At 69.1% G+C, this 57,671-nt stretch carries 49 protein-coding genes and 1 pseudogene (2 of these 50 cut by a window edge); 17 read left to right on the top strand and 33 right to left on the bottom strand.

Going from position 1 to position 57,671, the window contains the following annotated elements:
• From ABZ459_RS21660 to ABZ459_RS21640, 5 genes are all read right to left on the bottom strand, one after another.
• Positions 1 to 420, bottom strand: the 5' portion of a protein-coding gene (locus ABZ459_RS21660) for a site-specific integrase (protein WP_357972770.1). 45 nt of this gene lie to the left of the window's left edge; 420 of the gene's 465 nt are visible here — the first part of the coding sequence; its start codon is at positions 418 to 420; its stop codon lies beyond the left edge, outside the window.
• 408 nt (positions 421 to 828) lie between these two features.
• Positions 829 to 1,263, bottom strand: coding sequence for a VOC family protein (locus ABZ459_RS21655; RefSeq protein ID WP_357972767.1), 435 nt, complete (start codon positions 1,261 to 1,263; stop codon positions 829 to 831).
• Positions 1,264 to 1,654: 391 nt separating this feature from the next.
• Complete coding sequence (locus ABZ459_RS21650) at positions 1,655 to 2,959, bottom strand: MFS transporter (RefSeq protein ID WP_357972764.1); 1,305 nt, start codon at positions 2,957 to 2,959, stop codon at positions 1,655 to 1,657.
• On the bottom strand, positions 2,956 to 3,444 hold the full coding sequence (locus ABZ459_RS21645) for a winged helix-turn-helix domain-containing protein (protein ID WP_357972761.1): 489 nt from the start codon (positions 3,442 to 3,444) through the stop codon (positions 2,956 to 2,958). The genes ABZ459_RS21650 and ABZ459_RS21645 overlap by 4 nt, the downstream gene beginning before the upstream one ends.
• Positions 3,445 to 3,572: 128 nt before the next feature.
• Entirely contained in the window at positions 3,573 to 3,980 is a 408-nt protein-coding gene (locus tag ABZ459_RS21640; RefSeq protein WP_357972758.1) for a nuclear transport factor 2 family protein, read from the bottom strand.
• A 265-nt stretch (positions 3,981 to 4,245) separates the two neighbouring features.
• Here ABZ459_RS21640 and ABZ459_RS21635 point away from each other — a divergent pair, with 265 nt between their 5' ends.
• Positions 4,246 to 4,431, top strand: a complete 186-nt coding sequence (locus ABZ459_RS21635; RefSeq protein WP_357972755.1) for a hypothetical protein — start codon at positions 4,246 to 4,248, stop codon at positions 4,429 to 4,431.
• A gap of 249 nt (positions 4,432 to 4,680) precedes the next feature.
• On the opposite strand, the gene ABZ459_RS21630 is transcribed toward ABZ459_RS21635, so the two are convergent.
• The 8 genes and pseudogenes from ABZ459_RS21630 to ABZ459_RS21595 all read right to left on the bottom strand — a co-directional run bounded on the left by ABZ459_RS21630 (position 4,681) and on the right by ABZ459_RS21595 (position 11,789).
• On the bottom strand, positions 4,681 to 5,898 hold the full coding sequence (locus ABZ459_RS21630; RefSeq protein WP_357972752.1) for a serine hydrolase domain-containing protein: 1,218 nt from the start codon (positions 5,896 to 5,898) through the stop codon (positions 4,681 to 4,683).
• A gap of 267 nt (positions 5,899 to 6,165) precedes the next feature.
• Positions 6,166 to 7,296 carry a serine hydrolase domain-containing protein gene (locus tag ABZ459_RS21625; RefSeq protein WP_357972749.1) on the bottom strand — a complete coding sequence of 377 codons (1,131 nt, stop codon included), beginning with the start codon at positions 7,294 to 7,296 and terminating at the stop codon, positions 6,166 to 6,168.
• A gap of 116 nt (positions 7,297 to 7,412) precedes the next feature.
• Positions 7,413 to 7,769 (bottom strand): annotated as a pseudogene (locus tag ABZ459_RS21620) (alpha/beta fold hydrolase); the annotation flags it as partial.
• 906 nt (positions 7,770 to 8,675) lie between these two features.
• Positions 8,676 to 9,278, bottom strand: coding sequence for a hypothetical protein (locus ABZ459_RS21615; RefSeq protein WP_357972746.1), 603 nt, complete (start codon positions 9,276 to 9,278; stop codon positions 8,676 to 8,678).
• Positions 9,279 to 9,289: 11 nt separating this feature from the next.
• Positions 9,290 to 10,135: a papain-like cysteine protease family protein gene (locus tag ABZ459_RS21610; RefSeq protein ID WP_357972743.1), complete on the bottom strand. Its 846-nt coding sequence runs from the start codon at positions 10,133 to 10,135 to the stop codon at positions 9,290 to 9,292.
• Positions 10,136 to 10,397: 262 nt separating this feature from the next.
• Positions 10,398 to 10,856 (bottom strand): hypothetical protein, encoded by a 459-nt coding sequence (locus tag ABZ459_RS21605; protein WP_357972740.1) that lies wholly within the window; start codon positions 10,854 to 10,856, stop codon positions 10,398 to 10,400.
• A 160-nt stretch (positions 10,857 to 11,016) separates the two neighbouring features.
• Positions 11,017 to 11,541, bottom strand: coding sequence for an integrase core domain-containing protein (locus ABZ459_RS21600; RefSeq protein WP_357972737.1), 525 nt, complete (start codon positions 11,539 to 11,541; stop codon positions 11,017 to 11,019).
• Positions 11,460 to 11,789 carry an IS3 family transposase gene (locus ABZ459_RS21595; RefSeq protein WP_357972815.1) on the bottom strand — a complete coding sequence of 110 codons (330 nt, stop codon included), beginning with the start codon at positions 11,787 to 11,789 and terminating at the stop codon, positions 11,460 to 11,462. Before ABZ459_RS21595 ends, ABZ459_RS21600 begins: the two co-directional genes overlap by 82 nt.
• A 478-nt stretch (positions 11,790 to 12,267) precedes the next feature.
• On the opposite strand from ABZ459_RS21595, the gene ABZ459_RS21590 reads away from it, so the two are divergent.
• Entirely contained in the window at positions 12,268 to 13,590 is a 1,323-nt protein-coding gene (locus tag ABZ459_RS21590; protein ID WP_357972734.1) for a serine hydrolase domain-containing protein, read from the top strand.
• Positions 13,591 to 14,252: 662 nt separating this feature from the next.
• On the opposite strand, the gene ABZ459_RS21585 is transcribed toward ABZ459_RS21590, so the two are convergent.
• The 3 genes from ABZ459_RS21585 to ABZ459_RS21575 all read right to left on the bottom strand — a co-directional run bounded on the left by ABZ459_RS21585 (position 14,253) and on the right by ABZ459_RS21575 (position 15,496).
• The gene (locus ABZ459_RS21585) at positions 14,253 to 14,543 is read right to left on the bottom strand and encodes a hypothetical protein (RefSeq protein WP_357972731.1); all 291 of its coding nucleotides are present in this window, start codon (positions 14,541 to 14,543) and stop codon (positions 14,253 to 14,255) included.
• Between the two features lie 279 nt (positions 14,544 to 14,822).
• On the bottom strand, positions 14,823 to 15,140 hold the full coding sequence (locus ABZ459_RS21580) for a hypothetical protein (RefSeq protein ID WP_357972728.1): 318 nt from the start codon (positions 15,138 to 15,140) through the stop codon (positions 14,823 to 14,825).
• Entirely contained in the window at positions 15,131 to 15,496 is a 366-nt protein-coding gene (locus ABZ459_RS21575; RefSeq protein WP_357972725.1) for a hypothetical protein, read from the bottom strand. The genes ABZ459_RS21580 and ABZ459_RS21575 overlap by 10 nt, the downstream gene beginning before the upstream one ends.
• A 188-nt stretch (positions 15,497 to 15,684) precedes the next feature.
• Here ABZ459_RS21575 and ABZ459_RS21570 point away from each other — a divergent pair, with 188 nt between their 5' ends.
• Entirely contained in the window at positions 15,685 to 15,900 is a 216-nt protein-coding gene (locus ABZ459_RS21570; RefSeq protein ID WP_357972722.1) for a helix-turn-helix transcriptional regulator, read from the top strand.
• Between the two features lie 79 nt (positions 15,901 to 15,979).
• Positions 15,980 to 16,807, top strand: a complete 828-nt coding sequence (locus ABZ459_RS21565; protein WP_357972718.1) for an alpha/beta hydrolase — start codon at positions 15,980 to 15,982, stop codon at positions 16,805 to 16,807.
• Positions 16,808 to 16,997: 190 nt separating this feature from the next.
• Here ABZ459_RS21565 and ABZ459_RS21560 read toward each other — a convergent pair whose 3' ends face one another.
• On the bottom strand, positions 16,998 to 17,345 hold the full coding sequence (locus ABZ459_RS21560; RefSeq protein WP_357972715.1) for a tyrosine-type recombinase/integrase: 348 nt from the start codon (positions 17,343 to 17,345) through the stop codon (positions 16,998 to 17,000).
• Positions 17,346 to 17,685: 340 nt separating this feature from the next.
• Between ABZ459_RS21560 and ABZ459_RS21555 the strand changes: the two genes are divergently transcribed.
• Positions 17,686 to 18,741 carry an FAD-dependent monooxygenase gene (locus ABZ459_RS21555; RefSeq protein WP_357972712.1) on the top strand — a complete coding sequence of 352 codons (1,056 nt, stop codon included), beginning with the start codon at positions 17,686 to 17,688 and terminating at the stop codon, positions 18,739 to 18,741.
• 432 nt (positions 18,742 to 19,173) lie between these two features.
• On the opposite strand, the gene ABZ459_RS21550 is transcribed toward ABZ459_RS21555, so the two are convergent.
• Positions 19,174 to 19,518: a hypothetical protein gene (locus ABZ459_RS21550; protein ID WP_357972709.1), complete on the bottom strand. Its 345-nt coding sequence runs from the start codon at positions 19,516 to 19,518 to the stop codon at positions 19,174 to 19,176.
• Positions 19,519 to 20,366: 848 nt separating this feature from the next.
• On the opposite strand from ABZ459_RS21550, the gene ABZ459_RS21545 reads away from it, so the two are divergent.
• The 8 genes from ABZ459_RS21545 to ABZ459_RS21510 all read left to right on the top strand — a co-directional run bounded on the left by ABZ459_RS21545 (position 20,367) and on the right by ABZ459_RS21510 (position 35,180).
• Entirely contained in the window at positions 20,367 to 20,681 is a 315-nt protein-coding gene (locus tag ABZ459_RS21545; RefSeq protein WP_357972706.1) for a hypothetical protein, read from the top strand.
• 738 nt (positions 20,682 to 21,419) lie between these two features.
• On the top strand, positions 21,420 to 22,043 hold the full coding sequence (locus ABZ459_RS21540; RefSeq protein WP_357972703.1) for a DUF6000 family protein: 624 nt from the start codon (positions 21,420 to 21,422) through the stop codon (positions 22,041 to 22,043).
• Positions 22,044 to 22,241: 198 nt separating this feature from the next.
• The gene (locus ABZ459_RS21535) at positions 22,242 to 22,664 is read left to right on the top strand and encodes a hypothetical protein (RefSeq protein ID WP_357972700.1); all 423 of its coding nucleotides are present in this window, start codon (positions 22,242 to 22,244) and stop codon (positions 22,662 to 22,664) included.
• 333 nt (positions 22,665 to 22,997) lie between these two features.
• Positions 22,998 to 23,312, top strand: a complete 315-nt coding sequence (locus ABZ459_RS21530; protein WP_357972821.1) for a hypothetical protein — start codon at positions 22,998 to 23,000, stop codon at positions 23,310 to 23,312.
• Positions 23,212 to 23,718, top strand: a complete 507-nt coding sequence (locus ABZ459_RS21525; protein ID WP_357972697.1) for a DUF6461 domain-containing protein — start codon at positions 23,212 to 23,214, stop codon at positions 23,716 to 23,718. Before ABZ459_RS21530 ends, ABZ459_RS21525 begins: the two co-directional genes overlap by 101 nt.
• Positions 23,719 to 25,104: 1,386 nt before the next feature.
• Entirely contained in the window at positions 25,105 to 33,810 is an 8,706-nt protein-coding gene (locus ABZ459_RS21520; RefSeq protein ID WP_357972694.1) for a DNRLRE domain-containing protein, read from the top strand.
• Positions 33,811 to 33,970: 160 nt separating this feature from the next.
• On the top strand, positions 33,971 to 34,306 hold the full coding sequence (locus tag ABZ459_RS21515; RefSeq protein WP_357972691.1) for an ankyrin repeat domain-containing protein: 336 nt from the start codon (positions 33,971 to 33,973) through the stop codon (positions 34,304 to 34,306).
• 442 nt (positions 34,307 to 34,748) lie between these two features.
• Complete coding sequence (locus ABZ459_RS21510) at positions 34,749 to 35,180, top strand: polymorphic toxin-type HINT domain-containing protein (RefSeq protein ID WP_357972812.1); 432 nt, start codon at positions 34,749 to 34,751, stop codon at positions 35,178 to 35,180.
• 184 nt (positions 35,181 to 35,364) lie between these two features.
• Here the strand turns inward: ABZ459_RS21510 and ABZ459_RS21505 are convergent, their stop codons facing one another.
• From ABZ459_RS21505 to ABZ459_RS21465, 9 genes are all read right to left on the bottom strand, one after another.
• Complete coding sequence (locus tag ABZ459_RS21505) at positions 35,365 to 36,111, bottom strand: PP2C family serine/threonine-protein phosphatase (RefSeq protein ID WP_357972688.1); 747 nt, start codon at positions 36,109 to 36,111, stop codon at positions 35,365 to 35,367.
• A gap of 536 nt (positions 36,112 to 36,647) precedes the next feature.
• On the bottom strand, positions 36,648 to 38,447 hold the full coding sequence (locus tag ABZ459_RS21500) for an ABC transporter ATP-binding protein (RefSeq protein ID WP_357972685.1): 1,800 nt from the start codon (positions 38,445 to 38,447) through the stop codon (positions 36,648 to 36,650).
• Complete coding sequence (locus ABZ459_RS21495) at positions 38,444 to 38,929, bottom strand: hypothetical protein (RefSeq protein ID WP_357972682.1); 486 nt, start codon at positions 38,927 to 38,929, stop codon at positions 38,444 to 38,446. Before ABZ459_RS21495 ends, ABZ459_RS21500 begins: the two co-directional genes overlap by 4 nt.
• Positions 38,929 to 39,438, bottom strand: coding sequence for a MauE/DoxX family redox-associated membrane protein (locus tag ABZ459_RS21490; protein WP_357972679.1), 510 nt, complete (start codon positions 39,436 to 39,438; stop codon positions 38,929 to 38,931). Before ABZ459_RS21490 ends, ABZ459_RS21495 begins: the two co-directional genes overlap by 1 nt.
• Before the next feature lie 67 nt (positions 39,439 to 39,505).
• Positions 39,506 to 39,685: a hypothetical protein gene (locus ABZ459_RS21485; protein ID WP_125645566.1), complete on the bottom strand. Its 180-nt coding sequence runs from the start codon at positions 39,683 to 39,685 to the stop codon at positions 39,506 to 39,508.
• A gap of 96 nt (positions 39,686 to 39,781) precedes the next feature.
• Positions 39,782 to 40,654: a winged helix-turn-helix domain-containing protein gene (locus ABZ459_RS21480; protein ID WP_357972675.1), complete on the bottom strand. Its 873-nt coding sequence runs from the start codon at positions 40,652 to 40,654 to the stop codon at positions 39,782 to 39,784.
• Between the two features lie 51 nt (positions 40,655 to 40,705).
• Positions 40,706 to 41,149, bottom strand: coding sequence for a S26 family signal peptidase (locus tag ABZ459_RS21475; protein WP_357972672.1), 444 nt, complete (start codon positions 41,147 to 41,149; stop codon positions 40,706 to 40,708).
• Positions 41,150 to 41,387: 238 nt separating this feature from the next.
• Positions 41,388 to 41,579, bottom strand: a complete 192-nt coding sequence (locus ABZ459_RS21470; protein ID WP_357972669.1) for a hypothetical protein — start codon at positions 41,577 to 41,579, stop codon at positions 41,388 to 41,390.
• 300 nt (positions 41,580 to 41,879) lie between these two features.
• Positions 41,880 to 42,326, bottom strand: a complete 447-nt coding sequence (locus tag ABZ459_RS21465) for a hypothetical protein (protein ID WP_357972666.1) — start codon at positions 42,324 to 42,326, stop codon at positions 41,880 to 41,882.
• Between the two features lie 584 nt (positions 42,327 to 42,910).
• On the opposite strand from ABZ459_RS21465, the gene ABZ459_RS21460 reads away from it, so the two are divergent.
• Entirely contained in the window at positions 42,911 to 43,099 is a 189-nt protein-coding gene (locus ABZ459_RS21460) for a hypothetical protein (RefSeq protein ID WP_357972664.1), read from the top strand.
• A gap of 271 nt (positions 43,100 to 43,370) precedes the next feature.
• Here the strand turns inward: ABZ459_RS21460 and ABZ459_RS21455 are convergent, their stop codons facing one another.
• Positions 43,371 to 44,648 (bottom strand): serine hydrolase domain-containing protein, encoded by a 1,278-nt coding sequence (locus tag ABZ459_RS21455; protein WP_357972661.1) that lies wholly within the window; start codon positions 44,646 to 44,648, stop codon positions 43,371 to 43,373.
• 368 nt (positions 44,649 to 45,016) lie between these two features.
• Here ABZ459_RS21455 and ABZ459_RS21450 point away from each other — a divergent pair, with 368 nt between their 5' ends.
• Positions 45,017 to 46,084: a serine hydrolase domain-containing protein gene (locus ABZ459_RS21450; RefSeq protein ID WP_357972658.1), complete on the top strand. Its 1,068-nt coding sequence runs from the start codon at positions 45,017 to 45,019 to the stop codon at positions 46,082 to 46,084.
• Between the two features lie 31 nt (positions 46,085 to 46,115).
• Here ABZ459_RS21450 and ABZ459_RS21445 read toward each other — a convergent pair whose 3' ends face one another.
• Complete coding sequence (locus ABZ459_RS21445; RefSeq protein WP_357972655.1) at positions 46,116 to 46,259, bottom strand: hypothetical protein; 144 nt, start codon at positions 46,257 to 46,259, stop codon at positions 46,116 to 46,118.
• Positions 46,260 to 46,418: 159 nt separating this feature from the next.
• Here ABZ459_RS21445 and ABZ459_RS21440 point away from each other — a divergent pair, with 159 nt between their 5' ends.
• Positions 46,419 to 47,810 (top strand): WD40 repeat domain-containing protein, encoded by a 1,392-nt coding sequence (locus ABZ459_RS21440; RefSeq protein WP_357972652.1) that lies wholly within the window; start codon positions 46,419 to 46,421, stop codon positions 47,808 to 47,810.
• Positions 47,811 to 47,858: 48 nt separating this feature from the next.
• Here the strand turns inward: ABZ459_RS21440 and ABZ459_RS21435 are convergent, their stop codons facing one another.
• Both ABZ459_RS21435 and ABZ459_RS21430 read right to left on the bottom strand, forming a co-directional pair.
• Positions 47,859 to 48,464: a DUF6461 domain-containing protein gene (locus ABZ459_RS21435; RefSeq protein ID WP_357972649.1), complete on the bottom strand. Its 606-nt coding sequence runs from the start codon at positions 48,462 to 48,464 to the stop codon at positions 47,859 to 47,861.
• Positions 48,465 to 48,521: 57 nt separating this feature from the next.
• The gene (locus ABZ459_RS21430; protein ID WP_357972646.1) at positions 48,522 to 48,773 is read right to left on the bottom strand and encodes a hypothetical protein; all 252 of its coding nucleotides are present in this window, start codon (positions 48,771 to 48,773) and stop codon (positions 48,522 to 48,524) included.
• 149 nt (positions 48,774 to 48,922) lie between these two features.
• Between ABZ459_RS21430 and ABZ459_RS21425 the strand changes: the two genes are divergently transcribed.
• A complete protein-coding gene (locus tag ABZ459_RS21425; protein ID WP_357972643.1) occupies positions 48,923 to 49,129 on the top strand; it encodes a hypothetical protein in 207 nt (68 codons plus the stop codon).
• 194 nt (positions 49,130 to 49,323) lie between these two features.
• Here the strand turns inward: ABZ459_RS21425 and ABZ459_RS21420 are convergent, their stop codons facing one another.
• Positions 49,324 to 50,442 (bottom strand): threonine/serine dehydratase, encoded by a 1,119-nt coding sequence (locus ABZ459_RS21420; protein ID WP_357972640.1) that lies wholly within the window; start codon positions 50,440 to 50,442, stop codon positions 49,324 to 49,326.
• On the bottom strand, positions 50,439 to 57,671 hold the 3' portion of the coding sequence (locus ABZ459_RS21415; protein ID WP_357972638.1) for an amino acid adenylation domain-containing protein. 963 nt of this gene lie beyond the right edge of the window; the window shows 7,233 of its 8,196 coding nt (coding positions 964-8,196); its start codon lies beyond the right edge, outside the window — the gene reads right to left on this strand; it ends in the stop codon at positions 50,439 to 50,441. Before ABZ459_RS21415 ends, ABZ459_RS21420 begins: the two co-directional genes overlap by 4 nt.

Raw genomic sequence — 57,671 nt, 5'->3', positions numbered from 1 at the left:
CTTGCCGAACAGCAAGGCAGCGGTCTTCTCGGCGGCGGCCGTGGCCACCTGCGGGTAGACAGAGGTGTAGGTGTCAGCGGTGAACGCGCTGGAGGTGTGGCCCAGCGTTTCCTGCACCACCTTCATCTCCACTCCGGCGGCCAGCATCAGCGAGGCGGCGCCATGGCGGAGGTCGTGGAGCCTGATGGGCGGCAGGCCGGCCAGGCAGGCCAGCCACAGGAACTGGTCGGAGACGTGCTGGGGGTGCAGGCGGTTGCCGTCAGGCTGGGTGAACACGAACCCGGTGTCGACCCATGCCTCGCCCAAGGCCAGCCGTTCCTGCAGTTGCTGCTGCCGGTGGGCGCGCAGGACCTGGACGGTGTCGGTGTCCAGAGCGCGCCGTCCTGACCTACTCGACTGAGTGCAAACGAGGGCCTTCATGTGGGCTTGCCAAGTTGTTCTCTCAGGTATCAAGCGGCGGCGCGGCGCGCCGCCGTACCCCCGGCCCTCCGTCCGCCCTCCGTCCGGGCGTGCGGCCTGGGGGCCGATCCCGGACGGCGGCGGGACACCGGGCCGGGCACCGCACGCCGGCCCCGCCGCACTTCCCGAACGCGCCGACCGGGGTTGCCGTGCCGTCGCACAGATACAGCCCTACGATCGCCACTGCATGGCTGGACGCCGCACATGATTGGGGGCGATCGACGATCCAGGGTTCGTTCCTCACCCTGGCTCACCGAGGAACGTCTGATCAACAGCGGCGCGGTGCGAAGGGAGAGCTGAAGGACAGCCTTCCTGTGGGAGCCGATCAGCGAGTCAGGTCTGTGTCGCGTTCTACGAGGTAGACGTTCGTCAGCTCAGGCAGAACTCGTTGCCCTCGATGTCCTGCATCACGAGGCACGACTCGTTTTCTTCATCGGCGGGCAGGAGCCGCACGCGTTTCGCGCCGAGAGGGATCAATCGTGCGCATTCGGCCTCCAGAGTTGCCAGGCGCTCTGCACCGACGAGTCCGGTGCCGACCCGCACATCAAGGTGCAGCCGATTCTTGACGACCTTGCCTTCGGGGACGCGCTGGAAGTACAGCCGCGGACCGACACCCGAGGGGTCGCTGCATGCGAACCCTGAGTCCCGCTGCTCGGGCGGCAGCGAGCAATTGAAGTCGTCCCAACTGGCGAACCCCTCAGGCGGTGCCGGCGCGACGTACCCCAACACCTCGCACCAGAAGCGACCGACACGCTCAGGTGAAGCGCAATCGAAGGCGACTTGAATCTGCTTAACGGATACCATGAGAAAGTCCTTCCATAGATCACTATTCATACCGTAATCGCCCGCTGTGCACCCCAGCCGGATTGGCGAAGTCCTGAAAAGATCCACAGCGCCAGCCTGAATACCCCGCCGTTTCTCGCCTTGCGCGACCCTGACGCCGACGACTCTGATGACGAGGATTGACGGGGATGCCCGCGCCGGATCCCGAACATCTCCGCGCCCAGGGGATGCCCGTCAAGGACGAGGACGTATGGGCGGTTCCATCAGGGTCGGGTGCGCGCTGAAGGCGGTCGTCCAGGCAAGCAAGATCCGGAACATGTGCGGACGCCGTCCATCTTGTCGGCCGCGCCGTTCTGGACCTCGGCGAGAACATGCGTGTAGACATCCGCCGTGGTCGCCTGTCGCGCGTGCCTCAGCACGGACTGGACGAACTTGAGACGCGTACGCCCGGTTCGGTGGTCTCGGGGCCGGGCAACCGGCCGGTGGGCAGGTCGCGCAGGCGCCTCAGCGGGCTGGCGAGCAGGATCAGCCCGCTGAGCGCGAACACCGCCAGCATCGCCCACAGCGCCGCCCGCACCCCGAACGCTTCCGCCAGCGCCCCAGCCAGCACCGCTCCCAACGGGATGGCGCCGAAGTTCACCACCTGCACACTCGTCGAGACCCGGCCCATCAACGCATCGGGCACGTACGCCTGCACGAACCCGGAGAAGACGACGTTGCCCGCCACGATGCCCGCGACGATCACGACCCCGGCCATGACGAACACCACCAGCCCCACCCCCTGGTCGGCCAGCGGGATCAGCAGCCCGACCGGGGCGAGCCCGGCCTTGCCCAGCAGTGTCGCCCGCGCGCTGCCGAAACGCGTCGCCATCCGCCGCGCCACCGCCGCGCCGACGACCCCACCCAGGCTGGTGGCCGCGATCAGCACCCCCGTCACGCCAGGGCTCACGCCGATCTCGCCGACCAGGAAGACGACCAGGAGCGACTGGTAGCCGGTCAGCGCCAGGTTGGCGACGCAGCCGTACAGGGTGTTGCCGCGTAGCAGGGGGTCGTGCGCGACCGTGCGCGCCCCCTCACGGATCTCCGGCAGCAGCCGGCGCCGCGACCGCTCGGGGACGGGCTCGGCATGCCTGATGCGTGACAGGCAGAGCGCCGACACGGCGAAGGTCACGGCGTCGACGACCAGCCCGCCGAGCGCCGAGAGGAGCTGGGCGAACAGCCCGGCCAGGCCGGGACCCATCAGGTTGGCCACCTGCTCACTGCCCTGCAGCTTGGCGTTGGCCTCCAGCAGGTCGTGCCCCGCGACAAGGGAGGGCAGGTAGGCGCGGTAGGCGGTGGCGAAGAAGACCTTGGCGACCCCGGCGACCAGCGCGACGGCCAGGAGCTGGCCGACCGTCAGCCGGCCGGCCACCGCCGCCAGCGGCACGCTCACGAAGGCGGTCAGCGACACCCAGTCCGCGGCGAGCATCACCCGGCGGCGCGGCAGGCGGTCGATCCAGGCGCCTGCGGGCAGCCCGATGAGCAGCCACGGCAGCCAGGCGGCCGCCGACAGCAGGCTGACCTCGAACGCCGAGGCTCCCAGGACGGTGACCGCGACCAGGGGCAGTGCCACGGTGGTGACGGCGCTGCCCAGGCTGCTGGCGCTCTCGCCGATCCACAACAGCCGGAAGTCCCTGTGCTGGAGCAGGCCGAACCGGCTCCCCGGAGTACGGGTCACGGACGCCCTGGCACGGCTCTGGCGAAGGTGAAGACCGTACCGCGCTCGCGGCCGTCGTCGGGCAGCTCACGCCCGGCCCACCTGTCGATGACGGTCTGCAGCTCCGCGGCGAAGTCGGCCAGCTCCTCGTCGGTCACCCGCAGCCACCCTTCCGTGGAGAACGGGCCGAGCGGCCAGCGCTCCTGCTCCTCCTGAGGCTGGTCGGCCCAGCGCCGCACGTGCCCGGTCTGCCGCTCCAGGTTGAGTGACTCCAGGGCGCGGGCGATCGTCTCCCCGGCGGCGTCGCCGGTGAAGTCGGCCGAGGACCAGCGCAGCGTGGGGGTGGTACGGCGCCACCACCGCTCGCGCCGATCGCGGGCCAGCTCAGGGGCCTCCTCGATCAGCCCTGCGGCGGCCAGGGCCCGCAGGTGGTGGCTGAGGTTGCCGACGGCCTCGCCGGTGTGCCCCGACAGGCTGCTGGCAGTGCCAGGGCCCTCCAGTGACACCTCGATGAACGAGACATGGGAGACCCGAGCGCTTCCTGATCGTTCTCCGCGCCAACGGCTGTCCGCCGGTTCCCGGAGACGCGGGTTCTCACTTGAGTGTCCGCAGCTCCCATCGTCCCCGCACCACCTCAGCCTTCCGGCGGGAGCCACGCCTGCAGGGTCCGCGGGTCGATCGGCACCGAGACGTGCTCATGGGTGATCAACCACCGTCCCCCCACCCGCCGGAACCCGAGGGACGATCTCACCCAGATCGACGTCTGGAGGCCGTTCCGGCGTTTCCCTCTGTCCAGGTGGAGCATGTGCGCGAACGCGACGTCCACGCCCGCCGCGACGACCAACTCGCGGGTCTCCAGCGCGATGGGCCCGTCGTACTCCCCGAACCAGCGGACGAAATTGCGGCGGGCCTCATCGTGCCCGGCGAACCACATCGGGGGGACGACGTCGACGCGGCCGCGCTCCATCCGCACCTGCCACCCCGTGATCTCATCGATGGCGCCGCGCGTCAGGTCGACCGGCCGCAGGCCGGATGGGTCCATGCCGGGAGTAGCAGTCCAGGAGCGTCTGGCCCGCCGCCCGTCTGCGAGATCGCCGGCCCGAGGTTGACCTCGGCCGCGGATGTCACCTCGATCGGCTTGTCGCACAGGACGCACTCCAGCGCGTGCAGTGCGGCGGGCCGCCCCCACGTTGATGTCTTGTGGGGCGGCCCGGGAGCGACTTCTTCCCCGAACCGCGGTTGGTTCGCGTGCACGTGGTCGAGGTGAACGCTCACTGCACAGGTCCCGACGACATGCCCTGGCTGCCGTGTTCGACGGGAAGTCCCTGTTCGGCATGCGTTGGTCCGACATCGGCGTGGTTGCGCGTGTCGAGCGGGCCGACGATGACGGCATGCCGGCGCCGACCGGTTCGGCAACCGGCTCCGCGGCTGGCCTGGGGAGTGATGCTGAGGCCGACACGCGGGAGGTGATCGTGCAGGTGTGGTGCGGCTGAGCGACACCGAGGTCGCCTGGATGGCACGGTCACGGCGCGCGTGCTGGTCGATCGCGAACCGGACTGGGGTCAGGACGAAGACGACGCCCTCGCCGATGAGCTTGGCAAGCTCGCCCTCGCCGACGACCTCGCCGACGGCTTCGCTCGCTGGTATCCCGGATTCGACGGCTCAGATCACTGCCGGTCGAACTTGTGGCCCGGCCAGTTCCCGCCCTTGCCACCAGAGGGCTTCGAGCGTTGCGGCGCCTGCTATCGCTCGGCGCACAGGGCGGTGTCCAGGGCGGCGTTGACCTGGTCGGCGGCGGGTTTGGTGTAGGGCATCGCGGTGACGGCGACGGTGGCCGCGCGTCCGTCCTCGGTGGCGCCGTTGCGAACCTCGTAGCCGGAGATGTCGCCGCCATGGGCCCAGGCGTGGCCGCCGCAGCTCAGTTCGATCTTCATCAGGCCGAGCCCGTAGCTCCAGCCTTTCGGGAATCCGGGCGCGGCGACGGTCTGCTTCATCTGCTGCAGCAGGTCGGGCTTGAGGAGCCGGCCGTCGAGCAGTGCACCCAGGAAGCGGTTGACGTCGCGGGGGGTGCTGATCATCTGTCCGGCCGCCCATGCCCAGGACGGGTCCAGCTGTGTGACCTCGGCCAGTTCGGCGCCCGGCTCGTTGGTCTTGGCCCGGTAGCCCTTGGGATGGGGGCCGCGGATGTTCTGCTCGCCGACGCCTGGCCAGTAGGTGTCGCGCAGCCGGAGTGGAGTGATGATCCGGTTGGTGATCTCCTCGCCGAGGGGCCGGCCGGTGATCTTCTGCACCAGCAGGCCGAGCGCGATGTATCCGGTGTTGCTGTAGGCCCAGCCGGTGCCGGGGGCGAAGGCGGGCTGGCGGGTCAGGCCCACGTCGAGCACGTCGCGGGGTTCGAAGTAGCGGTGGCGGGCCTGGGTCCACGATTGCCAGGAGCCGAGCAGATCGTGTTCGTAGTCCGGCAGGCCGGCGGTGTGCTGGAGCGCCTGGCGGACGGTGAAGCGGCGGCCGTCGTTGCCGTTGGCGCGGATCAGGCCGGGCAGATAGGTCTCGACCGGGGCGTCGAGGTCGATCTTGCCCTCTCCGGCCAGTTGCAGGACGAGCGTGGCGAGGAAGGTCTTGGTGGTGCTGCCGATGCGTACCTTCCCGTTGCGGGGGACCTTCGCCCGGGTGGCCAGGTCCGCCACGCCTGCGGTGTAGTCGCGCACGCGCCCGCCGCGGCCCCGCGTCGAGGCCAGAGTGCCCGGGAAGCCGCCGGTGCCGACCAGGTCTTCCAGAGCCGTCTGTACGGCGTCGGGCGGGCGGGCCCGCCCGACGGCCTCGGCGGCGGCCGGGACGGCGGCCAGGCCCAGGGCGCTGAGGGCGACGGCGGCCGCGGTGGCCGGGGCCAGGGCGCGGCGCCATCGGGGGGTGGCCGGCGGGGGCGTGAGGGCGGCTCTGGTGGGGTGGGACGGCGACATCGGTCTCCTTGGTGACGGTGTGGTGTGACGGGAGGGGGTGAGGAACCTGCGATCGGGATGTGCACGGGTGGGGAAAAGATGGCGGCTGCGCCGGCTCTTGGGGAACGTGTCCCGGGCACGGGCTGACGGCGAGGGCGGGACGTGGCCCTGAGCCCGTGTCGCCGCAAGATCCTCCTCGTGCTGACGGCTGCCCGCAGGTTCCTCCGCCCTGGATGCCGTCAGACGCGCACCCTGCCCCGAGGTCGAACCCTCGGGGCAGGGCCGGTCTCAGGCGCAGAAGGCGGCGTCGATCGCCTTCTCGAAGGGAGCCTGGTCGGTTTGCGGCTGCTTCTCGTTGATCGACAGGGCCAGCGTGGTGCGGCCGTCGGGGGTGGTGTAGGCGGCGGTGAGGTAGCCGGGGATGCCTCCGGTGTGGCCGATGATCTGCTTGCCGCAGCTGGTGGACTGCACCCTCAGGCCCAGGCCGTACGCGCCGATCTGGGAGTTGACGAACAGGCCCTTCTTCATCTCGGTGAGTTGGGCGGGCTTGAGGACCTTGCCGGTGGCCAGGCTGTGGAGGAAGGTCGTCAGGTCCTTGGTGGTGGTGATCATCGCGCCGCCGGCGCTGGCGATGCTCGGGTTGAGTCGGCTGATGTCGACGTATTGGCCGGTGCTCTTCTTGATGTAGCCGTGGGCGTGCGGCCCGGGGATGGAGGTGGAGTAGGTGGGAGCGGAGGTGTCCCGCAGGCCCAGCGGCTTGATGATGCGCTTGGTGACCTCGCTCTGCCAGCTGTTACCGGTCACCGCCTTGATCAGCATCCCGGCCACCAGATAGCCGGTGTTGGAGTAGGAAAAGCGCGTGCCGGGCTCGAAGTTCAGCGGCTTGGCCAGCGCGGCCGCCACCAGCTGCTCGTCGGTGAACCGGGTGAGGCGCAGCTTCAGGTACGGCTCGCCGACGGTGGGAAACTCCGGCATGTCGGTGTAGCTGGGGATCCCGGCGGTGTGCTGCAGGATCATCCGCACCGTGATGTCGTTCTCGCGTGGCAGCAGCCCGGGCAGGTAGGTGGCGATGGGCTCGTCCAACTTGATGCGTCCCTCGCCGGCCAGGTGCAGCACGGTGGCCGCGGTGAAGACCTTGGTGGCGCTGCCCATGCGGAACAGCCCGTCAGCCGGGACGGGGCGGCTGTCGCCGATCCGGGCCGTCCCGGCGCGCAGCACGTGCTGGTTGCCGGCGTCGGTGAGCCTGGCCTGCACTCCTGCCACGTTGCCGGTATCCACCAGTGCGTCCATCGCCTTCTGCAGCGAGGCGGTTGTGCTCGGCGTCGTGGCCTGGGCGGCGTGCGCCGGGACGGTGGCAAGGACTGTGCCGGCGGTGGCGGCGGCGAGAGCGAGGACGAGGGGCTTGGACGTGATGCGCATGAAGTGACTTCTCCCGAATGGTGATGCAGCGCCGTATCGGCGCTGGTCATCACGTTATGGGCGGCGATCACAGTAAACGATCCGGCCAGCTGCCCAATGCTCACTGGCATGGACGGCTACATCTTGGTAGGGCCCACCCCACCAGCCCGCGCCGCGCGCCAGGGCAGGCAGCGACGATGGGCGGGCAGGACCTCCAGCAACCGCGGGGCCAGCAGCACCCGGCGGATGAACGGCTGCCGCAGGAGCGCATCCGGACTCGGGCCGCTACTGATCAACGCAAGCGAACCCACGAGGTCGGGACGTTGCTCGGCCAGCGCGGTGGCGACGTAGCCGCCGCTGGAGTGCCCGGCCACGGCGACGTGACGAAGCCCGAGGTCGTCCAGCAGCGCCGCCACCTGACCCGCCTGCGCGGGCACGCCGTACGACGGCGCGGGCGGGGACTGGCCGCAACCCGGGAGATCGACCCGGATGACATGATGGTGACCGCGGGCTCATTCCCGCGCGGCGGAAGCCATGGAGATGTTCCAGAAGCCGGCGTAACGGCCGCCCTGGGCGAGCAGTTCGTCGTGGCTGCCTTCCTCCACGATCCGGGCCGCCGTCGAGAGACGATGCGGTCGGCGCGCCGGACGGCGCGGATGCCGGACGTGGCTGACCGGGGTCTGCCTGCGGCACTTCACAGGCCAGTGCGATGGGCAGGCCCTTGCCCGCGCCGGCAGGGGGCGGTCACGTCACGCCGCTCCCGGGTGTCGGCCAGGCCAGCTCGACCGTGGCCCTCGCCCCCTCATACACCGCCCCGGCTGAGCGGGCGCGGTAGTCGTCTGGGTCGAAGGACGGCGGGCGGGCATCTCGCCAACGGGTGTCTTCCATCGGGCGCGCATCGATTCTCCGGGACATGCCCTGCCGTGGACACACACCGTGACACGCTGGTTCCATGCGGTCGAGGACCTTCGTCAGGATGGCGTGCTTGGGCCTGGCGGGCACCACCGTGACACTGGTCGTACTCGGCCACCAAGATCTGCAGAAGGTTCTATCGGTATGGCTGTCCGGGCGCCAAACCTACACGACTCGGGGTGGCGGGACTGGCGCAGGGAGCTCGGCTGATCTCCGGCCTGCCGTCCGGGATCGGCCGCGCCCTCCTTCGCCTCACCACGAGGAGCGCGCGCCTTCACAACTCCATGACCGTCGAGGACTACCCGTTCCCGCCATCACGGGCCCCGCTCGCGTAACCACTGCTCGTCGGCGAACCCGGGGAGGTCGCCCGACTCCGCTCACAAGAGAAGGGGATCGCGGTCGACGGCACGGGTGGCGTCGATCCGGCTCGGGCGTAGGTGCCCCCATCGTGTCCTTGCCGCCCGGGCCCCCGAATCCCGCTTCATCGATCAAGGAACGGGCGGTCCAGCGTCCCCGGGCTGTTCAGGCGCGGCCGCCGGGCGGGCGCGGGCCTGCCGGGCGAGATCGCCGAACAGTTGCGCCGGCGGCACGGCCTGGCCCTCCCTGCCGATAGGTGAGGGCGCCAGCGGTACCAGCAGATCCGTGGCCGGCGAGTGCAGCCATAGCGCCATCAGGTACAGCGAGGGGATCTGGAGCAGCCGGAGCTCGAAGGCGGCCAGCTGCAGAACCGGCAGAGCCCGCGCGGCGTTGACGGCGGCGGCGGTGGCGGCCGCGAACCGGCCCTCGTTGAACTGCGGCGGTTGCGGGGTGCCGTCCGGGGCCTGGGCGGTCTCGGCGCTGGCGACCACCTCCCCGCCTGCTGTGATCAGGTAGCGCCAGCCCACTGGCTGGGCCGCGGTCAGGCCGGCGCCGGACGCGATGTCGTCGAGACCGATCGTGAAGACCTGGTGCGGCGTGGACACCTCAAGCTGGTCCCGCTGGGCCAGGCGCAACGCCGGGGTGGAGAAGCGCCCGTCGGCGGCCAGGGCGTGCAGCCTGGCCCGGACGGTCTCGGGCACGTTGGACGGGGGCGTGGGCAGGTTCAAGGGCATTCGCGGTCTCCTTACCGCTTGGTCCGGTACGTGGCGTCCCAGGCTCCCGAGCCTTGGTAGGAGTTGCGGAAGGTGTCATAGGGCACCTCAGAGGTGCCGTACCAGGGGTCGGCCACGCTGACGTAATCGACCCCGCCGGAGTTGTAGCATCCGCGGACGACCACGGCATGCCCGCCGCCGCCGCGCCATTGCACTCGTACCCCGATCGGGCTCGGGGTCTGCAGTTCGGCGCGGATCTGGCCCAGGCTCAGGGCGCCCGGTTGCGAGTCGCGGTAGTACCCGACCCGGGTCAGCGCCTTGTCCGTGTACCAGGGCTTGTTGCAGGTGCCGGTGTCGGAGGCGGCCGGACCGCAGCAGGTGTTGAGGCCGAACTCGGCGTTGACCATGGAACACTGGGTCCACGCGGTGGCCGGGTTGAAGTAGGCCGCGACGCTGACCGCGGTGGCCGACCAGCACCAGTAGGTCTGCTCCTGGTACTGCATCGCGAAGTCGAGCCGCTGTTCGTCCACCGTGTCCAGGACGAACATCTCGCTCGGCCCGTCACCGGTGTACTGGCAGTTGACCGTCCCGCTTCCCGCGGTCGAGTACGCGTTCACGAGGTAGCCGTCCATGCGCAGGTACACGTTCGGGAAGGCGACCGATTCCAGGGCGACCGAACCGTCGGCCTGGCGGCGGACCCGGAATCTCTCCGACGAACTCGTGGGTCCGTACTGGCAGTTGACCGTTCCACCGCCGGAATTGCTGAAGGCGGTGACCGCTCGGCCGTCCATGCGGAGATACACGCTGTGGAAGGCCCCGGACCGGATCGTGATGGGGGAGTTGCCGAGTGCCGCCAGGTCTGCTGCTTTCAATGCCATGATCACCTTCCTGTCGATGGAGGGGAATGCGCCGCTGGATCGGGTGGGACAGGTCTCCTCCGGCGAAGGGGAGCAGGGCACGACGGAGACCTCGGAACGCCGACGTGGCGATCCCTCTGCCAAGGCGGCGACGGGCGCCTGGCCGGAGTCGGGGGAACCGACGCCACGACGGCTTGCCCGCGCGCCGATGCGCCCGGTGCCTGGCCGCTGTGGAGACGTCACCTGCCGCCCTCGGGACGGGCGGGGCGGCAGGTGACGGGATTCAGAGGTCCAGCCCGTAGTACTGGGCGAGATAGGCGATGACGTCGTCGGCGTGGGGCAGCAGTTCGGGCAGGCGCGCGGCGAGCGCCGCCCGGGTGGCGACGGCCAGGTCCGACGCGCGGGTCGCGGAGGTGCGGACGTAGGGGTCCAGGCGCTGGATCAGTTCGTAGTTGCTGTCGATGTTCTCCGCCCTGATCGCCTTCTCCAGCGGCGGCGCGCCGGGCGGCGGCACGGGCGGGAGCACCCGGCTGATGTAGGTGACCCGGTGCATGACCCGCCAGCAGGGCGGCTTGGCGACCGACTGGCGAGCCTGACGCAGCGCGGCGGCGTTGGCCTCGCTGCTGTTGGTCAGCCACATCGGGTCGACGACCTTGTTGTAGAAGTCGTCGAAGTTGGCGCTGCTCTCACCGAGGTAGAAGGTGAGGAACCGGTACGCGTCCACCTTTCCGGGCACGAGCACGGGCTTGCCCTGGGCGTTGAAGACGGGTTTGCCGTTGTCGTAGCGTTGCAGGTCGCCCGAGGGCGCGCACTCGACGGTCAGGCCGAAGCTGCGGCTGGCGTGAAGGGTGTCAAACTCGGCCCAAGGCCCTGACCTGCCTCTTCATGACTGCATCCGTTGGTCAGCCAGCGCGCTGGTACTCGTTGATCAGCCCGCCGAGAACGTGACGACGCTCGATCCGGCCCAGCGGCAGCGGGATCACGTCGGAGTCATCTTCGGTGGGAGCTCGGAGGGCCAGGGAGCGGTGCGGCCGATGGCGATTGTAATGATCGACGTATTCGTCCAGTACCGTGCGAAGGTGCCGTTCGCTGAAGAGCAGCAGCTGGTCGGTGCATTCCGTGCGGGCGGTGCGGACCCATCGCTCGGCATACGCGTTCGCGCGAGGCGACCGCGGCGGGATCTTCAGCACCTGAATGCCGTCACCAGCGAAGACATCATCGAAGCTGCTGGTGAACTTCGTGTCCCGATCCCGAATCAGGAACCGGAACGTCCTGGCCTGGTCCTTCAGATCGGCGAGAAGATTACGGGCTTGCTGGGCCGCCCAAGCGCCATCAGGGTGCGCGGTCACGCCGAGCACGTGCACGAACCGGGTACCGACCTCCACCATGAAGAAGACGTACAACCGGCGCAGCGTGACGGTATCCACCGTGAAGAAGTCACACGCCAGCGTGCTCGTGGCGTGGGCGCGGACGAAATCACACCAGCGGTCATCGGCCGTCGCGGCGCCGGACCCAAGCGCCCCCGCTTCAGGACCCGACGGATCGTCGCACCGCTCACCTGATGGCCCAAATGCCGGAGTTCGCCACGGATGCGCTCGTAGCCCCAGCGAGGGTTCTCCCGCGCCAATTGCTGGATCAACGCCACGACCGCCGAATCGGTCGCAAGCCGTCCCATCCTTCGGTGTGGGTAGGTCCAGTGACGCGCGACCAGACGCCGGTGCCAGCGCAGCAGTGTGCCTGGTGTCACCAGTCGGTGGGCGCGCAACGCCTTCGGCAGTCTCTGGGCCAGCGCGGACAGCACCGCTCGATCCGCCCATGACAGCCTTGGACGGCGAACCTGCCGGCGCAGCACGGCGACCTCGTGCCGCAGGACGAGGATCTCCATGTCCTTGGACGCGTCGCTACGGGGGCAGCAGCGTCAGCCAGCCCATGATGCGGCAGAAGATCAGATAGAAGAGACGGAGCGTCACGAGCCTCGAGCATGCCTGACCCAGGTCACTGCTTCGGCCAGGAAGCCGAGACAAGCCCGCAGCTTACGACCGTGCACAGAGTATTGAAACCCTTCAGGCGTCCCTAACTCCTGGACGAACAGCGCGACGGAAATGGTGCGGGCGGACGAAGCCCACCGCTCTCGCTGTCGGCAGGATGAACGGATGGCTGACCTTAACCATCTGCAGAGCCTGCTCGACAGCAAGGCGAAATCCCTCCATGTCCCCGGTGCCGCCGTCGGCGTGCTTTTCGATGGCGCAGACCACGTCCTCACCACCGGCGTCACCAGCGTCGACGCGCCGGCCCCCGTGACGGGCGACACGCTGTTCCAGATCGGGTCGACCACCAAGACGATCACGGCGACAGCGATCATGCACCTCGTCGAGCGCGGTCGGCTCGACCTGGACGGGCGCGTGCGCCAGTATCTGCCCGGCTTCCGGCTCGCCGACGAGCGGGCCGCCGACGAGCTGACCATCCGGCACCTGCTCACCCACACCGGCGGATTCCTCGGCGATATCGACGACGGCGAGAGCTGGGACACCGGCGCGCTGGCCGCCTCGATCGGCACCTACGACCAGTTGCCCCAGCTCTTCCCGCCCGACGCGCTCGCCTCCTACAACAACGCCGGGTTCAGGCTGCTCGGCAGGGCCATCGAGGTCGTGTGCGGCGAGCCGTACGAGAGCGCGGTCCGTCGGATCGTGCTCGAACCCCTGGGCATGAGCTCCAGCTTCTTCTTCCCCTGGGAGGCCGCGACGCGGTCGCACGCCGTCGGGCACGCCGTAGGAGAGGACGGCCCGCAGGTCGCGCACACGTGGGGGCTGTTCCGCGAAGGCATGCCCGAGGGCGGGCTGGTGTCGTCGGTGCGCGACCAGCTCCGCTACGCCGCCTTCCACCTGGGTGCGAGCGGCGAGGAGCCGGTCGGAGCCGCCACCAGGGAGCTGATGCAGGCGGAGCACGTCCGGGTCGGCGTGCCATGGACCGGCATCGGGCTGCCGTGGCTGCTGGATGAGCAGGCGGGCGTGCGACTGGTCACGCACGGCGGCAACATCGGCAACCTGCAGCTGTCCACGTTCGTGCTGGTGCCCGAGCGCGGCTTCGCCGTCACCACGCTCACCAACTCCGCGCCCGGCAAGGTGCTGGGCAAGCTGGTGACCGACTGGTGCCTGGAGCATCTGCTCGACGCCAAGCCGCAGGCCGTACGGCTGGCGCTGCGCGAACCCGCGCCGGAGTACGCGGGCAGCTACGACGCGGGGCAGTGGACCTTCGAGGTCGACGAGGGTCTGACGGCGCGATTCGTGCTGCGGCCCGAACTGGTGGCCGCGGGTGTGGAGGGCATGCCCGACATGCCGCTCGCGCTGGTCGAGGGCTGTGACGACGTGACGATCGCCGCCGACCCGCAGCGTGCCGTCGGCCGCTTCCTGCGAGACGACGCGGGTGAGGTCGCGTTCCTGCACCTGGGCGGTAGGGCGGCCAGGCGGATCCGCTGAATCGGCCTGCCGTCAACGAAGCTGCTACCGGGCATATCCGATCGCATCGAGCCTGGTCAGCAGCTCCCCGCTGCTGAGCGGAAGACCCGGCGGAACGGGGGCTCTATCCGGTATCGCCGTCGAAGCCGAGCACGTCGGCCACCGTGGCCCCGAGATTTTGGGTGCGCTCAACGGTTAGTCATGTTCGGCATGTAGTGGCGGAACCCATCGCTCGGCGAACGCGTTCGCGCGAGGCGACCGCGGTGGGATCTTCAGCACGTGAATGCCGTCACCAGCGAAGACATCATCGAAGCTGCTGGTGAACTTCGTGTCCCGATCCCGTATCAGCAACCGGAACGTGTTGGCCCAGTGCTCCAGATTGACAAGGGGGTTGCGGCTTGCTGGGTAACCCATGCGCCATCAGGCTGAGCGGTCACACCGAGCACGTGCACGAATCGGGTGCCGATCTCCACCACGAAAAGACGTACAACCGGCGCAGCGTGACGGTGCCCACCGTGAAGAAGTCACAAGCCAGCCTGCTGGCGGCGTGGGCGCGGAGGAAATCACGCTGGCGGTCATCGGCACGTCGCGGCGCCGGACCCAGGCGCGCCCGTTTCAGTACCCGGCGGATCGTCGCACTGCTCACCTGATGGCCCAGATGCCGCAGTTCGCCTCGGATGCGCTCATAACCCCAGCGAGGGTTTTTTCCGCGCCAACTGCTGGATCAACGCCACGACCGCCGGATCGGTCGCTGGCCGTCCTATTTTCCGGTGCGGGTAGGTCCAGTGACGTGCGATCAGATGCTGGTGCCGGCGCAGCAGCGTCCCTGGTGTGACCAACTGGTGGGCGCGCAGGACCGCCGGCAGTCCTCGGGCCAGCACGGACAGCACTGCTCGGTCCGCCCATGACAGCCTTGGGCGGTGGACCTGGCGGTGCAGCACGGTGACCTCGTGCCGCAGGACGAGGATCTCCATGTTCTTGGACGGGTCAGCAGCGTCAGCCAACCCACGATGCAGCAGAAGATCATGTAGAAGAGACGGAGTGTCACGAGCCTGGAGGATGCCTGACCCAGGCCACTGCTCCGACCAGGACGTCGAGACGAACCCGCGGCTCACGACCGTGAATGGAGTATCGACACCCTTCACCCAGCCTGCAGCTTCAGACTCGGCTCTGATCAGTGGTCATCTCTGAAGCCTCGTTGTGGTGCGCAATCCCACGGAGTGATCGCGCCGGGATTGCGCACCCAGAGGCTCCTACCTTTCCACTTCGAGCCGCAGGGCCATGGAATCCTCTGCCAGCCACCCGCAGTAGGTGTCGAAATCGAAATGTCTTCCGTCCGGGACACCTTCCTGCGCAAGAGTCAGGAGGTGCCTGGCGAGAGATGTCAATCCCGCCGGATTTCCCGAGATTACGACTGTCGGCTCAGGATCCGTGAACACCTCGGCCCGGAGCGTGGTTCCCTTCTCGTTCCAACTGCCTACGCCCCGCGCCGGATCGTAGGCTCGGATCTCGATTACGACCGTTGTCGCCTCAGGTTCCTCGCTCGGATTGGCTCCTCTAACTAGTGCCACCCTGGCTCCTCGGGTAGGAAGATGTGGATGTTCTCGGCCGGAGGACCGCTTCGGACGCCAGGGCCGATGGGCTGCTCGTATGTCTCGAAGTTGATATGCGGATCCTGCCTTCGGTGGGCAAGGTCGGCGTCGGTCATGCGAACCTGCCTCACCCCGTCCTTGCTGAGGAAGCGCCCCCGTCCCATGTCCTGGTAGTCGGATCCGAGGAAGTTCGTTGCCGTGTCCAACGCGTCATCCGTACCCATACGGGCGTCATCGCGAAGGTTTTCGACCCCTCCAGGCACCCGGCTACTGCAATTGTGGACGAGGGCGTCCGCACCCGCGACGGCGACGTGGTAGGTGTGGACGTCGGCCACGGCGAGGTTGTGGACGCGCTGGATGCGGTCCGCTTCTCCGGCTCGCGCTCGGCGAGCTGCAACGCCGCCGCCTTCAGCCGGGGGAGGCGCGGCCCGAGCTGCGCAGGGCGGCGGACCTGTTCGCCTCCATCGGCGCGACCGCCTGGCAGCAGCGGGCCGAACAGGAGCTGCGGGCCAGCGGCGTGGCGGTGAGCCGGCGGTCCAACGCCGTCCACGGCCTGACAGCCCAGCAACTTGAGGTGGCGCGGCTCGCCGCCTCGGGGCTGAGCAACAAGGAGATCGGCGAGCGGCTGTTCCTGTCGTCGCGGACGGTCAGCGCCCACCTGTACCGGATCTTCCCCAAGCTCGGCATCACCTCCCGCGCCGCCCTACGCGACGCGCTGGAGGACAGTGCAGTCAACTGACCGATTCGTCCCTCCGGGTATGCACCGGAAGCTCGTGCCATCACCGATGCCACACCGGCACGAACTCCAGGAGAACCCCATGACGATTCGCTCCCAGCGACGCGGCCTGAGCCTGCTGCTCGCCACCATGACGCTGACCCTCGGCCTGACCAGCACCATCACGCCCGCCTCAGCGGCAGACTCCGCCACGGCGGCGACGGCCGCGACAGGCAAGCCCACGGTCGTGCTGGTGCATGGCGTCTTTGCCGACTCCTCCGGCTGGAACGCCACCATCACCGCCCTGCAGAAGGCCGGCTTCCCCGTGATCGCCGCCGCCAACCCGCTGCGCGACCTGGCGGGCGACGCAGCTTACGTCTCCAGCATCATCGACACCATCCCCGGTCCGGTCATCATGGTCGGCCACTCCTACGGCGGAGCGGCCATCACCAACGCCGCCCGCGGCCACGACAATGTCAAGGCTTTGGTCTACGTCGCCGCCTTCGCCCCCGACGAGGGCGAGACCCCGCTGGAGCTGGCCGGGAAGTTCCCCGGCAGCAAACTGCCCCCCGCGCTTGTGGCGCGCCCCCACCCGGGCGGGACGGACGGCTACATCGATCCCGCCAAGTTCCGGGAGGTGTTCGCCGCCGACCTGCCCGCCTCACAGACCCGGCTGATGGCCGCCACCCAGCGCCCGGGCAGCGTGGAGGGCCTGTCCGGGCACAGCGGCGTCCCGGCGTGGAAGAGTGTGCCGTCCTGGTTCGTCATTCCGACCGCCGACAACGTCATCCCGCCCGCCGTCCAGCGCTTCATGGCCAAGCGCGCCGGCGGCAAGATCAAGGAGGTCCCCGGCGCTTCGCACGTGGTGATGATGTCCCGTCCCGACACGGTCGTCCGGCACATCCTCGCCGCCTACGCCGCTACTCGCTGAATCGCGCTCGAAGGCGTACGTGGTTCCCGCCGTGTTCTGCGGCGGAGGACTCGGGGTGTGGCGAGACCGCAATGCTCGCGTCAGGGTGTCCGCCGTGCTCGGTGGGCGCTCGTACGCCCCGTCACGCATCATCAGGACCGGATACCGCCCCGCCTCGCCGCGAGCAGGCGGCGAAAGCGGGGCCGGATGCTTAATCCGACTGCCAGCTCCTCGACGAGACGACTCTCCCGGTCTCGGCCTGGTCCTCTTTGCCGAACAGCAGGACGGCGGTCTTCTCGGCCGCGGCGGTGGCCACCTGGGGGTAGACGGAGGTGTAGGTGTCGGCGGTGAACGTGCTGGAGGTGTGGCCCAGTGTTTCCTGCGCCACCTTCATCTCCACCCCGGCCGCCGGCATCAGCGAGGCGGCGCCATGGCGGAGGTCGTGCAGCCGGATGGGTGGCAGGCCGGCCAGGTAGGCCAGCCACAGGAACTGGTCGGAGACGTGCTGAGGGTGCAGGCGGTTGCCGTCGGGCTGGCGGAATTCTCCACGAAAACTCACACGCCGCTTGAACTGTACGGACGTAGCCTTCGGCAGGCGCGTACTCACATGCCGCTTGAACTGCATGGATACAAATTTTCGGCAGGCGTAGAGCGCCATCACCCCGACTGATGCTCGTCGATCCGTGCGAACAGCCGGCTCGGGTCCGGCGTGGCGTAGCGCGCACGGTGGCGCACGGTGCGCGTATAACTACTCTGTGCCAAATGAAGTACAGAAGGTGAGTTGTGTCGGTGGCGGGCCCGCTGGCCTGTATTTCGCGATCCTGATGAAGCTGCGCGATCCTTCGTGTGACATATCCGTTTTCGAGCGCTATCCGGCGGGTTCGACGTACGGCTGGGGCGTGACGTACTGGGGCAGCCTGCTCGACCGGCTGCACGAGAGCGACCCCGAGTCGGCCCGCGCCATCGGCGAGGCGTCCGTGCGGTGGCATGACGGGATGGCCCTCATCGGCGGCCGCACCACCACGCACCGCGGCGACGAGGGCTTCGGAATCGGCCGCCACCGGCTGCTCGGCATCCTGGCCGACCGGGCGATCGCGCTCGGCGTGCGGGTGGAGTTCGAGCGCGAGATCCTCGGCGAGGTCCCGGACGCCGACCTGGTGGTGGCCGCCGACGGGGTGAACAGCCCGCTGCGCGGCCGCCACGACTTCGGCACCGAGGTCGCCACTGGGGGCAACACCTACATCTGGCTCGGGACCACCAGGGTCTTCGACGCCTTCACCTTCGCCTTCGTGGAGACCGAGCACGGCTGGATCTGGTGCTACGGCTACCGCTTCGACGACGAGCGCAGCACCTGCGTGATCGAGTGCACGCCCGCCACGTGGCGCGGGCTCGGGCTCGACCGCGCCGACGAGGCGGGCAACCTGGAGCTGCTGGAGAAGCTGTTCGTCGACCTGCTCGACGGGCATCGGCTCATCGGGCGCGGGCAGGGCGTCGCGCAGTGGCTGCGCTTCCAGACCGTGACGAACCGCTCCTGGCACCGCGGCAACCTCGTCCTGCTCGGCGACGCCGCGCACACCACGCACTACTCCATCGGTGCCGGGACCACGCTCGCGATCGAGGACGCCATCGCGCTGGCCGGCGCGATCGAGCGCCACCCCGCCCTGGCGCCCGCGCTCGCGGCCTACGAGCGGGAGCGCAAGGCCGCGCTGTTGCCGGTCCAGAGCGCCGCCCGCTACAGCGCGCGATTCTACGAGGACCTGCCGCGCTACCTGCGCCTGGAGCCCGCGCAGATGTTCGCGCTGCTCGGCCAGCGGCACTCGCCGCTGCTGTCGTACATGCCGCCGCGGCTGTACTACCGGCTCGACCGAGCGGCGAGCCGGCCGGAGGCGCTGCGCAAGATCAAGCGCTGGGCCGGGCACTGGATCGCCGGGTCACTGCAGTCGTTGTCGCGCTGACGGGGTCAGCGCAGGTCGCGGACGACGCGGCCGACGACGGAGTGGACCCTGCCGTCGTTGAACGAGTCGGAGCCGATCGGCAGGGGCACAGCCCGCCGCCGCGGGGTTCGGGAGACCCGGCGCGGGCCTTGGACCAAGCGGTTCCGCTGCGCACTGTGCGCCTGCCGAAAATTCCATACGTTCAGGGGTCAAGCGGCATGTGAGTATTCGTGGAGAACGCCACCGAGCCGGTCTCGTCGGCGTACATTCAGGTCGATGATTGCGTCGGATCCGAGATCGGATCAGAGGCGGAACGCAGCGACGCTGCTTGGTCCAGGGCTTGATGGGCCCGGTGCTGGTTTAGAAGTGTTCGTACTCGCGCAGGCCGTGCCGAAGGTGGCGTTCGTTCCGAACGAGGCAGCGGTCGAGAAGCTCGTTGCGACACGACTGCACTCACCGCTCCATGATGAAGTTCATCCGCGACATCCGGATACCGGTGAGCGCCGTCTTGATGCCGGCCTCGGCGAGAATCTCGTTCATAAGCTCCGGGAACTTCCCATCCCGATCTCGGAGCAGATGGCGCGCCCGGCAGCCCGCGTCGTTCAGATCCATCACCAGATTCGTAATCGCTTGGATGACGGCCAGGATGTACTGGCGCTGCCCGTTCAAAGTGGTGGGTTCGATGAAATCACAGGCCGGCAGGGCGTCGGCTTGCGAGCGCAGGAAGTCGGCCCGCGTGGTGGACGCCCGCTCGGGCGCCGGATCAAGCCCGGCCTGCTTGAGGATCTCCTCCCACACTGTGGACGGCGTGACCTCGTTGCCGAGGGCGGTGCGCTCACCGTGGACCCGCCGGTAGTCCCAGCCGTGGTTCTCCCGAACCGGACGTAGGACGAGAGCGCGGATGGACTGGACGGTGGGTAGGCGGCCAGGCCGCTTCGGCCGACAGGTACGGGTATGACGCCGTTTTCGTCAGATCGCCATGCCCGCGCAAGACGATGTCCGGTTGGATGAGTAGCCGCAGCCGGCGCAGGACCTCGCGGGGTAGCGAGGTCAGGGGTGCGGCGAGATGGGCCCGGTCCTCGGGAGCGAATCTGAGTTCGGTGTCGGCGCCGAGTTGGCGTGCGAGGACGGTGATCTGGTGCGCAGGGCGAGGATCTCGATGTCCTTGTCTCGATCGCTCATGGGTAGCAGTCACAGCGCGGCGAACGTGTTCGTGACGGTGAGACAGGCCAGACGAAGGAGCACGGCCGATCATCATGCCGTATGCGTTCGCCCTCTCCCGGTGGTTGGTGCTCGCGCCGCGCCGTGAAGCTTCCAGATGGCCATGACCTGGGCGGATGTGATTATCGGCAGGCGCAGGAACAGGGGCATGACCCGGGTGGACGTAACTTCGGCAGGCGCAGAGACCGGCTCGGCGGCGCCCTCCACGAGTACTCACATGCCGCTTGACCTGAACGGATGGAATGTTCGGCAGCCGCAATCCTGGACGCGAGCTACTTCCTGGAGAGCGCCGTCGAACACCTCGAGGGGTGGGGGCTGCTGTTCGGGGCATCGAGCCGGCGCCGAATGGGCGATCGACGGTGGCGCCCTACGGCAACTCTGGAGGACGGCACGACGAGGAGCCGCGCCCACCCGACGCGGGCCCGATGGAACTGCCCACCACCCCCGTCCGCTTCCTGCTCCTGCTCGACGTCGGCCACGGCGACGTCCCGCGGCCGGACAGCCTCGTGCTCGGCGCGCTCGCCGGAGAGCTCAAGACCATCTCCTCTGCGGCCCGCACGGAGTCACGCCTGTCGGCCTCGATTGGCAAGGGCGGCAGCGACGACCGTGCAAACAAACGCGGGGGCGTAGAAGATGCCGACCGATGCGAGGCCGAGGACGCACCAGATGCCCAGACAGATTGCAGTCAAGGTTGTGGCCCACCTCATGTACCTGCCCGTAACGGTGAGAGGGACTGCTGAGATGGCGACGGGAATGAAGAGCGGGAGGCCGTTCGTCCAGTCGATGTCGGACGCATGAGTTCCTGTGGGATTGTTGATTCCGTAAACCGGGATGATGAGCGTGAACAAGGCTCCGGCGAGAGCGAGGGCCACCCCTGCGACGACCCAGCGTCTTTCGGGACTCATCGGCTCATCATCCCCATCACCCGTCTCTCGCGGAGTCTTTCGCGACTCCACAGGCTGACACTAATCATAGGTGCGTATGACCCTGTAATGGCGAGACAGCAGGAAACTGCATCCGGAGCCCGCATATGAATCGGTGAGGCCGGTCAGGTTTCCGTCCCACCAGCCCTGCACGACGTTCCTTGGATAATATACGTGGGCGCGGGGACGGCAACGCCCCAGAACGAGCCGTTCGCGTAATGCGCATACGACTCCGACCTGTGGTCAGTGCAGCCTGGAGATTCTGGAAATTGTCCGCGACTTCGAACCAGCCGGTTGCCGTCAGCCAGGAATAGTTATAATTCCCCCGGCCGGACTGAATGCAGTTGACGCCGTTCCGGTCCCGGCCGACGCAATTCGTCACATCGTTGACCGTTAGGTTGATGGGGTCCATCCACCAGGTCTCAGAAGTACCCTTCGGACCTCGTCCAGGCCGCACTGGCCGATGTGGACAGGCGAGAATATGCATGTGAGGCAAGGTCTGACGTGGTCGGGAACGTCGTTCCGCTGTAAAACCGTCGTCAGTAGGATGCGTCCGTGACTGATCCGATGGGTGATCCAGGGCTTGAGATCATTGAGCGCTACGTGATCGGCACAACAGAGTCCGAGACCGGTCGTTATCTCGAGCTTCTCCATGGCAACTTCCTTGCTCTGCCTCATCGGAAACGAGTCGAGTTCCTCAGGGCTTTGGGCCGCGACGCTCGGCAGATCACCGATGTCGAGCTCGAAGTCATGCTCGCGCCAGGAGATTTCGCCGGCTGGCGGGAGCGGCTCACCGCCGCGTGGCTCATCGGGCTCGACCGGCGCACCCGGTTCCGGGGTGTCCTGGCTGATCTGCTTCTGGAAAGCGACCTCGTCTACGCCGGTCAGGGCTACAGCTTCGCCATCACCCGGTTCGGGCAGTCCCAGGACGCCGACATTCTGACTGCGTACCTGGATCGGTACCTCCCGCAGCGCGACTGCTATTACGACCAGAATTGGGTCCTTGGCGGGCTACTTCACCTCGACGAGGCCCTGGGTACGGATCGCGCCGGGAAATTCCTCATCCCCGGAGGGCTCTGGAGCAGATCCTCCTTCTCGCACGAGAACCCAGGTGATTGTCACCGCCGGATCGCCGAGCTCTTGCGTTTCGCCGACCGGGTGATGGAAGCCGGTACTTGAGGGCGTTGGAACAGCGACCGCAGGGATCGAAGGCGGGCACCCACGAGCCGTGGGCCGCGCTACCGCATGAGGCCCGTGCACCTTCAGCGTGATCAAGCAACAGTCGAGCCCAGGCGTTTGACGCGGGAGAATGGCCGGATGCATCGATTTGATGCCGCAGGGGCCGGTCTTGTCCCTGGGCAGAGGGTCCGGGCTGGGGTGACCAGCCATCAACCGTGGGGCATCAGCGTGGTGATCCTCGGTCATGAGGACATCGGCGCGTCCGTGGACGCCGCCGTGATCGACAGCCCATCGGCGAACCCCCGCGCCCTTCCCGAGGAATACCCTCCGGTCGGTGCCGAGGTTGACGCTGTCGTCCAGCAACTCCGGCGTTACAGCTCGCCCGCATGGGCGCGGTTGAGTCTGCGCGGCCAGGACCTGGAGTGCTTCCGATGGGGGTGCGACTTCTGCGGCACGCCGACTGTCCTGAGCCCGGGCGGTGACGGCGTGACCTTGGATGTCCGCAGCGCCGACGGCCCCGGCAGCACCGCCGTCGTCGCCCACCGCGAATGCCTCGCCGTCCGGCTCCATGCCCAGAGCCTCGAACGGGCCCGCATTCGGTCAGTCGGCCGAAGTCTGTAGCCCCCTCCTCGCCAAGAGAGGTGCAGGCGGCCGGCGTGTCCCGGTGCGAGCGGTGGGTGCGGTGTCCGAGGGCCTGGGCGGGGCGGTTCAGGCGGGGTAGGTGATGGAGAGGACGGTCATGCCGGACTTCTGCTCCCAGGTTGAGCTTTCGAGTCGGTATTTGAAGGCAGGCCAGGGTGGCGGCTCGTCCTCGCCGCCGGTGCGGGGGGTGTGCTGATGGCCGGCCTCGGGTTCGTCCTCCTTCGGGGGCCGGGAGAGCAAGCGGCCGTCGCCATGGACACCCCGCCGCCCGCACCTGATCCCCGATACGGGTTCGCCGCGCGGATAGACAGCATGGCCTTCCGCGTCCTTTCGCGGGAGTGGACCCAGACCTCGGCCGGTGACGTCGAGTTGTGGTGGAACAACTCCTGCCCGGACGGCACCACCACTTACTGGGGGGCGCTCCGGCCCGCAGGCGCGACCGCGCGGTTCAGCTGCGACTCCTGGCAGTACTACAAGTGGGGAAGTGTGCCGGCGGGCACCCACCACCTGGAGTTCCGGAAGGCTCATGACGGCCGATCGATCCATGGCTCCGGCGCGATGCGGGCCGGCATGCCGGTCGTCGTCCACCCCGAACCAGCCCCGACCCGAAGTCCGACGGCGAACTGATGGAGTTCCTGTTCCGTTGCAGTGCCGGGGAAGGGGCTGCTCGTCGACGGTCGGGTGGCCGGAGGTTGGACGGGCATCCTGCCGGCACGTTCGGACGATGCCTTCCTGCTGTCTGCTGTCGCTGACCGAAGGAGGCCGTCACGCCCTCAGCTTCAGCATGGACATCAACGGCCATGACCGCTTCAAGTACATGCGGGACGGAAACACCGTCGTCTCCTTCCGGCCCACCTGGCCCGACTCCAGGCAGGGCAGCGACCCGCATGCGCCCGATCACCTGATGGTCGGGCTGCGCTTCCAGGCCAGTGACGACCCCGTGGAAGAGGACGAGCCCCGCGATCGGGGTACTCCCCGCAGTCGCCAGATGCCGCGCGTCACCTCGGGAAACTCGGCGGCGTCCCTGACGTGACGTCCTCCCGTCCGCGGGAGGACGGTTGGTTCGAGGGATGACGGCCGCTGTCGGTGGAGGCGTTCTTCGGGCCGTGGGTCTTGTCCGAGGTCTGGCCCGGGGGCTCTCTGGTCTGTCCCGGCGGGGTGACCTTGCGCGGGACGTCGGGCGGAGGTGTGGCCGGGCTGGACGAGGATCCGGTTGCGGGCGGAGCGGCGTGACGATGGTGTGTCGGGCGAGCGGTGACGGCGGGCGGCTGGGTGGCCCTGGTCCTGGTGCTGTGCGTGCCGGTGGGCGGGGCGGCGTGTGTGGTTCGCGGAGTTCTGGTGGTGGTGGTCGGTCGCGGTCTGGCTGCTGATCGTGTGGCCGGCGGCGACGCGATCGGCGATCTGGGGCCGGCTGCGGCGACGGCCCGTGGTGTCGGCGTGGCCGACGAGGGCACGCGGTGGAGATCACTGGCGGCTTGGCGAATGGTGGCGGTGTCGCCTGGGTCGTTGATCTCGTCGAGTGTGGTGGAGATGCCGGGGAGGGCGGTCAGGCTGATCGCGAGACCCAGCAGCAGGATGCCGGTCAGGACTGCGCAGATCTTCGCTGCCCGGGCTCGGCGGCTGTCACGGTCTGTGGCAGTGGGGGAGTGCTGGGATGTCACGTGTGTACGGACGGCTTCGGTGTCATGGCCAACCTCCGCGCTTTCGGGGCAAATCGGATTGATCTAGACATGGATGTCAGAAGTCGTCAAGATCCCGCCGCGCGCAGGCGTACGCGCGTCGCATGTCGGAACGTCGTGCTGACCTGGGGTGCCAACTCCTGCCGCATCGGCGGGGCGGTCCGTCAACTGTGATCTGACCGTTATGGCAACCGGCGCCAGGTCGATCCGGCGTTCGGTCGCGGTGGGACGTCGTCGCGCAACGCCTCTCGCGTCCAGGTGTGACTGGCCCTGCCGAGAGCGGCGGTTCGTTCGTGCAGGTGGGACGGGATCTGAGGGCCTCCTGGCGATGGAACCGGCTTGCTGTGAGTTTGCTGGGAGTCCGATCGCGCGGTTCTCCGCACAGCTGATCACGACCTGCGCTGTTTACAGGCAGTCACCTTGACGGTTCGCCGACTGGATCGCGTCCGTCGGGTGGATCTTCCCAGCGGGGAGCGCGTGTCGGCCGTATGCGAGCGCTTGTTCGGAAGTTTCGGTAAGTCGCGTTCCGTGTTTATTGACCATTTGTGTCGCTTTGTGGCGTGATTCGGATGTTTTGCTCTGCAGAGCCTTTAGGTGCTCTTTATGTGCGGCCTTCGTGGCCGTACGGAAGTGGAGTGTCTGTGTCGCGGTCATCCCCCGAGCGGCCTGTCCAGCCGCGATCCCGCCGTCGTCACGATCGGTTACGGCGGCACGTCGCCGTGCTGGTCACGCTCGTACTCATGGCCTCCCTGGCTCCGCCGGCGCCGGTGCTGGCGCAGTCGTCGGCGGCCGTTCCCACCGAACCCGGGTTGTTCTCCCGGGCGGCCTCCTGGCTGACCGGCCAGGTGGCGGACTGGTTCACCGAGGATCCGAAGGGCGAGATCCGCCCCGCACGGACCCCGGTCGCCCTGCCGGGCCGGGATACGGCCGCTCAGCAGAAGCCGGTGGCGCCGCCGCCGGGCAAGCGGGTCAAGGAGCTGACGGGCAAGCGATCCCGCTTCGGCACCGTGTACGAGCTGGAGGACGGCCGCTCGCAGGCGGAGATCTCCACCCGGCCGGTGTACTTCAAGGACTCGTCCGGGACGTGGCAGCCCATCGACACCAGCGTCGGGGCGGCCGAAGGGGACGGGTTCGTCCACGGCAACGACAGGACGGGCTTCCAGACCCGCTTCGGTGACAAGAGTGACAAGCTGGCCCGGATCGCGCTGGGCAAGGGGCAGGTCACCTTCGGCGTGCCAGGTGACGCGCGGCAGATCAGCCCGCAGGTGAAGGGCTCGACCGTCACCTATCCCGGCATGTGGGACGGCGCCGACCTGATCTACACGGTCACCGCCTCCGGGGTGACCGAGCACCTGCGGCTGACCAAGCCGCCCGCCGCCGGAACGAGCTTCGCCTTCACCGTCAAAACCGGCGGTGACCTGCGGGCCACGCAGAACGGCGACGGGTCGATCTCGTTCGCCGGCCAGAACGGCAGGCGGGCCTTCACGATCCCGCGCCCGTTCATGATCGACAGTCAGGACGACGCCGCCTCGCCGTACGGCAAGCGCACCGGCGCCATCACCCAGGAACTCGTCCAGGGCCCGGACGGCGAGGCGACGATCACGCTGAAGCCGGACGCGGCGTGGCTGGCCGCGCCCGAGCGCGCCTGGCCGGTGCTGATCGACCCCACGCTCAAGGTCAACGACTGGGCGATCTCGGTCTACGACACCTACGTCAGCAACGCCTCGGCCACCACCAACTACGCGGACTCCTGGAAGCTGCCGGTCGGCAAGACGTCGGCGGGGCTGAACCGGGCGCTGCTGTACTTCGGCGCGCCGGATGCGAGCACCCTGCCGATCGGCACCAGAATCGATCAGGCCTCGCTGGAGATGTACTTCGACCAGGCGCTGGGTGAGAGCGCGGCGGTGACGCTGGCCGCGCACGAGATCACCGACGACTCCTGGACGTGGGACCCACTGGGCACGACATGGAACAACCAGCCGGGCTACGCCGCCACCGCCGCCTCGACCGTGACCCGGCAGCCGGGCGAGCTGTCGCGCTGGCACACCTTCGACGTGACCGCGATGGTCAACGGCTGGTACTCCAGCGTCGAGGCCCCGATGGGCGGCATTCTGGTCAAGGCGGCCAACGAGGCCAAGACCGCCCCGGTGGGCGGGGTGGCCTACCAGGCGATCGACGACTTCGGTGCGGTCAATCCGCTGACGGTGGATCCCCTCGCGCACCCGCGACTGCTGGTGACGTTCGGCAAGCCGTCGGTGCGGCTGGAGCAGCCGACGCTGGCCACCTCGGTGGGCGCGTCGCTGTCATGGAGCGCCTATGCCGATCCCACCCCCGGTGACAGCGCCGACGACCTGGTGGAGTACCGGCTGCGTCACATGTGCCCGTCGGCCTGCAACCGCAGCTCCAACAACAGCAGCGGAGACTACGACGACCTGGTGGTGACGCTGCCGCCGGAGGTCACCTCGTACGTCGACACCAGCAGCGGCGCCACCGCGGAAGACGGCGCCAACCCGGACTACACCCACCGAGCCGACTACTGGGTGGAGGCGGTGCTGAAGAACGGGCAGGTGGTGCCCTCGCAGAAGGTGCGGGTGTTCCTGCCCAAGCCCGGCTACGTCACCAAGACCCTGTACGCCACGGCCGACACCACCCTGGCCTCGGGCGAGCCGGCGACCGGGCACGACGTGGTGGGCGGCCAGAAGCGGCTGCAGGCCGGTAACACCGCCACGACCCTGGCCAACACCCGCGCCGTGATCAGGTTCGACGACTACGCCACCCAGATCCCCGCCGACGCGCAGATCAGCCAGGCCCAGTTGTCGCTGTGGCAGGCGACCGCCACCGGCACCGGGGCCTCGTTCACCGCACACCGGCTCACCCGGGCATCCGACGAGAACGCGACCTGGACCAGCCCGTGGACCACGCCCGGCGGCGACATCGACGCGGCCACGCTGGGCAGCGTCACCGGGCTGACCGACACAGCCGGCTGGCGGCCCTGGACGGTCACCGACGCCGCCAAGGCCTGGACCGCCACGCCCAGCGCCAACCACGGCCTGCTGATCAAGGTCGGCAACGAGGCCGGCACGGCCAAGCAGTCGGCCCAGTTCCTGTCCAGCGAGACCAGCGAGCCGCTGCTGCGGCCCAAGTTGGCCGTCACCTACGCCGAGAGCGGCTCGGTGAGCTCGTTCTACGCGCCCGGCACCCCGGAGCGGCTGGACGTCGGCGCGACCACCGTGATCTCGGTCATGGTGAAGAACACCACCGCCGAGACCTGGCCCGGCGCCTCGACCAAGCTGTCGTACCACTGGAAGCTGCCCGACGGCACCGACATCTCCACCGCCGACACCCAGCTCAGGACCACGCTGCCGGACCTGCCGCCAGGTGCGAGCATCAGCGTGGACGCCCAGGTCAAGGCCCCCACGACCGCGCGCAACCTGGCCGAGGGCGCTCAACTGGTGTGGGACGTCCAGGACACGGTCACCAACAACTGGAAGTCGGCCACCCACCACCTGCCGGAACTGCCGCAGCAGATCCGCATCGACTCGCCCACCTCCGACCTGCTGGGGCTGGAGAAGTTCTACGCCTACACCGGCAAGAACACCGGCGCCGGGACGACCGCCCTGGTCAACCCGTACGCGGGCAACGTGGTGTGGAACTACAACGCCTTCTCCAACCCCTCCCGGGGCGCGCAGACGTTCGTCCGCACCACCTACAACAGCCTGGACACCTCCGCCGCCGCGCTCGGCTACGGCTGGTCGTTGCAGACCTCGACGCTGACCAAGCTGGGCTCGCAGCTGCAGTTCCAGCCGCCCGGCCAGAGATGGCCGGAGCAGGTGCGGCTGACCGACGGCGACGGCACCACGCATGTCTGGACGCTGGACAAGCACGGCAACACCAGCTGCCTGCCCAACACCTGCGACTACAAGCACCCCCGCGGCGTGCACCTGTACCTGCAGCGCGTGCCCGAATCGGCGGCCTCGCCCGATCGCTACTCGCGCGACCCGGCCCGCCAGTGGGTGTTCACCAAGCCGGACCGCACCCAGTTCTTCTTCGACGACGAGGGCTTCCAGTCGGCGATCGTCGACAAGAACGGCAACACCATGTCGTTCACCTACGAACGGCGCAAGTCCAACAACAAGCCCACCAAGTTCCTGCAGTTCATCACCGACGCCGCCGGTCGTAAGACGCTGACCCTGGACTATTACGCCAAGGGCCAGGACTACACCTACATCGACGACACGACCTGGAAGCCCGTCGACGACACCAAGCTGACCAACCCGCACATCATCGACACCGTCGAGTCGATCACCGACATCGCCGGCCGCAAGGTCACCTTCGCCTACACCGACAAGGGCCTGATGGCCCGCATGATCGACGGTGCCGGCGACGAGGGCGCCAAGACGTTCGGCTTCCGTTACGACGCCACCCAGGGCAACAAGAACGTCAAGCTCGTGACCGTCACGGACCCGCGCGGCAACGACACGGACCTGAAGTACTACGAGGCTCCGGTCGACCCCAAGGACCTGTGGAAGGTCGAGACGCTGACCGACCGGCTCGACGGCGTCACCAGGTTCGACTACGTGGACCCGGACGGCCCCCAAGGCGGCGTGATCAACGCCACGATCACCGATCCGCTCCAGAACCAGACCAAGTACGTGCTGGACGCCTACGGCCGGCCCGAGACGATCACCAACGCCAAGAACGAGCCCACCAGGCTGGAGTGGGACCCCGACCACAACGTCACCAAGCTGACCGAGGCCAACCAGGCGTACACCACCTGGACGTTCGACCAGAAGACCGGCTTTCCGCTCGAGCTGAAGGACGCCGAGGCCAACAAGAACGGCACCAACCCCACCACGCTGGTCTATCAGTCCGGTCTGAACGGCTACGTCGCCGACCTGACCGAGAAGACCTCGCCCGAGGGCCGCAGGTGGAAGTTCGGCTACGACGCCAAGGGCAACCTCAAGACGGTCACCGACCCGCTCGGCGTCGAGACGGCGGCAGTCGACGACTACACCACGAAGTACGACTACGACCCGCTCGGCCAGCTGACCAAGTCGACCGACGCCAACCAGAACGCCACCACGTTCGGCGACTACGACCCCTCCGGCTACCCCAAGACGATCACCGACGCCTACGACAAGGCCACCGCAACGGTCTACGACGTGCGCGGCAACGTCCTGTCGGTGACCGACGCGCTGGGCAAGAAGAGCAGCCAGACCTACGACGTCTTCAAGCGCCCGCTGGAGTCGAAGGTCCCCAAGGACCAGGACAAGAACGACTTCGTCGTCACCCCGGCCCCCGTCTACGACCGCAACGACAACGTCACCAAGTCCACCGCGCCCAACGGCGCCGTGGCCACCGCCGCCTACGACGCGGCCGACCAGCTCACCGAGTCGCTGCTGCCCAAGGACAGCGACACCGGACCGGAGCGCAAGGCCACCTTCACCTGGGACCTGGCCGGCAACCTCAAGACCCAGACCGAGCCGAAGGGCAACCTGTCCGGCGCGACCGCGGCCGACTTCACCACCACCTACGTCTACGACCCGATCTACCAGCTGACCGACGTCCTCAACGCGAAGCAGCACAAGATCACGTACACGTACGACAACGTCGGCAACACCGTCAAGGTCGTCGACCCGCGTAAGAACGCCACCGCCGACACGGCCGACTACACCGCCACCTCCACCTACGACCTCAACCACCGGCTCAGGACGTCCAAGGACGCGGCCGGGTTCGTGACGGCGGTCGACTACGACCTGGACGGGCTGGTGGTGAGCCAGACCGACCAGGAGAACAACAAGACGATCACCACGTACGACAAGCGCGGCGCGGTGATCGAGACCAAGGTCCCGCACGCCGACAACGGCGGCGACATCAAGTACATCACCACCCGGTTCGCCTACGACTGGGTCGGCAACAGGACCAAGACCATCACCCCGCGCGGCGTGGAGACCACCGACGACGACACCGACTTCATCGCCGAGACCAGGTACGACAAGCTGAACCGTCCGATCGAGGAGATCTACCCCTTCGACAAGGACGACCCGGTCTACAACAAGCCCGACAGCACCACCTACGCCTATGACGACGTCTCCCGGCTGAAGGAGATCTCCGCCCCGCCCTCCCACGGCCAGACCGTCCGCAACATCACCACGATGACCTACTGGGACAACGGCTGGTCCAGGACCACCACCGACCCGTGGGACATCAAGACCACCTACGACTACAACAAGCTGGGCCTGCAGACCAACCGCACCGTCACCTCCGCGGGCGGCTCCTCCCAGCGCGCGCTGGACTGGGACTACTACCCCGACGGCAAACTCAAGACCCACTCCGACAACGGCGTCCCGCTCGGCCTGGACGTCGTCCTGGAGGACAACTCCGACACCGGCCAGGTCGTCGCCACCGGCTCCTGGACACCGACCTCAGCCGCCAACATCACTGGTCCGCAGGTCGCCGCCTCCACCGGGTTCGTCGGCTACGACTACGCCACCGCCCCCGCCGGCACCGGCCAGAGCAGCTTCACCTGGAACCTGACCACCCCCACCGCCGGCACCTACAGGGTCGCCGTCCAGTACCCCTCCGGCGCCACCGCCACCAACGCCAAGTACACCGTCAAGCACGACGGCGGCACCGCCGACGTGGTCGTCGACCAGACCAAGAACGCCGGCACCTGGGTCGAACTCGGCTCCTACACCTTCACCGCCGGCACCGCCCACAGCATCACCCTCACCGACGCCGCCAACGGCACCCTGGCCGCCGACGCCGTCAAACTCGTCCGCGACACCGGCGGCGCCAGCGACACCGAGAAGAAGGACTTCTCCTACACCTACGACGCCAACGCCAACCTGACCCGGATCGACGACAACTCGCCCACGGCCAAGATCGACCTGTGGGACATCGCCTACACCAACCTCAACCAGATCCAGAAGATCCAGGAAAAGCTCGACGGCGCCCTGAAGAACACCACCACCTACGACTACAACGAGAACAGCGCCGTCACCGTCCGCACCCACGACAAGACGGTGGCCACCTACGGCTACGACGTGCGTGACCTGGTCAACCAGGTGGTCAACAAGAAGACGGCCAGCGACCCCTCACCCAAGACCACCGCCTACACCTACACCCCGCGCGCCGAACGCCAGAGCGAGACCAAGGCCAACAACAACACCGTCACCTACGACTACTTCCTGTCCGGCGTCCTGCGCCACTCGGTGGAGAAGAAGCCCAACGCGGCGATCGTCGCCGAGCACACCATCGGCTACCAGGGCAACCTGCAACGGGCCAGCGACCACGCCAAGGTCCAGAACGCCGACAACCCCGGCGCCTACCTCGACAACACCTACGCCTACACCTACGACCCCCGCGACCGCATTGCCAAGACCGTCAAGACCCCGACCGGCGGCGGCCCGGTCGAGACCGAGACCTACTCCCACGACCCCAACAGCAACGTGTGGGAAGAGGAAGTCCTCGGCAGGAAGACCACCTTCACCTACGACCGCAACCGCCTGATGACCTCCGTCAGCGGCGGCCAGACCAGTACGTACACCTACGACCCCTACGGCCGGCTGCGCACCATCCAGGGCGGCGGCAAGACCTGGGAGAAGTACACCTACGACGGCTTCGACCACGTCACCGAACACGAGAAGCTCGGCGCCGACGGCGCCACCTCGACGGTGACCACCTACACCTACGACCCGCTCGACCGCACCACCACCAAGACCGAGAAGGAAGGCACCGCCTCCGCCAAGACCACCACCTACTCCTACCTCGGCCTGTCCGGCGAGGTCCTGGACGAGGAAGTGGCCGGCAAACTGGTCAAGTCCTTCCAGTACAGCCCGTGGGGCGAGCGGTTGTCACAGGTAAAGGTGAAGGCCGACAGTTCGGAGGAGTCCTCCTACTACGGCTACAACCCGCACACCGACGTCGAACAGATCACCAGCGAAACCGGTGACACCCGCGCCACCTACGGCTACACCGCCTACGGCAAGAACGACGACAAACTCTTCACCGGCGTCGACAAGCCCGACCCCATCGACCCCACCGCCAAGGAGGAGTACAACCCCTACCGCTTCAACGCCAAGCGCTGGGACAACTCCACCGGCATGTACGACATGGGGTTCCGCGACTACAGCCCCGGCCTCAACCGCTTCCTCAACCTCGACTCCTACAACGGCGCCCTCGACGACCTGAGCCTCGGCCTCGATCCCTGGACCAGCAACCGCTACGCCTTCACCGGCGGCAACCCCATCTCACGCATTGAGATCGACGGGCACGAGCCGCGTCCTGGTCACTGTCAGCCGGGCGTCAACTGTCCGCGAACTGAGAAAGAGATCAGGGCAGCGAACAAGGAAAATCGCGACGGGCATGACCAAATGCTCAAGAATTTCAAGAAACGAGAGGACGCTAATACTCCGACCGTATATCTGGATTGTTCGGGAGAGAAGTGTCGACAGGGATTCAACATCTGGGAGAAGACCTACATCCTGATCATGTGGAGCTGGCTGAACAACACCAAAACGGCTACCACCTGCATGCAGGAGGGGGATGCTGAAGCCTGTCTGGATACTGCACTCGACGCCAGGTTCAAGAACAGGCCCCACACCCCAGACACTCCCCACGAATCCAAGTCGATTCCCTGTGACAGCTTCGTGCCGGGCACGCAAGTCCTCCTGGCGGACGGCAGTCAGAAGCCTATCGAGGAAGTGAAAGTCGGGGATAAGGTACTGGCAACCGATCCTGAGACCGGAGAAACCAGAGCAGAGCCTGTCACCGCAGTCCTGACCAGCAAGGGCGATAAACATCTCGTCCAGATCAGCGTCGACGCAGCTGACAAGGACGACGAGCGCAGCTCCCTGGTCGCCACTGACCACCATCCATTCTGGGCGCCTCAGCTGCGGAAATGGGTCATGGCCGACGAGCTCAAGTCCGGCATGTGGCTCCGCACCTCTGCGGGAACGTTCGTGCAGGTGCAGGCGGTAAAGCGATGGACCGCCGTTCAGACCGTTCACAACATGACGGTCGCCAACATCCACACGTACTATGTGGCGGCCGGCGCCGCAGCCGTACTCGTTCACAACACGAGCTGCCCACTCAAGGATTTCGTGGCGGAATACAAGGCCAAATACCAGGTAGGCAAAGGCCGGAACGCCGCCGTGGCACAGTACGATATCGACGATATGCGCGGGCAGCTCGTCGGCGTCAGCGGGAAGCATCAGTATCCGGGCTCAGTGGAGATGCCGACCGATCCGATCTTCGACCGAGGGTGGAAGGACGCCGACTCGGAGTGGAAGATACTCGAGAAGCTCGCCAAGTCGCTTAAGCCGACTTCCAAGGGCACTCTCACCATCTATTCTGAGCGTGCGATCTGTTCAGAATGCACTGGAGTGCTTGCTCAGTTCATCAAACGCTTCCCCGACATCAGAGTGAATGTGAGGACGCAATGACTTCATGAGGCCATGTGCCCTGTTTCTGCTGTTACCGCGTGCAGAAGCAGGGCACTTTGCCCTCTCGGTCTCCCGTTGATCCCGTCGGCCCTGGAGTGGCACGGGTGTACAATAACGTTGTTCTGTTCATTCAGGGTGAATATACTTGAGGAGCTTCCCATTGACCGACTCTCCAGCTCATGTCGCCGTGGAATTGGAAGACCTGCCGAGATTGCGTGAACTGCTCGATTCCGGTCATGACGTTGAGGATGAGCAGGGGTGCGAGAGCGGCTGGACGTTGCTCCGGCACGCAATCGACATCGAGTGGGACAGTCATGTTCAAACCCGCGACCCCCTGCGCGTCAACGTCACCGCCTACCTTCTTGCGCGGGGTGCGAATCCGTTGAGGGTCATCGGGGGGAAAACCATTCTCGCCGAAGCGGAGGACTGCGGTCATTGGCTCGCCGTCGACATCATGAAAGCATGGATCGAGCGAGCGAAGAATCCGTCCGAATAGCGGCTCCAGATAACAGTCTCGCCTGGCGACATGTGACCGCGACTCTGTCCCGGATGACGTCAACTGCGTGGGAGCTGCTCGAGAGCTTGCAGCCGCCTGGCGTCACCGTGACGGCCGAAGGGGGACCTCGCAGTGACCAGCCCCTGGAGGCCCAGGGGCGTGGTCACCCCATGCGTAGGAACAGCACGTCAACACGAGGGCCGGCGGCCGACACCGAAGGCGTAGAGCAGGGGTGCCGTCATTGCGGCTATCAGCCAGCCGAGGAAAAGAAGTTCGATATAGAGATTCGGTTCGACAGGATCGAATCAGTCCGAGAGTCGGATGGCACAATCGACTATCGAGGCGAATATTGGACCATGATTTTATGAGGGCAAGAACTTCGTCGCCCCCACGCCCCCTGAAATCGACCTGCGCGCGGATGGACGCAGCGTTCGGATGAACAATCAGGGGCATCGCGACCTGGTCGAGTGCGGAGGAGCTCAAGCAGGGGATGTTCCTTCGCATGTCGGCCGGCACGTATGCCCAGGTGCAGGGGATCAGGAAGTGGACCGCACATCAGCGTGTCCACAACCTGACTGTCGCGGATTTCCATACGTACTATGTGCTTGCCGGCGCAGCATCGGTATTGGTGCACAACACCTCACCGTCGTGGATTCCAGGCCCCCGGGAACTCACTGCGGTCTGGCTGTCTCCGAACGACCCTCGAAGACAGCTTTCAGTACCACTACGACAAACCACGCCAAGCCGCTCAACAAGACGCCGGCATAATATCAAGCTGACGCCAAGGCGTGGCTCGCATCCGTCACGGCCTCCAAGCGGGGATACAACCAAAAGTTTGTGGAGCTGGCCGACGGGGCGCGGGGAATCAAGTTGACGAGTCCGAACGGTGGGCAAGGAGGGATCATCAAGGACGGCAAGGTGATCAGCTACTGGTATAACGAGAGTCATTAGGCTCCAAGCCGGGGCGGCCTCACGAATTTCACGTGGGGTCGCCTTTCCGTGCCGGGCCTGACGCTGCCGGCTCCGGCGTCGCGCGTCAGCGGTTCAGGTGACGGAGGCTATTCGATGAACGTGTATTCCTCCCGGTGCAACTCGAAGTCGACGAATTCGACGACGACCAGGGTGATGTTGTCCGGACCGCCGTGCTCCACGGCAAGGGCTTCGAGGCGATCAGCCACTTCCGCCGATCCGCCGGGTCCGCTCAGAACATCCATCAGAAGTGTGTGAGGAACCGCCGCGCCGAGTCCACGGGTGCACAGCAAGATCCGGTCGCCGGCGTGCAGGCTGAGGGTTACCAGGTCAGGGGCGTGCTTCCGGGGTCGTCCATCGAGGAGGCCCGAGATGTGCTCCGGTGAACTCGGCGCGCTGTCGGCCTCGGCCGTGCCGTGGGCACGACTCTCGGTCGTCCAGATGAGCTCAGCGGCTCCGCTGTCGGTTCGGCGTGCGACATACGCCTGTGCATCGCCTGTGTTGGCCAAGGCCGCCGTGGTCCCGGACCACGCCATGGCCACCAGATCGGCGCCCATGCCCGCCAGTTCGGGTTGAGCTTCGACTTTCTGCTGAATGGATTCGTTCGCGGCGTCGATCGCGTGCTCGAGAACGGCTGTCAAATCTGCTGGATCGGTTTCGCGATCGTACTTCTGCAAGGTTTCGATCACGAGACGGCTGGCAATGTCGCCGGCAACTCGTCCCCTGTGGCCGTCAGCGATCGCGAACAGGAAAGGGCCCGTGCAGATGTCGTCCACGATGTGTCGGCGCGCGGATCCGAGATAGGTACGGGAGGCCGAGTTCCAGGTGAGGATCACGATTTCAGCTACCTGCCATTTCGGGACAGGGATTGTCAGCTGATTCGTTCTCGTGCCCTGCGGCTACGGGCTTCGCCGACTTGATGCGTCCGCCATCGCCACCTGACGTCCTATGCATCTGATCTCCAGCAAACAGATTGCCCAGGACTTTTCGCCCGGATCTGCTTAGATTGCCATACATAACCTGAATTCGCAGAGTCATGGACGGGCCTCTGGCGTTGGCCCTGATGGCTCAAGCCTCGGCCGTCTCGACTGAGGCGGTTCCCTCGGAGGCGATTTCCGCCCTGATCATCCCTTTGGGCAGGGTGGCCTGTCGATGCGCTCGGTCGGGCGGCCGCTTCCACGGGGCCTTCGGACGGCGGAGCAACACCTTCCCGGTTGACGAGGTGCCGCCGTCGGCCGTCAGAGCGGCAGTGCCGGACACGAAGCGACTGGTCAGGCAGTTCGCGGGCCTGCTGGGGTCGACCAGGGCTGGCCCGAAACCTGCGCATGAACCTGTGTCGACATCGGAGCCCGTTTCGCCGCGTTCGGTGCTTTCAGCCGATCTCGACGGTGTAGCCGCTGGCCTGGAGGGTGAACAGGCGGGCGTATTCGCCGCCTGCGGCCATCAGTGCGGTGTGGGTGCCCTGTTCGGCGATTCTGCCCTCCGCCAGCACCACGATGAGGTCGGCGTCCTTGACGGCGCTCAGCCGGTGGGAGATCAGCAGGCTGGTGCGGCCGGCCCGATGTTCGCGCAACCTGCGGTGGATGGCGTGCTCGGCCTCCGCGTCGAGCCCGGCGCTCGGCTCGTCCAGGATGAGCAGGTCGCGTTCGCCCCTGATCAATGCTCTGGCCACGGCGAGCCGCTGCCACTGGCCGCCGGACAGCACGACGCCGGAGGTCTCGGCCGCGTCGAGGAAGCGGTTGCTCAGCAACGTGTCGTAGCCGTGCGGCAGGGCGTCCAGCGCCGCGTCCACCCCGGCCAGCCGCGCCGCCGCCCTGACCTGCTCGGGTGAGGCGCCGAGCGAGCCGAGCGAGATGTTCTCCGCCGCGCTGAAGTCGTAGGCCACGTAGTCCTGGAAGACCGCGGTCAGCCGGGAGCGCAGCTCGGCGGGGTCGGCGTCGCGCAGGTCGGTCCCGTCCCAGCGGACCGCTCCGCGCGACGGGTCGTAGAACCGGCACAGCAGTTTGACCAGCGTCGACTTGCCGGCGCCGTTGAGGCCCACGAGCGCGACGCAGGCGCCGTGCGGGATGGTGAGATCCACTCCGCGCAACACCCACGGCCGCCCCTCGCCGTAGCGGAACCAGACGTCTCGTACCTCGATCCCGGAGCGGAGCGCGGGCAGCGGGCGGGGCGGGAGGCGTACGGGCAGGTCCGGGGCGGCGGAGACGACGGCGCGGTAGTGTCCGAAGACCAGCAGCGCCTGGTGCAGCCGGGCGAGCTGGGTGACCCCGCCCGACAGCGCGCCCTGCACCCCGGCGACGGCGGCGGCGAAGACGGCCACGTCGCCCACGCCGAGACGGCCGCCGGCGATCGCCCAGATCTGTCCCGCGCCGCCGATCGCCGCGCCGAGCAGGGCCAGCAGCCCGTGTCCCGCCAGCGCGCGCCGTTCCAGGGCCTGCTCCTGGTGGTTGACCGCGCGGATCTCGCCGAGGAGACGGTCGCGCAGGTACGTGCCGAGCCCGAACAGCCGCACCTCCTTGGCCGTCTCGACCTCGGTGAGCAGGTCGGCGTAGAAGATCTGGCGGCGCATCGCCGGGCTGACCTGCCAGGCGAGACGTACCTTGCGCCTGCTCAGCGACAGCTGCACCCCGAGCGACGGCAGCGCCGACAGCAGGACGATCGCCGTCATGACCGGGCTCAGTGCCATGAGCGCGGCGACGAACCCGGCCAGCGTGACCAGCCCGCGCACCAGCGACAGGCCGGGGGCCAGGATCAGGTTGGCCGCGCCCGTCCCGGCCTGCTCGGCCAGTCTGAGCCGGTCGCGGAAGCGGGGGTTCTCGAACGGGCCGAGGCCGACGAAGGCGTTGACCGAGGTGAACAGGCGTTCGCGGGTCAGCAGGTCCATGCCGCGGCGCAGCCGTCCGTCGGTGTATTCGGTGAGATGCGGCAGCAGGGCGGCGACCAGGCCGACCGCGCCGAGCATGATCGTGGGCGCCAGTACGGCACGGCCGCCCGCCAGGCCGTCCAGGATCAGCTTGGTGCACCAGGCGGCGGCCACCGGCATCGTGCCACCGGCGATGACGGCGAGCACCGAGCAGACGGCGGCGAGCGGAGCGGCCCGCCAGGCCAGCCCCCACACCGTCACGGCCCGCCCGGCCAGCCGCAGCACGCCGGGCGAGATCTCGTCTGTCATGCGGTGACGGGGGCGCCGAGCCCGGCCACGGTGACCGCGCGCGACCGGACCCGGCCGGAGTCGTCGAGCAGGTAGAAGGCGGGGAAGGCGGCGTTGGGGAAGGCCAGGCAGACCGGCCCGTTGGCGGGCTCGGCGATCACGGTGGCGCTGCCGCGCAGCGCGTCCGTGTAGCTCTCCCCGCCGGGGCCGGACACGACGGCAAGCACCTGCGAGGGGGAGTAGCCCGCATTGGCGACGAGCTGGAGGAACGGCGGCAGTTGCCCGGGGCAGGCCTGGCACTCGGTGTCGAAGAAGCCGATCACCGCGGGCCGGCCGATCCCGCGCACGTCGGGGACGGTCGAGCCCACCGGCAGCAACGGCGGCCCCGAGGGCGCGGCGTGCTGCTCGGCATGGCGCACCCGGCGGATCACCGCGAACGTCAGCACCAGGTTGAGCGCGCTCATGACGCCCACGATGACCAGGGCTGCGATGACGTACGGCATCAGAGGTTCCTCTCCAGGAGAAGGTCGGCGAGGTCGTCGAAGAGCACCAGCACGGCGGCGAGCACCGCGGCGGCGACCAGCGCCAGCGCCACCCCGGCGAGCTCGACGTGCCCGCCCGGCATCACCCAGCCGGTGACCGCCACCGCGATCAGCAGCAGGTTGCGCACGACCTGGACGCGGCTCAGCGGCGCGGCGGCGACGCCGAAGCACCGGCAGGTGGCGGTGGTGCCACGGCGCAGGGCCAGCAGAATCGCGGCGGCGAAGGCCGCGAGCAACACGGCGGCCAGCACGAACCCCGCGCGCTCGCCCAGGACGAGCAGCACCACGGCGGCGCTCTCGCCGGCTGGCACGGCCACCGCGACCGGCGCGGCGGGCAGGCCGGGAGCCAGACCGGGGACGGAGGACACGAAGGCGCGCCAGCCGGTGGCCTTGCCCGCCAGCGCGGCCAGGAAGACCAGGCAGAGCACGGCCCTGCAGCCCAGCTCTATGTACGGCTCTATGTACGGCATGGCACTCCTTCACGGGTGGGTCCGCCCACGACCCTCTGCGGAGGGGCCGTGGGCGGGGTGTGGAGGGTCAGCAGCACTCGTAGCAGGACACGTAGGTCGTGCAGTCCGGCCGCACGCAGGTCCACGCGGTGTGGTCGAGCCAGTGGTAGCACCAGCACTCGTAGGGGCACCCTCTGGCGTCCGCGGTGCTGGCGGGCAGCAGGGCGCCGAGCATCCGGTCGCCCAACGCCTTCAGTGTGCGAGTCATCCGACCTCCTGGGTGAGAGGGGCTGTATTCGCCTGATCATCACCATCGAGTCAGGAAAGGGGCAATCCTTTCGGACCGCCACCGAAATGCGACAAATCAGGCACTGTATTCGAGGAGTTCGTGCCCCAGCGAGGTGAGCACGTGCCGCACCGCCCGGCCCTCGCGGTAGGTGTTCACGAGCCCGGCCAGCCGCAACGCCGTCACGTGCTCGGACACCGTGGAGGCGCTCACCGCCAGCGACCTGGCCAGCTCGCCGGTCGCCGATCCGCCGCCGATCGAGCGCAGGACCCTGGCGCGAGCCTGGCCGACGACCTGGGCCAGGGCGTCCACCGACCCGGGGCCCCGGGCGCCCTCGTCGCTGACCGGATAGGCGATGACGGCCCTGCTGTCGCCGCGGGGCGGCGACAGGGCGAGGAAGCAGCGGCTGGCGCACATCAGCGGCGAGAACGCCACGCCCCCGTCGCCGAGCTCCACCGGCGACGGGCACAGGTCCGAGGTGTCGATCTGCAGGGCGCAGCCGTACCAGCTCAGCCTGGGGGTGAGCCTGGGCAGCGTACGGCCGAAGCCCCGCACGCAGATCAGCTCGGAGTAGCGGTTCACGTGCGCGCTCAGGCGGCGGTGTATCGCGTCCCACTCGGGGGCCACGCAGCTGACGTAGAAGGCGCGCAGCGCGTCGGCGACGTCACCGAGACCGGGCTGGACGTCGAGCTCGTCGTTGAGCGTGCCCGCCCCGGGCGGCAGCGGCAGGTCGGCCCAGAGGAAGCCGGACACGCTGTGCGGCGCGTGGTGCACACGTCGGACGAACGGCATGGCTCTGGCGGGCGTCCTGCGCGCCAGGTCCCGCCACGGCGATCCGGGTACGGCGAAGCCGGGATGATGCAGGCACAGGGCGGCGAACAGGGTGTGGTGCAGCGGGGAGATGGTGAAGGTGGTCGCGGCCAGTCCTGCGGCAGAAAAGACCAGACGCATATCCCAGCCCCGTTGTCAGGAAATGTCCGGACATATTGGAGTATGCGGCTGTTAAGACGTACTAACAAGGGTGCGTAGGACGACCCCCAGAACCCGGTCGGCCGGGACAAGGCCCCACAACCGCGAGTCCGCGCTGACCTCTCCGTCGCCCAGCACCACGAGCTTTCCGGGCGGCACCGTGGCGGGCAGCCCGGGGCACTGCGGCGGGACCGGCTCGCCCGGCAGCGCCGCGACCCGCTTGACCACCCAGTCGGCGGCCGCGACCGCGGGCAGCGGCCCGTCCCGCCAGCGCATCCCCGGCCCGATCGGCTCGAGCACCACGATCTGCCCGCGCCTGACCGCCTTCCCGCGCAGCACCAGCAACCGGTCACCGGGCCGCAACGTCGGCACCATGCTCTCCCCCCGCACGGTGACCACCGCCAGCCGTCGCCTGGCGACGAACACGACAACGACCAGCAGCGCGGAGAACACGAAGAACATGGTGATCATGGGCATGGCGCGAGCGTAAGCGTCCGGCCCATGCGGCTCAAGGCCTCGTCCGGCTGAACGGGAGGGGCTGAAGGCTTGTCCATGACGAACGCCGTCGTCCGGCGGGAGCGACGCTCGGACGGCATGGGGCGCCCGTTGCCCGGGGGCGAACACTCGTGGGCACGGGCGCGGTTCTATGGCGCCGAGGAACACCTCGTCCTTCAGCGCGGAGGCTTGAAGGGCTGACATCGCGGTGGTGATCCACCTAGTCGGGGGAGCGCAGCAGCATTGCCTCCACCTCGGAACCGGCGTCGGCCGTGCAGACGTACGTGGGCTTGCCGGTCGCCGGATCGACGCAGTACAGGGTCGCCCGCTTGCCGCACTTCGAGCACCAGGCGTCAGGCCCGCCACCGAGCTCGGCCAGGCCGACCTTGATCTCTGGGATAACAAAAGCCATGCGGGCAGCGTAGGTCGGCCTGGTCGGGACTTCCGGGGTGACAGCGCGTCTTGCGGAATCCATGCCCGCAGATTGTTCGACGCGGGGGTGACAGGCGCGGTGGTGGCGAGGAGGAACCGGCCTGTGGGCCCGCCGTAGGCGCGGGCGCCCCCTGCCGGCGAGCGTCGCGGGTTCCAGGGTGTGTCTGGCGTTCAACTGGGCGCTGATGGTCCGCCGGAGGTCGGTCGCGTCGGGTGGGTCCGATTCAGCGGCGGTGCCTCCTCATGGCCACTCGCCTGCTCCTGCTTGCTTCTGCCGTCGTCAGCAATACTCGGCAATTGTCTTCTGCCGGAATTCTTTTTCCGAGATCTTCGCCCCACTGGGGGCCGCCACCAGATCCGTGCCGCTCATTTCCGTTGGCGCCGCACCGAACAGGAAACCCTGCCCGATTAGGGCGCCGCTCGTCACCTGCACGTCAACGCTGATATTGGACGGCAGGGGCGACAACAACGGCGACTCTTCCGTCGTGAACCCCTGCGCGTCACCCAAGGTGATCGATCCTTCGCGTTCTGTCGATCGGGTCGGCTGCGAAACCCGCCACACGAGCCGTTCGGTCTGATGATCCTGCACCTCGAACGAGAGGACGTTCTCTCCCTCGCAGAGCGGCACGACGAACCTGAACCGGCCGTCGTCGGTGCGCCCGATGGCCAAGGGGCGAGGCGCGGAATCACCACGCGGCGCCAGGTTGCAGCCGGAAAGCGCGAACATGACGATCGCGGCGAGGATCGAAGGAGAGCGTAGGTGGCGTCGGCGACGGTACGTGACTCTGTTCAGCACAAGCCTCTCGGCAACGGTGGAGATCGCCCTTCTGGTCCGCCTTCTACTCGGAGACGCCATCGCACGGGGCCTCACGTGCGGCCTCCGGGCGGGAAGTGGACGCCCGGCTTGAGCCCGCCGCAAATCATGAATCCAGCCGGACTATTCAAACCACACCAGCCGCGCCCGGATGAGGATTCCATTGGGAGGACGTGAAGCCATCGCTGAGTAATGACGTGGACGGATGATTCAGGGTTGGATTTTGGCGCGGCGACCCGATTCTCGCAAGTCCTGAAACTCGTGGATGGGCTTCGCGTCCGGCGCACTGGGGAGGCAAAGAGATGCGGTGTCGATGCCAGGTCTTGACGATTGCTCGTGGCCGGTGCTCACCTGAAGGTGTTCTCCTTCCCGAGCGTGAGGAGTCTCCTGCGATGAAGATCCGCCGATTACCTTCCGCTGCACTCGCCCTGGCGCTGAGCGTCGGCGTCCTGGCTGGTGCCACACCCGCTTCCGCTGCCACCCAGACCAGTGCGTCCGTGGCCAGTGCGGGCTGGCCGACACCGGACTGGTACCTGCAGGGCCCTTACTCGACCCTGGCCGCCTGCGACCTCGCCTACGAGGACGCGGCGCAGAACGGCCAATACACCGGGCTCGTCTACTGCCACTGGTTCCGCGGAGGCGGCCCCTACCTGCCGGGCTTCTACTACGAGGTGTACATACCCTGATCAACGGACGTAGTGGGCGGCGATCCGCACGTTGCGGTAGGCGCAGCCGAGCGACCCGCGGCGCGGCCCCCTGCAACGCGCCGGTCGGCATGCTCGCTGGGGCGGTGTGGCACGGCGAAGGGCGGCACGGCCGGTGGCGGGTGCGGCTTGGCGGCTCTGATCGCCGCCCGTTCGTCTCTACCGGCCCCGAGGACCCGATCGCCGTCCGAGCAGGCGAAGGTTCCGCTCCCGACGGCTTCAGGTGTCGGGGCCGGTCAACGGTGCGTTCTTGTCAGAGGTAGGTGCCGTACAGGTCTACGGTGGGCCAGGTTGCCACCGCGTTGGCGGCCTTGTGGAGGGCCGGGTCGATGTCGGCGTAGTTCAGGCCGGAGGCGTCGTCGCGCTGGTTGAAGAGGGCGGCCCAGGTCAGCCCGTCATACCGGCGCACCAGGATGGTGTAGGTGCCGGGGAGGCTGCCGGTGTGCCAGGTGTTGCGGCCGCCGGTGACGTTGCGGACCGACCAGCCGCAGCCGTACCACCAGCCGTCGCCGTTGACGCCGGTCTCGGGCTGGGCGAAGGCCCGGGAGATCGACGTCGACGTGAGCACTGAGCTTGCGGCGTCGAAGATCCCGGCGAAGCGCACCAGGTCGACCGCCGTACCCAGCCAGCCGCCGTGCGCGTCCATGTTCTCCAGGTTGAACGAACCGTACGGAGCCGGTACGGAGGTGCCGGAGGCGTCGAACACCGTCTTTCCCGTGTACTTCGAGGCGTACGGCACCTCGCCGGTGACGGCGTTGGCCTTGAGCGTGCGCCCGAGCCTCATTCGGGTGATGCCGCGCGGCCCGAGGATCTTCTGCTGCAGGTACGTGCCGTACGGCATGCCGCTGACCTTCTCGATGATCCGGCCGAGCAGCAGGTAGTCGTAGTTGGCGTAGGCGTAGGTGCTGCCGGGGTCGTGGTCCAGGGCGAGGCCGCTGGCGTACCGCATGATGTCGGCCTGGCGGACGGGCAGCGCCGAGCCGAGCGCCCTGGAGATCGCCAGGTCGCTGAACATCGGATCGGCGGTGATGGAGGAGTCCCAGCCGCCCAGGTGCTGCAACAACCTGAGGACGGTCACGTCCTTCAGCCGCGGATCCACCGTCTTGCCGGACGGCGGCGTCAGGGGGAGCAGGTCGGGCAGCCGGTCGGTGAGCTTGAGCTTGCCGTCCTGCACCAGCTTGAGGATGGCCGCGCCGGTGATGGGCTTGCTCAGGCTGGCGATCCGGAACAGCGAGGTCGGCTGGGTCTTCAGGGTGGTGCTGGTCGTCCACGTGTAGCCACGGGCCAGTACGAGCTTGCCCTTGCGGGCGACGGCGAGCGATCCGCAGGACAGGTTCCGGGCCGTCATGAAAGCCTTCATCGTGCTGTCGAAGCTGCCCAGCCCGGCCGGCAGGGTGCCGGTGGTCCTCCACGTCGCGGCGGCGGCGTGTGCCCGGCCCGGCTGACCGGCGACGAGCCCGGCGCCGGCCAATCCGAGCCCGGCCAGGCCCATCGTCCGGCCGAAATCGCGTCGGGTCAGCCTGTCAGGCATCTGTCTTCCTCCTTGATCGAACAACATCACGGGGCAAACTATCTGAAACTCCGTTGCCCTTGGCGCAGACCGCCCGAGCTTGCGGGGGCGCGGCAGTCCGGGCCCGTGGCGATCAGGCCCGTGCGGCCCGGTGCTGATCGGCATCGACGACCGGCGCTTCGTCGTCGTCCCCGGGTGTGAGCAGCCGATCCGTCCGCCTTGCTCGATCGCAGTTCAGGACGTGCGTGACGGGCTTCGCGCCGTGGTCAGGAAGTTCCGGGCCCGGTAGGGCGGTCCCCACCATCCGGAGACCGGGCGGCATGATCGATTCCGGCGCTCGGCAGCCACAGGATGGGCACATCACCTCATCCAAGGGAGTTGCCGGAAACATGCGTAAGTATCTTGCCGCAGCTGCGGCCGCCGTCGTCCTGCTGGGCGCCGCGTCCCCGGCGCTGGCCGCCGCCAAGCCGTCGTCGCCCACCCTGCAACAGCAGGTTGACCGGTTGACCCGGCAGGACGGGTTGGCGGGTGCGCTGGTGTCGGTGCGTGAGCCCGACGGCCGGGTCAGGACGTGGACGTCCGGCGTCGCCGAACGCGGCTCCGACCGGCCGATGGTCGGCGCGGACGCGCACTTCCGCATCGCCAGCGTGACCAAGTCGGTCGTCGCGGCCACCGTGACGCGCCTGGCGGACCAGGGCAAGATCGATCTGGGCGCCCAGGCGGAGCGGTACGCGCCCGGTCTGCTCGACGGCAGGCCGATCACCGTGCGGCAACTGCTGACGCACACCAGCGGCCTGCCCGAGTACCTGATGCTGATCGATCCGGCCCGCCTCGGCACCGACGCCGACTTCCTGCGCCTGGCCCTGGACGCCGAGCCCACCGGCGAACCCGGCGAGAAGTGGGCCTACTCCAACACGAACTACCTGGTGGCCGGCATGCTCATCCAGAAGGTCACCGGCAAGGACTTCCGGACGGCCACCCGCCAGGGCGTTCTGAAGAACCTGCGGCACACCTACTGGCCGCGTCAGAACGAGCTGGACATCCGCGGCAGGCACGCCCACACCTACGGCGTGAACCCGTTCGACCCGAAGAGCCAGGGCAAGGTGGTCGACACGACCCTGGAGCCCGGCTACCTCTTCGGCGCCTCGGGCGGCCTGATCTCCACCCCCGACGACCTGAACCGCTTCTGGCAGTCCCTCCCCACCTCCACGATCAAGACCATGCTCGCCCGGACCGTCCCCGCCAACGACCCGCCGAAGGCCGACTACGGCCTGGGCGTCTACTCCTACCCGTTCGCCTGCGGCCCGGCCTGGATGCACGACGGCGGCCTGCCCGGCACCCGCGTCCTCAGCGGCCGAGACCGCTCGGGCCGCGCGGTCACCCTCTACGTGACCGGCACCCCGAAGAACGACGCCCACATCTTCGAAGCCTTCGGCACCGCCATGTGCGGCAGATAGGCGTCGCTGCGGCCGCCCCGCACCACCGGCGTCAACGGCGCAGCAGCAGGCGCAGCAGGCGTAGTGCCCGGGAGCGGCGGCCTGAGTCGGCCGAGAACATGTAGATCATGGCGGGGAGTGTCACCAGCGCGGCGCTCGTCACGACCAGTGCGGCGAGGTGGGGCAGCATCATCATGGAGCTTCCCTTCGAGGGTTCGGCATCACCTCGACCGTTGCCGAGGGCGCGATATCAGGATGTGGCGCGCCGAAGAGCCGTTGACGATCTCTGCCAAGGTCTTACGTGATCCGATGAACCCGTACATCGGCTGACAGAAACTGACAGCGCCCGGCCCGGATGCCGACGCGAAGAGATCCGTCATGGGCGGGTTTGCGTTCTCCGGGATTCTGGAATCCTGACATCACCATGTCTCCGCAAGCCCCCCTGCCGGAGGATCCCCTGGCCGTTCTGCGTGAACGCCTGCGGGACCTGCATCTCTACGCGGGCGAGCCCAGCAGCCGGGCTCTGGCCAAGCAGACGGGCGCGATGAGCCACTCCACCGCGCACGGGGTGATCCGCTGCGTCAGCCTGCCTCGATGGGGCAACCTGGAGCTCGTGGTGGAGGCGTTGAAGGGCGACGTCATGGAGTTCAAGGCTCTGTGGATCGCCGCCCACAACATGCGTTCGCAGCGCGGTCGCCCGCCGGATCCCGAGATCGGGTCCATGATCCAGGACGCTCAAGGAGCGGTCCCCGAGCCACTGCATGAGCTGTACCGGCCGGTGGACGGGGCGAGGACGGAAGGTCACTCCGGCGCCGTCTGGTCGGTGGCCTTCCATCCGGACGGACGCATCCTGGCCAGCGGCGGCGGCGACGGGACCGTGCGGCTGTGGGACACGGTGACGGCGAGGCCGTGGCGGGAGCCGCTGCTGGGCCATGCGGGTGCCGTCGTGGCGGTGGCCTTCCATCCCGATGGGGATCTGGTGGCCAGTGGCGGCAGCGACAAGACGGTACGCCTGTGGACGATCGACGGGCTGCGACCGGTGGGGGAACCGTTGCACGGCCATGCCGGCACTGTCTGGTCGGTGGCCTTTCACCCGAACGGACGCATCCTGGCCAGCGGCGGCATAGACGGGACCGTGAGGTTGTGGGACACCACTACGGGAAGGCCGTTGAGGGGTCCGCTGACCGACCATGACGGCGCCGGCTGGGCCCTCGCCTTCAACCTCGACGGGCACCTGCTGGCCAACGGTGGGGACGACGGCATGGTCCGGTTGTGGAACACGACGTCCGGGCAGCCGGTCAGTGAGCCGTTGGCGGGTCACAGCGGCGCGGTCGTGACGGTGGCCTTCCATCCGGACGGGCACATCCTGGCCAGCGGCGGCGACGACGAAACGGTGCGGTTGTGGGATCCCGCATCGGCACGTGCCACGGCGGACCCCTTCGTCGGCCACATCGGCCCGGTCCGGTCGGTGGCCTTCCACCCGGGGGCGGACCTGGTGGCCAGCGCCGGAGATGACGGGTTGGTCCGGTTGTGGCATCTCGATTCCGGAGAACCAGCGGGGCGGCCTCTTGACGGCCACACCGGTCCCGTCCGGGCCATCGCCTTCCACCCGCACGGCCATCTGCTCGCCACTGCGGGCGCCGACAGGAAGGTGCGGTTGTGGAAGAGCACCCAACCGCCCGACCACCAGGTGCTGTACCGGCGCATCGACAACTTGCACGCCCGTTTACGCGGGGCGAATCCGTAGAGGCGGTCGCTGTCCACGTCGCCGGACGAGGCGGGCGGCTGGGGGTGATCACTCGTCTCTGATCACGGCGGCGAGGAATCGCATGTCCAGCATGCTTTGGGAGAAGGCGACGCCGGTGAGCTTCTTCGCCAACGCGAATGATCGCTGAAAGGGGGCGTGGAGGCCCGGGCCTTCCCACTCGTGGTTGGGATCCAGCCCTACCTCCCACATCTCGAGAAACAATCGGTCGGGCTCACTGCCCATGCGTGCCTGAGGAGAGAGTTGGTTGAAGTGGGTGATCAGTTCGCCGTCGATCGCATAGGTGAAGTAGTCGTCGGCGTGGAGGTTTCGGTTGATCGACACGACCTTCGTCCCTCGGGAGAGACTCGGCAGCAGGCGGTTGAAAGCGACTGATCCTGTCCAGAGTTGGACGAGCACCGTCCAGCCCGCCGTCTCAAGTGCGCCCACGTAGTCACCTTCACTGCGCAGGTTGGCGACGTCGATGCACTCCATCGTTCGTTCCTGGAGACCGTCGAAGGTCACTTGCTCGATGTCGTCGGGCCCCGCGCCGAGGCGGGTCAGTGCTTCGCGAGGGGTGAGGGATCGGGCGAAGGACACACACGAGACCTCATAGAACGGGCCGTACGTGGCCAGCCAGTCGAACTCCTTGTACACCTCAGGCTCCCGCGACCAGTCGGCGGTCGTGCCCGGGAGAGCCTTCCCTGATGAAGGTCATTGGCGCGATCGATGAAGCCAGGTGGCGAGCAGCGAAGCCACGAGCCACGCGGTGACGAGCACAATGGCACGCGCGGCCATGTATGCCGCCGTCAGAAAGCCGTCGATGACGTAGTCGGTGACTGCCTGTCCGAGGAACGTGATCGTGACGAAGAGGGCGACGCCGAGCACGACGTGACCCGGGTCTTGGCCCCTGAACGAGGGACGTCGCGCCATCACCAGGACACCTTCACGCTCGGCCGGCTGCATGTGCCGCTGATCGTAGTATCTGCCGTATCTGTACCCCAACGCCCGCTCGGCCGCGGAGAGCCGGGCCCGGGGACCGAAAGAGCCGTTGCGGGTGACAGGTGGCGGCAAGGGTGCGACTGTGAAGGCAGGGCGACCTGCTGGAGGAGATCGTGGAACACCCCGAGCTGACCACGGACATGGTTCTCGCCGCCGTCCGGGACCACGGATTCGCGGCCTACGACGTCCTGGTCAAGGACTTTCCGTCGGACGTGGTGGTGGCGGAGTTCACGAAGGCGGCCAGGTCGGGCTTCACCAGCTTCGGCGTGGGAGTGCACCTGGCGTCGTTGACGGACAAGGGGCGGGAGCGTCTCGGTTAGGGCCGGTTCGCGGGGTTATCCGGGGTGCCGGATGCCGTCCGCATGACGTGACGGCGCTGCGGAGTCTCGGGAGAGGAAGTACTTACGTGGGGCGTGGTGGCGGCGCTCGCGGGCGCCGCCACCACGGCCGTCACGCGCCTCCGGCCGTCGAGAGCACCCGCGTCAGGCGGGGGCGCGACGGCGGAAGGGCGTGATCACGTGCTGCGTGCCAGTGGCTCCTGACCGGCCTCCGTGCCGATCGCGACGTTGCCGCCGGAGAGGATCGCGACGACGGGCCCCGGCGGCAGGTGCGCCTGGTGGGTGAGGTAGGCGGCGGTGGCCACCGCGCCGCTGGGTTCGGCGCGTTCCCCCAGCTCCCGCTGGAGCAGGCCGGCGGCGGCGTCGATGGCGTCCTCGGTCACGGTCACCATGTCGTCCACGTACCGGTGGATGTGCTCCCAGGCCAGGGCGCCCAGCACCGGGGCGCGCAGTCCGTCGGCCCGGGTGCGGTAGGTCAGCTCCACCGGCCACGCCGTACGCGTGCCCGAGCGGAAGCTGGCCGTCCCGTCGGCGGCCAGCTCGGGCTCGACGCCGATCACCCGGATCGCCGGGTCGGCGGCCTTGACCGCCACCGCGATCCCGGCCAGCAGCCCGCCGTTGCAGACGGGCACCAGGACGGCCCCCGCGTCCGGCAGGTCCAGGCAGATCTCGGTCCCGGCGCTGCCGTGCCCGGCGATGACGTCGAACGCGTCGGAGCCGATCACCGTCGCGCCGAACCGGTCGGCCAGCGCCAGGCACGCCTCCTCCCGCAGTGCGGGCGGGACGATCACCACCTCGGCGCCGAGCCGGCGCGCGGCGCGTACCTTCAGCTCCGGCGCCGTGTCCGGCAGGACGACGGTCGCCCGCACCCCGTGTTCGGCGGCGGTGTAGGCGATGGCCTGGGCATGGTTGCCCGACGACTGCGCGACCACGTGCCGGACGCCGCGCCCGGCCAGCCGGCCCACGGCGTTGGCCGCGCCGCGTACCTTGAACGAACGGGTGGGCTGCCGGTTCTCCGGTTTGACCCAGAGCCGTTCGCCGGGCAGGCGCAGCAGCGGCGTGCGCCGGACGTACGGCGCGATGCGCTCACCGGCCGCCCGGACGTCGGCGGCGGTGACAAGCCGCGCCCCCGCCACCCCCGCCGCGCCCGGACGCCCAGCGCCGCCGTCCATATGTCCAGCGCCGCCGTCCTTGCGCCCAGCGCCGCCGTCCTTGCGCCCAGCGCCGCCGTCCTTGCGCCCGGCGCCGTCCTTGCGCGCGGCGCCGTCGTCCATCAGTTCAGTGCTCTCGTTCATGCGCTCAGCACCCTTTCCTGGATGGCGTCCAGGTCGGCCGCGGCCTCCGAGGGCGGGGCGGCGTCGGGGACGAGGTCCTCCAGGTGATGCAGCGGCCGGTGCCGCAGCCCCAGCAGCCCCCACAGCACCAGGAACACGCCGCTGGCGAGCAGCACCAACCCCGCGCCCCCGCCGGGCCCGCCGGCGAACCGTCCGGCCCAGTCCGCCAGCGGGCCGGCGGAGAGGAAGCCGATCGGCTGCATGGCCGTGGCGATCATGATGTTCACCGCGAGCACCCGTCCCTGCAGCTCCGGACCCACCTTGACCTGGATGATCGACAGCCAGTGCGCGTTGCCGATGCTCATGCACGCCAGCCGGACGAACAACCCGGCCGCGACCAGCCACACGACCGGCCACACGCCCATCAGCACCACGCCGAGCCCGGACCCGACGACGAAGCCGATCATGCCGGTGGCCCGCCGCCGGGTGCCGCCCCACACCAGCACCACGCCGGTGCCCACGGCCGCGCCGACGCCGCCGACGGCGGTCACCGCGCCGAGGTCCGCCGAGTCGCCGATGGCCAGCACGACCGGGGTGACCAGCACCCACATCAGCGCGGTGCAGAAGTTCACCACGGCGAAGTAGAGCGCCATCACCAGCAGCGGACGCCGCCGGCGCAGGAAGCGCCACCCGCCGGTGAGCGCCGCCATGAACGTCTCCTCGCGCCGGTGGAACAGCCGGTCGGGGAAGCGCACCAGCACCAGCGTCAGCACGCCGACCGCGAACGTGGCCACGTCCACGGCCACCACCGCCGACAGCCCGAACAGGCCGATCAGCGCGCCGCCCGCGAGTGGCGCGACCACGTTGCCCGCGCCGAAGCCCACGTTGGCCAGCGCGTTCGCCTGCGGCAGGTACGGTTTGGGCACCAGCTGCGCGATCGCCGCCAGCCAGGCGGGCTGCTGGAACGCCGACACGACCGAGGTCACGCCCACGATGAGGCAGACGTTCCAGAACTCCAGGCGATCGGTGGTCAGCAGCAGCACCAGCGCCACCATGGCCAGCCCGGACAGTGCGTCGCAGGCCAGCATGATCTTGCGCCGGTCCACCCGGTCGGCCAGCGCGCCGCCCAGCGGGGTGAGCAGCACGGCCGGGATCTGCGCCAGCATCGTGACCAGCGCCAGATCCAGGATCTCGCCGCTGCGCTGGTAGGCCCACACGCCGAGCGCGAACGAGCTCAGCGCCGTGCCCAGCGCCGAGACGATCTGCCCGCCCGCGACGGTGTAGAAGGACCCCAGCTTGGTGCGTTCGGGTGGGCGCACCGGGTCGGGCAGCGTTCCGGCCGCCCAGCGGGTCAGGTGCGCCAGCACGACGGCGGCCAGCGGTTCGGCCTGGTGGCGCAGGAAGTAGTGGCCGGCCCTGGGCAGCACGGCCCGCTCCACCCACGGCGCGAACGCCGCCCACTCGGTGTAGCGCTCCTCGTGCAGCTCGGTGGCGCGGTCGCGTTCCCCGACCAGGCTCAGGATCGGGGCGCGCAGCGGCGTGCCGTCGCCGGCCAGCTCCTGGCCGAACCACTCCTGCGCCTGGTCGGCGTCGTGCCGCATGGCGCGTACGGCGGTGCGCTTGGCGGCCTCGTCCATGTCGTCGAGCAGCCCGCCGGAGGCGCGCAGCGCGTCGCGGAACATCCGGTCGGACACCCAGCGGTCGCCGCCGAACAGCCGCCTGACCATTCCGGGCAGCCGTGCGGCCGGGAAGCTGGCGGCGGCGATCACGCCCAGCACGGGCACGCCGTCCGACTCCAGCTTCCGCGCCAGCGCGACGGCGGGCGCGGAGCCCACGCAGTGGCCGTAGATCGCGACCGGGCCGGACGCGGTCGCCGCCACCTCGGCGGCCAGCACGTCCACCAGCTCCTCCAGCGGCAGCGGCAGCTCGTCGGGGCGGGCGGGGTCGTGGCCGGGCAGCTCGGCGGAGAGCACCTCCACCCGGTCGCCCAGCGCCTGGGCCAGCGGCTGGTACACCGCCGCCGACCCGCCGCCGTACGGCACGCACACCAGCGTGAACTCGGCGGTCCGGCCGCCGCCCAGGCGGTGCAGCAGCCCGCCGCCGTCCTCGCGGCCCAGGTACGCGGCCAGCTCGGCCACGGCGGGCCGGGTGAACAGGTCGATCACCCGCAGCCCGCGGCCGATCTCCTTGACCGCGCGCACCGCGGCGAACGAGTCGCCGCCGAGGGCGAAGAAGTCGTCGCCCGCCCCGACCCGCTCCACGCCGAGCACCCGGGCGAAGGCCCCGGCGACCAGTTCCTCGTTCGGCGTCGAGGGCGCCGCGTACGCGGCCTGCTCGGCCACCGGCTCGGGCAGGGCGGCCCGGTCGATCTTCCCGTTCGGGTTCAGCGGAAGCCGGTCGAGGGCCACGACGTGCGCCGGGACCATGTAGTCGGGCAGCCGCTCACGCAGCGCCGAGCGCACGGCCGCGGCCTCCACGGTCGCGGGCGTCACCCACGCGGCGAGCTGCCTGGCCTTGCCCTCCCCGACGGGCAGCACCACGGCCTCGGCGACCTGTGGCAGCGCCCGCAGCGCGGTGGTGACCTCGCCCAGCTCCACGCGGTAGCCGCGGACCTTGACCTGGTCGTCCACCCGGCCGCGGAACTCGATCCGCCCGTCGGAGGTGACGCGCAGCAGGTCGCCGCTGCGGTAGCAGCGTCCCTGCCCGGTCAGCGGGTCGGGGACGAACCGCTCGGCGGTCAGCTCGGGCCGGCCGATGTAGCCGCGGGTGACCCCGGGGCCGCCGACCACCAGCTCGCCGGGCACGCCGGGCGGCACCGGCCGCAGCTCGGCGTCCACCAGGTGCCCGTACACGCCGGGCAGCGGACGGCCCAGCGGCACGATGCCGGTCCGCCGGTCGGCGGGGATCTCCTCGGTGTCGCACACCAGGCAGATCATCGTGGACTCGGTGTGGCCGTAGTGGCTCTGGATCCTGAGCGCGGGCCGCGCCGCGCGGGCCCGCTCCACCAGGTCCCACGGGCACGCCTCGCCCGCCAGGATCAGCAGCGCGCGCGGCAGCACGGCGGCCAGGTCGCCGCCCGAGGCCAGCAGCTCCAGGTGGCTCGGGACGCACTTGACGACGTCCACCCGGTGCTCGGCCAGGTAACCGGCGAACGCGGCCGGGTCCATCGCGGTCTCGCGCGGCACCAGGTGCACCGTCCCGCCGGTGGTCAGCGCGCCGAACACGCAGGTCAGGCCGAAGTCGGCGGCGGGCGTGGAGACCACCGCGAACGACCCGCCGGGCACGCCGATGCGCGGCAGCATGCCGCCCAGGTAGTTCAGGACGCCACGGTGCTCGGCGGCCACCGCCTTGGGCGTGCCGGTGGACCCCGACGTGAAGATCACGTGGTGCAGGTGCTCCGGCAGCACCTCGACCCGGGGCCGGGTGTCCGGCAGGGACGGCGGCCGGTCCAGCGCCAGCACCTGCCTGCCGTCCCCGATCAGGGGCGCGAACTCGCTCACCGTCACCACGGCGCGCACCCCGGCGGCCTCCAGCATCGCGGCGATCCGCGCCGCCGGGTACGCCGGGTCCATCGGCAGGTAGCCGCCGCCCGACTTCTGGATGCCGAACAACGCGCACGCCAGGTCCGCGCCCGGCTCCAGCAGCACGCCGACCGGCTCGTCGGCGCTCACCCCTGCCGCCAGCAGCCAGTGGGCGATCCGGTTCGCGGCCGCCTCCAGCTCCGCGTAGGTCAGGGCACGGTCGGCGCCCACCACGGCCGGGGCGCCGGGAGTCTCGTCCACCCAGCGTTCGATCAGGTGGTGCACCGCCCCGGCGGGCGGCTCGGGCGCCGGTCCGCCGGCCACCGCCGGGCCGGCCACCGGCTCCAGCGGCACCGCGCCCACCGGCGCGTCCAGGTCGGCGAGCAGCCCGTCGAGCAGGGCGGCGTACCAGCGGGTCAGCTTGGCCGCGGTGCCCGGTTCGAACAGGTCCGTCCGGTAGGCGAGCCCGCCGCGCAGCGGCGCGCCCGGCCCGTCGTCCACGACGTGCCAGCTCAGGTCGAACTTGGTGGTCAGCTCCGGCAGGTGGATCTCGGACGCCTCCAGGCCGGGCAGCTCCGCCCCGGCCACACCGGGGACGTAGTTGAGCATCACCTGGAACAGCGGCGTGGCCGCCAGGTTCCGCTCCGGCCGCAGCCGGTCCACCACCCGGTCGAACGGCGTGCCCGCGTGCGCGAGCGCGCCCAGGGCGGACTCCCGCGCGCGGGCCAGCAGGTCGCGCCCGGTCGGGTCGCCGCCCACGTCGGTCCGCACGACCACGGTGTTGAGGAAGCAGCCGACCACGCCTTCGGTGTCGGGGTGGTCGCGGCCGGAGACCGGCACGCCGACCGCGATGTCCGCGCTCGCCGACAGCCGGGCCAGCAGCGCCTGCAACCCGGCCAGCAGCACGATGAACGGCGTGGACCGGTAGGCGGCGGCCACCGCCCTGACCCGCTCGCTCAGCTCCGCCGGGAGTACCAGGTCGAGCGCGGCTCCGCCCGGGTCGGGCACCGCGGGGCGCGGCCGGTCGGTGGGCAGGTCGAGCACCGGCGGCAGGCCGTCCAGGTGCCCGGCCCACCAGTCCAGGTCGGCCGGGTCGGGGACCGGCGACACCTCGGCGTACTGCGCCGGGGGCGGGTCGAGCGGCGGGCGCAGGCCGAGGCGGGCGGCGTACAGGCCGGACAGCTCCGACAGCAGCAGCCCGCGCGTCCAGGCGTCGGTGGCGATGTGGTGGAAGGTGAGCGAGAGCACGTGCTCGTCGTCGTCCCCAGGTTCGCCGACCGTGAGCAGCACCGCCCGCATCGGCGGCTCGCGGTCCAGCGCGAACGGCGTCGCCAGGTGCCCGGCCAGCACGTCCTCGACCTCGGACCGGTCCACGCGCGCGGTGGAGACGGGCACCTCGGCGGCGTCCCGCACCACCATGACCGGCTCGAGGCCGGAGTCGTCGACCACGCCGCGCAGCACGTGGTGCCGTCCGGCCAGGTCGCGTACCGCGTCCAGGAGCGCCTCCGCGCGCAGCGGGCCGCGCAGCCGCAGCGCCACCGGCACGTTGTAGGCGCTGCTGTCCGGTTCGAGCTGCGCCAGGAACCACAGCCTGGCCTGCACGCCGGACAGCGGCACCGGCCCGTCCGCCGGCGCGCGCCGCACGCGCGCGGCGGCGGCCGGACGGGGGAGCGCGGCGGCCAGGTCGGCCAGCACCGGGTGCTCGAACAGCAGCCGCACCGGCACCGCCGCGCCCAGCCGCTCCCGCAGCCGCCCGGCCACCCGGGTCGCCGCGAACGAGTGCCCGCCGAGGGCGAAGAAGTCGTCGTCCGCCCACACCTCCGCGAGTTCGAGCACGTCGGCCCAGACCTCGCCGACCAGCCGCTCGGCGGGTGTCCCGAGCGGCACCCGCACCGCGGGCCCCGCCTCGGGCACGGGCAGCGCCGCCCGGTCCACCTTGCCGTTCGGGGTCAGCGGCAACGACTCCAGCACGCCGATCGCGGCCGGCACCATGTAGTCGGGCAGCCGCTCGCGCAGCGCCGACCGCACCTGGGCGACGTCCACCGTCGCGGGCGTCACCCAGGCGGCCAGGCGGCGCTCCAGGCCGTCGCCGACCGGCTGCACGTACGCCTCCGCGACCTGCGGCAGGGCCCGCAACGCCGCGGCGACCTCGCCCAGCTCGACGCGGAAGCCGCGCACCTTCACCTGGTCGTCGATCCGCCCCAGGAACTCGACCAGCCCGTCCCCGGTCACCCGGACCCGGTCGCCGGTGCGGTACCAGCCGCCGGTGAAACGTTCCGCGGTGAGGTCGGGACGGCCCAGGTAGCCGCGGGCCACGCTCGGCCCGCCGATCCACAGCTCACCGGGCACGCCGGGCGGCAGCGCCCGTCCGGACGGGTCGGCCACCCGGCACACCACGTCGGCCAGCGGCCGGCCCAGCGGCGCCCGGCCCGGTCCCAGCTCGGCCAGGGCCTCGCCCGCGTCGCAGGCCAGCACCGACACCGTGGTCTCGGTGGGGCCGTAGTGGATCTGCACCTCCAGGTCCGGCCGTGCCGCCCGGACCCGCGCGACCAGGTCCGCCGGCACCGCCTCGCCGGCCAGGATCAGCAGCTTGCCGGGCAGCGCGGCCGTGCCGAGGAGTTCGAGCTGGCTGGGCACCATCTTGATCGCGTCCACCGGGTGCGCCGACAGGCGGGCGGCGAACGCGGCCGGGTCGGTGGCCGTCTCGTGGTCGATCAGGTGCAGGGTGGCGCCCGTGGTCAGCGCGCACCACACGTTCGTCATGCCCAGGTCGGCGGCGGCGGTGGAGACCAGCGCGAACGACGTCATCCCCGCGGGGACGACCTCGGCCACCGCGCCGAGATAGTGCGTGATGTGCCGGTGCTCGACCGCGACGCCCTTCGGCCGCCCGGTCGAGCCCGAGGTGTAGATGACGTACGCCAGGTGCTCCGGCCGCACCGCCACACCGGGACGCTCGCCGGACGCCTCCGCCGCGGCGGCGAGCTCGGTACCCGTGAGCACGATCCGCGCTCCGGCGTCGGCCACCACCGCCTGGTTGCGCCGCTCCGGGTAGACCGGGTCGAGCGGCAGGTAGGCGGCGCCCGCCTTGAGCACGCCGAGCATGGCGACCACCAGCTCGGGCCGCCGCTCCAGCAGCACGCCGACCGGCTCCTGCGGCCGCACCCCGCTCTCCAGCAGCCAGTGGGCCACCTGGTTGGCGCGGCGGTCCAGCTCCGCGTAGCTGAGCGAGCCGACCGCGACCGCGTCCGGCCGGGTGTCGGCCATCCGCTCGACCAGCGTGTGCAGCGGCACGTCCACGGGCAGGTCGGCGTCCCGGCCGCGCAGGTCGTCGCCGGCCGGCAGCCGCACCGGCGCGCCGGGGTCGGTGAGCATGCCGTCCAGCAGCTCCAGGTACCAGCCGGCGAGGCGGCGCACGGTGGCCTCGTCGAACAGGTCCGTGCGAAAGCGTAACTCGCCCGAGAAGCGGGTGCCGTCGTCGCCCAGCTCCAGGTTCAGGTCGAACTTGGCGGTCGGCGCGGGCGGCGACCCGGCCTCGACCTCCAGCCCCGGCAGCGACAGCGGCGCGCCGGTGTCGTAGACGTTGAGCATCACCTGGAACAGCGGCGTGACCGCGAGGTTCCGCTCCGGCTGCAGGCGCTCCACGACCCGCTCGAACGGCGTGCCGGCGTGCGCGAACGCGTCCAGCGCCGCCGTGCGCGCCCGTGCCAGCAGCTCGGCGCCGGTCGGGTC

It is taken from the genome of Nonomuraea sp. NPDC005692 (genome assembly GCF_040631115.1).
Lineage (GTDB): Bacteria > Actinomycetota > Actinomycetes > Streptosporangiales > Streptosporangiaceae > Nonomuraea.
This window is presented reverse-complemented; position numbering and strand designations above follow the sequence as displayed.

Bases quoted from the DNA above. Each gene is read 5' to 3' on its own strand.
- ABZ459_RS21655 (WP_357972767.1), bottom strand. From the start codon at position 1,263: ATGGTATCCGTTAAGCAGATTCAAGTCGCCTTCGATTGCGCTTCACCT.
- ABZ459_RS21640 (WP_357972758.1), bottom strand. From the start codon at position 3,980: ATGGACCCATCCGGCCTGCGGCCGGTCGACCTGACGCGCGGCGCCATC.
- ABZ459_RS21630 (WP_357972752.1), bottom strand. From the start codon at position 5,898: ATGTCGCCGTCCCACCCCACCAGAGCCGCCCTCACGCCCCCGCCGGCC.
- ABZ459_RS21625 (WP_357972749.1), bottom strand. From the start codon at position 7,296: ATGCGCATCACGTCCAAGCCCCTCGTCCTCGCTCTCGCCGCCGCCACC.
- ABZ459_RS21615 (WP_357972746.1), bottom strand. From the start codon at position 9,278: ATGCCCTTGAACCTGCCCACGCCCCCGTCCAACGTGCCCGAGACCGTC.
- ABZ459_RS21610 (WP_357972743.1), bottom strand. From the start codon at position 10,135: ATGGCATTGAAAGCAGCAGACCTGGCGGCACTCGGCAACTCCCCCATC.
- ABZ459_RS21595 (WP_357972815.1), bottom strand. From the start codon at position 11,789: ATGGGACGGCTTGCGACCGATTCGGCGGTCGTGGCGTTGATCCAGCAA.
- ABZ459_RS21590 (WP_357972734.1), top strand. From the start codon at position 12,268: ATGGCTGACCTTAACCATCTGCAGAGCCTGCTCGACAGCAAGGCGAAA.
- ABZ459_RS21585 (WP_357972731.1), bottom strand. From the start codon at position 14,543: ATGGAGATCCTCGTCCTGCGGCACGAGGTCACCGTGCTGCACCGCCAG.
- ABZ459_RS21565 (WP_357972718.1), top strand. From the start codon at position 15,980: ATGACGATTCGCTCCCAGCGACGCGGCCTGAGCCTGCTGCTCGCCACC.
- ABZ459_RS21545 (WP_357972706.1), top strand. From the start codon at position 20,367: ATGGAACTGCCCACCACCCCCGTCCGCTTCCTGCTCCTGCTCGACGTC.
- ABZ459_RS21530 (WP_357972821.1), top strand. From the start codon at position 22,998: ATGGCCTTCCGCGTCCTTTCGCGGGAGTGGACCCAGACCTCGGCCGGT.
- ABZ459_RS21525 (WP_357972697.1), top strand. From the start codon at position 23,212: ATGACGGCCGATCGATCCATGGCTCCGGCGCGATGCGGGCCGGCATGC.
- ABZ459_RS21520 (WP_357972694.1), top strand. From the start codon at position 25,105: ATGGCCTCCCTGGCTCCGCCGGCGCCGGTGCTGGCGCAGTCGTCGGCG.
- ABZ459_RS21500 (WP_357972685.1), bottom strand. From the start codon at position 38,447: ATGACAGACGAGATCTCGCCCGGCGTGCTGCGGCTGGCCGGGCGGGCC.
- ABZ459_RS21495 (WP_357972682.1), bottom strand. From the start codon at position 38,929: ATGCCGTACGTCATCGCAGCCCTGGTCATCGTGGGCGTCATGAGCGCG.
- ABZ459_RS21490 (WP_357972679.1), bottom strand. From the start codon at position 39,438: ATGCCGTACATAGAGCCGTACATAGAGCTGGGCTGCAGGGCCGTGCTC.
- ABZ459_RS21485 (WP_125645566.1), bottom strand. From the start codon at position 39,685: ATGACTCGCACACTGAAGGCGTTGGGCGACCGGATGCTCGGCGCCCTG.
- ABZ459_RS21480 (WP_357972675.1), bottom strand. From the start codon at position 40,654: ATGCGTCTGGTCTTTTCTGCCGCAGGACTGGCCGCGACCACCTTCACC.
- ABZ459_RS21475 (WP_357972672.1), bottom strand. From the start codon at position 41,149: ATGCCCATGATCACCATGTTCTTCGTGTTCTCCGCGCTGCTGGTCGTT.
- ABZ459_RS21470 (WP_357972669.1), bottom strand. From the start codon at position 41,579: ATGGCTTTTGTTATCCCAGAGATCAAGGTCGGCCTGGCCGAGCTCGGT.
- ABZ459_RS21465 (WP_357972666.1), bottom strand. From the start codon at position 42,326: ATGTTCGCGCTTTCCGGCTGCAACCTGGCGCCGCGTGGTGATTCCGCG.
- ABZ459_RS21455 (WP_357972661.1), bottom strand. From the start codon at position 44,648: ATGCCTGACAGGCTGACCCGACGCGATTTCGGCCGGACGATGGGCCTG.
- ABZ459_RS21450 (WP_357972658.1), top strand. From the start codon at position 45,017: ATGCGTAAGTATCTTGCCGCAGCTGCGGCCGCCGTCGTCCTGCTGGGC.
- ABZ459_RS21445 (WP_357972655.1), bottom strand. From the start codon at position 46,259: ATGATGATGCTGCCCCACCTCGCCGCACTGGTCGTGACGAGCGCCGCG.
- ABZ459_RS21440 (WP_357972652.1), top strand. From the start codon at position 46,419: ATGCCGACGCGAAGAGATCCGTCATGGGCGGGTTTGCGTTCTCCGGGA.
- ABZ459_RS21430 (WP_357972646.1), bottom strand. From the start codon at position 48,773: ATGCAGCCGGCCGAGCGTGAAGGTGTCCTGGTGATGGCGCGACGTCCC.
- ABZ459_RS21420 (WP_357972640.1), bottom strand. From the start codon at position 50,442: ATGAACGAGAGCACTGAACTGATGGACGACGGCGCCGCGCGCAAGGAC.